Below are 57,413 nucleotides of genomic sequence, written 5' to 3'. Positions count from 1 at the left end.
AGAAAGCTGCCGCGCAGATGACGACCGCCGTTGGCGGCATCATCGGGCACGGCGGTCAGTGCCGGAAGTGGCGCACGCCGGTGAACACCATGGCGATGCCATGCTCGTCGGCGGCGGCAATGACGTCGCCATCGCGCATGGAGCCGCCCGGCTGGATCACCGCCTTGATGCCGGCGGCCGCGGCGGCGTCGATGCCGTCACGGAACGGGAAGAACGCATCGCTGGCCATCACCGAACCTTCGACCACGAGGTTCGCGTCGGCCGCCTTGATGCCGGCGATGCGCGCGGAGTACACGCGGCTCATCTGGCCGGCACCGACGCCGATGGTGCGGTGGTCCTTCGCGTAGACGATGGCGTTGGATTTCACGAACTTCGCCACCTTCCACGCGAACAGCAGGTCGGTGAATTGTGCGTCGGTCGGCGCAAGCTTCGTGACCACCTTGAGCTCGTCGCGCGTTACCACGCGGTCGTCGGCGGTCTGCAGCAGCAGGCCGGAGCCGACGCGCTTGGTATCGATGAAGCCGGTCGATGCCGGCGCCAGCGGAATGCGCAGTACGCGCACGTTGGCCTTCTTCGCCGCGTAGTCGAGCGCGGCGGGCTCGTAGTCCGGCGCGATCAGCACCTCGACGAACTGGCGGTCGAGGATCACCTTCGCCGTCGCGGCATCCAGCGTGCGGTTGAACGCGATGATGCCGCCGAACGCGCTGGTCGGGTCGGTGGCGTAGGCCAGCTCATAGGCATCGCCGCAGGCCACGCCGACCGCCACGCCGCAGGGATTGGCGTGCTTGACGATCACGCAGGCGGGCGCGTCGAACTGGCGCACGCATTCCCACGCCGCATCGCTGTCGGCGATGTTGTTGTAGCTCAGTTCCTTGCCCTGCAGCTGCGTGAAGGTCGCCAGCGAACCGGGTGCCGGATACAGGTCGCGGTAGAACGCAGCCTGCTGGTGCGGGTTCTCGCCGTAGCGCAGGTCCATCACTTTGACGAAGCTGCCGTTGGCCTGCGCCGAGAACGCAGCCCGCACCGGCACGTCGCCCGAGGTGTCGGTGACGGCGGACAGGTAGTTGCTGATGGCGGCGTCGTACTGGGCCACGCGGTTGAACGCAGCCACCGACAGCGCGAAGCGCGTCTGCGCGGAAAGAGCGCCGTCATTCGCTTCGAGTTCGCGCACGATGCCGTCGTACTGCGACGGGTCCGTGGCCACCGCCACGCGCGCGAAGTTCTTCGCCGCCGAGCGCAGCATCGCGGGGCCGCCGATATCGATGTTCTCCACCGCGTCGGCCAGCGTGCAGTCCGCTTTCGAGGTGACCTGTTCGAACGGATAGAGATTGAGCACCAGCAGGTCGATGGCGCCGATGCCGTGCTCGGCCATCACGGCGTCGTCGGTGCCGGCGCGGCCGAGCAGGCCGCCATGGACCATCGGATGCAGCGTCTTGACGCGGCCATCCATCATTTCCGGGAATCCGGTGACCTCGGCCACGTCGCGCACGGACAGGCCGGCGTCACGCAATGTCCTGGCAGTGCCACCGGTGGACAGCAGTTCGACATCGCGGGCGGCGAGCGCGCGGGCCAGGTCGAGCAGGCCGGTCTTGTCGGATACGGACAGCAGCGCCCGACGCACGGGCTGGAAATCGAGGGTCATGGGGAAGGCGGTACGGAGCGGGGCGCGAATTATAACGCGCCGCACCATCGCGCCCGACCCGTTGCCAGGCGCCCGGTCAGGCCAGCCCGTAGTCCTTGAGCTTCTTGCGCAGCGTGGCGCGATGGATGCCCAGCATGGCGGCGGCGCGGCTCTGGTTGCCTTCGCAATGGTTGAGCACTTCCACGAACAGCGGGATCTCCATCTCGCGCAGCACGATTTCGTACACGTCGTCCGCCTCGCAGCCATCCAGGTCACGCAGGTAGCGGCGGACGGACACGGCGACATGCTCGCGCAGCGGCGGGCGCGACGTGGCGCGTGGCGTGTCCTGACGTGTGGAGGCAGCGTTCAATCGGATCCCCTGGTGCAACGGACGCGGATGCCCGCCATGTGCTTGTGGGTATTCGGCGGGGGGACGAGTCTAGCGCCTGATCGCGGCGCGCGCATCCGCTTTTTGATGAATCCGACGCGCTTAACGGAAGTCGAAGGAGAACGCGACGACGTTCGCACTCGGCTCGCGCACGAGCACGGCCATCTGGGCGCTCTGTCCGGGGCCGATCGATGAGGACACCGCGTCCTGTGGCAGGTAGTCGCGTGGCGCCAGCGCGCGCGCGCCCAGGGTGCGGCCATCGGCATCCTTCAGCGTCAGCAGGATCACCGGCCAACCCTGTTCCCAGCGTGCTTCGTTGCGGAACGTCGCTTGTGCCTGCAGTGTTCCCGCCTGACCGGTGACCGGCCGCACATCGCGACTCAGCATGGTGAAGGCGCTGGGCTCGTGCCACATCGGTACGTCGCAGCGGAACGCACCGCACAGCACCATCACCAGGGGGCGCCACCCTGCCTGGGTCGCCAGGCGGGCGCGGTCGGCCAGTACGATCTGTACACACAGCAGTGCTGCAAGTGCACCCACGGCAACCCATTGCCAGCGTGCGCGGGCCACATGCACCGGCATGGTGCGCGTGCGTTGCAGGAACCGGGGGCCCGTTGCCTTGCGTGTGGGTGTGGCGGTGATGACGGGTGCCGGCTCGATGGTGGAGGGCACTGCGTCCTCGGGCATTGCATGGACCGGAATGACATCGACAGGCGTCGCATCTTCCGGTGGTGCAGCGTCTGCCGCGTGCGCGGTGATGTCGGGCGTGTCATCGACGGGTCTCGCCACGTCCGCCGCATCAGGCATGGTGTCTCGCGAAGCCGCCTCTTCCTCTGCCAGGAATGGTGCTGCGGGCGTGTCGTCCGGTCGCGCACCTGGCGATGCTTCCGCGCCGGCTGCTGCAGGATTCAGGAAGGTCGCGAGGCTGGGCGATACGGCCACCGCCGCTTCGTCCACCACGGCCAATGGTCTGCCGCAGCGGGGACAGTCTGCGGGCACGGCATCGGTATGCCGGTCGCGGGCGACAAGGAACTGGCAATGCGGACAGGCCGTGAACATGGTCCTATTCAACCATGCACGCCCGCGCGCGTGTTGTGATCGCGGACGCGGCGGAGAGCGGTGTCAGCGACGGATGCCGTCGATACGCATCCAGTCGCCGTCCTGCGTGGCCACCAGGGCATCGAACCACGTCGCGTAGCGGGCCAGCAGTTCGTCTTCCTGTCCCTTGAGGATGCCCGACAGTGCGATGCGGCCACCGGGCGCGACGCGCGCGGCGAGGATGTCGGCCAGTGCGTCCAGCGCCGAGGCCAGGATATTGGCCACCACCACCGGATAGGTCATCACCGGTTCGTCCTCGGGCAGGTAGACGTTGAAGTTCGCATCCACCTGGTTGCGTTGCGCGTTGTCGGCGCTGGCCAGCAATGCCTGCGGATCGTTGTCCACGCCCACGGCCTGCGCGGCGCCGAGTTTCAAGGCGGCGAGCGCAAGGATGCCGGAACCACAACCGAAGTCGAGTACGCGCTGGCCCTCCAGCGCACCGTCATCGGCGAGCCGGTCGAGCCAACGCAGGCACAGTGCCGTGGTGGGGTGCGTGCCGGATCCGAACGCCAGGCCCGGATCGAGCCGCACGATGGCGGCATCGTCTCCGGCTTCCGCGGGCACCTCGTGGTTCCAGGGCACGATGAAGGTACGGGCGCCGAAGCGCATGGGCTTGAACTGGTCCAGCCACGCGCGTTCCCAGTCCTCGTCCTCGACCTTGCGGAACCCCGTCTGGGTCCAGTCGAGCCCCGGATCGAACGACTCCAGTGCGGCGAGCAGCGCGAGCCCATCGGTGTCCGCATCGAACAGTGCGGTCAGCACCAGCGATTTCCACAAGGGAGTCTCGCCGACACCGGGCTCCAGGATGGCCCGTTCGTGCCCGGTGTCGGCGTCTGCATCCAACAGCGTGACCGAGAGCGCGCCGACGTCCTCCAGGGCAGTCTCGTAGCGCGGCTGCTCGGTTTCGGTGCAGCGCAGGGAGAGCTCCAGATAGGGCATGGCACGAGGGGACGGGAAGCGGAGAAGGCGTGCATTGTCTCATGCGTTCAGGCGAAGGCCCGGGAAGGCGGGCGACGGAAGGTGCGGCGGGCGTGCTGAACGCGGCGTTTTCGCGTTGAACCGCTTGGGATGCACCGGGATAATGCGGGGGTGCCCCGGAAGCTGCTACTGCCGATGATGCTGGTGGGCCTGCTGGGGGCGCTGGCGTGGATGCCGCTGCGCCAGGCGGGGCTGGCGCCGTTCGCGATGCCGACGGACGATGCGGCTCCCGCCCCGGCCGGGACGACAGCGCTCCCGCCGTCCACCACGCCCGCTGTCCTGCGCTCTGTCGCTGCGCATTCGACGCCTATGCTGTCGCCGCTGCGGCGCGCCTTCGAGGACAGCACCGACCTGTTCGCCTACTCGCGCGAACTGCTCGCCCTGTCGGCGGCCGGCGATGCCGATGCCATGTGGCTGCTGAGTCTGGTGCAGGACTACTGCGCAGGATTTGCCGCGGACCCGGCCGGTTACGCGCAGGACTCGCGCGTCATTGCAACGCTGGGATTGTCCAACGGCGGCGCGATGCTCTCCGCGCGCCAGCGCGTGCAGCAGCGATGCGCCAGGTTCGTGCCGCAGGACGGACTGTCGTTGCCGACCATCCTCACCCAGCGCCAGCAGGCCGCGCGCGCGGGCAGCCTGGCGGCCGAGGCGGCACTGCTGGCGATGGATCAGCCATTGCGCGACGACGATGACTATCGGCGCGAACTGGTCCAGCGCGTGCTCGATTCGGATGATCCGTTCGCCTTCTTTGCCATCGCCCCGGTCATGGGCACCAGTGCGAGTGGTCGGCGCGACACGCTGGGCGAGGTATCGGGCAGTGAACTCAGCGAGATTGCCTGGCGCATCGCGTCATGCGAGCTGGGCATGGATTGCAGTCCGGACGGCGCGATGATGACGAACTACTGCGTGAACGGCGGCATATGTTCGCAGGATGAATCACAGGATTTCACCACCTTCGCGCGCGATGCGGGCGTGCCGCGCCAGGGTGCCGGCAATGTTGACGAGATGGTGGGCACCTTGCTGTCCCACCCGGGAGCTGACGGATGAAGTACAAGCACACGCGACCGGGAGCCAATCTCCTGGTATGGGGCCTGGTGGTGGTGGCATATGCTGCCGCTGCCGCCACGATCGTCATCGAGACACGTGATCCCGAGTACCGGGATCTCACGCGCGTGGGCCACATGACGATCCATGCGCCGGACGACGCGCGCCGGCTCGGTGCCAGCCAGGTCGCCGCGCTCTACCGGGCGCGCAGCGGCACGCCGTTCTCCACGCTGGCGCCCGGCAGCACGATCCGCGTGATATGGGCGGACGGCTCTTCGGAACTGGTGCGGATCACCGATCCATCCTCGCCACTCGGCGTGCGGACGGTGCCCGGCACGCAGCGGATGCCTGCCGATCGTTGAGCGTCCCCGCGGATGGCTGCAGACGACAGAAGGGCCGGGATGGCGACATCCCGGCCCTTCTCTTTCGTGCGCGTGCGCGCCATTCCGCGATGCTGGCCTGCAGCCGGCGGCGCGCCGGCTTCCGCCATGCAAGGCCCCGCGCGGATGCGCGGGGTTGATCCATCCTCTGGTCAGACCAGCGAGATCGTCTTGTTCTTGCGTTCGGCCAGGCGCTTTTCCAGGTAGTGGATGTTCTGGCCGCCGGCCTGGAATCCCTGGTCGCGCATGATGCGCTGCTGCAGCGGGATGTTGGTCTTGATGCCGTCGATGACCATCTCGCTCAATGCCACGCGCATGCGGGCGATGGCGGTGTCGCGGTCCGGACCGTGCACGATGAGCTTGGCGATCATCGAATCGTAGTTCGGCGGCACGCGGTAGCCTTCGTAGATGTGCGTATCCACGCGCACGCCGGGGCCACCCGGCGGATGGAAGTGCTGGATCAGGCCCGGGTGCGGCATGAAGGTGTCCGGGTCTTCCGCATTGATGCGGCACTCGATGGCATGCCCGCGCAACACGATGTCGGACTGCTTGATGGTCAGCTTCTGGCCGGCCGCGATGCGCAGCTGTTCGCAGACCAGGTCGATGCCGGTGATGCGTTCGGTCACCGGATGCTCCACCTGGATGCGGGTGTTCATCTCGATAAAGTAGAAGCGGCCGTCCTCGTACAGGAACTCGAACGTGCCGGCGCCCCGGTAACCGATGCGCAGGCAGGCTTCCACGCAGACCTTGCCGATCTCCGCGCGCTGTTCGTCGGTGATGCCGGGAGCGGGCGCTTCCTCCACGACCTTCTGGTGGCGGCGCTGCATCGAGCAGTCGCGCTCGCCCAGGTGGATGGCGTTGCCCTGGCCGTCGGCGAGCACCTGGATTTCCACGTGGCGCGGATTCTCCAGGAACTTCTCCATGTAGACCTCGCCGTTGCCGAACGCCGCCTTGGCTTCCGACTTGGTGGTCTCGATGGCGGCCTTCAGCGCGCCCTCCACATGCACCACGCGCATGCCGCGGCCGCCGCCGCCGCCCGCGGCCTTGATGATCACCGGATAGCCGATCTCGCGCGCGATCTTGGTGTTGGCCACGATGTCCTCGCCCAGCGGCCCACCGCTGCCGGGCACGCACGGCACGCCGGCCGCCTTCATCGCGCGGATCGCCTCCACCTTGTCGCCCATCATGCGGATGGTGTCGGCCTTGGGCCCGATGAAGATGAAGCCGGACTGCTCCACGCGCTCGGCGAAGTCGGCGTTCTCCGACAGGAAGCCGTAGCCCGGGTGGATGGCCTGCGCGTCGGTCACCTCGGCCGCGGCGATGATCGCCGGGATGTTGAGGTAGCTGTCCTTCGAGGCGGCCGGGCCGATGCAGACGGACTCGTCCGCCATGGCCACGTGCTTGAGGTTGCGGTCGACGGTGGAATGCACGGCGACCGTGCGGATGCCCAGGGTGTGGCAGGCGCGCAGGATGCGCAGCGCGATCTCACCCCGGTTGGCGATGACGACTTTGTCCAGCATGGCGCGGACCTCAGCCGATCACGAACAGCGGCTGATCGAATTCGATCGGCTGGCCGCTTTCGGCCAGGATCGACAGCACGGTGCCGGAGACGTCGGCTTCGATGGGGTTGAACATCTTCATGGCTTCGATGATCGCCAGCGTCTCGCCGGCCTTCACCGACTGGCCGACGGCGACGAACGCGGGCTTGTCCGGCGACGGCGACGCATAGAAGGTGCCGACCATCGGCGCACGCACCACGTGGCCGTCCGGCAGGGCGTTGCCGGCCTTGGCCGTGCCGCCGGTGGAGGCTTCGGTGGGCGAGCTCATCGGCATCGGGGTGGCGGGGCGCGGTTCGGCGTAGGCGGCGGGGGCCGGTGCCGGCACGGCGTAGCCGCCCTTGGGCGTGCGCGCCAGGCGCACGGATTCTTCGCCTTCCTTGATCTCGATTTCGGCCAGGTTCGACTCTTCCAGCAGGTCGATCAGTTTCTTGATTTTGCGGAGATCCATGGGAGCCTCGTGGTTGAACGTCGTTCCCCGCGGGGAACAGAGGAAAGTCAGGCGGGCAGCCGCAGCAGGGCGGCGTCCAGCGCGTAGCGGTAGCTGTCCGCCCCGAAGCCGCAGACCACGCCGACCGCCTTGTCGCTGACGTAGCTGGTGTGGCGGAACGGTTCGCGGGTGTGCGGATTGGACAGGTGGACTTCGATGTAGGGCAGGGCCACGGCCGCCAGGGCATCGCGGATCGCGACCGAGGTGTGGGTGAAGGCGGCGGGGTTGATCAGGATGAAGGCGGTGCCGTCGGTGCGGGCCGCCTGGATGCGGTCGACCAGCGCGTGTTCTGCATTGGACTGGAACGTCGCGAGTTCATGCCTGGCGGCCTGCGCCTGTGCCGTCAGTGCCAGATCGATGTCGGCCAGCGTCGCATGGCCATAGACCTCCGGCTCACGGGTGCCGAGCAGGTTGAGGTTGGGGCCATGCAGGACCAGCAGCTTCGCCATCGACGCCTCCAGCGGAAGGGCGGCAGTCTGCTTGAAGCCGGCGATGCTGTCCAGTTCGCCGAAGTTTGCTTCGTTTTAAGCGATTGTTTGATTCTGGGGCGACCTATCTCGGATCAAGGACTTGCAAGGGGGCAGCAAACCGCGACGGCGCGCGTGCCGAACGGTGGTCACGCCACGATAGCAGCAGGTTCGATGAACTTCCTCCGCAGAACCTAGTCCACCCACCCACTGATCTCGCCATGCTGGAAGGGCCCGACCTTCTGCCGCTCGATCCTCCCGTCTGCCCCCACCAGCACGGTGTACGGCAGCACGCCCTTGGCGTTGCCGAGCCAGACGCTGGCGTCGGCCGGACCGGGCGTGTCCAGCACGATGGGATAGCCGACCGGCACGCGGGACAGGAAGTCCTGCACGCCCTCGGGCGTGTCCAGCGCCAGACCCACCACCTGGACGCCCCCGGTTCCCTGGGACGTGGCGAAGCGCTGCAATTCGGGCATCTCCTCGATGCAGGGCCCGCACCAGCTGGCCCAGACGTTGATCAACAGGCGCTTGCCCCGGTAGGCGGCCGCGAGATCGACGATCTTTCCATCCAGCCCCGGCAGCGCGATCGCCGGCATGGGATCGCCGATGCCGGCAGGGGTGACGCCTGCCGGAGGCTTGGGGGCGGTCGCATTCACCGCGGCGTGCAGGGCGCGCTCGCCGGGTCCGGTCCGCCACAGCGGGTTGCCGTTGAACCACAGGCTGGCCACCAGGCCCAGGCCGCCGGCGACGAGGGCGACGGCCAGGATGCGCGGCGTGGTGACCTTCATCGTGCCGCCCGTTCGAATGCCTGGCGCATCGTGTCGTGGGTCAGCACGGTGGGCAACACCTCGCCCTCGCCGCCGTTGCGCGGATACATCACGTACAGCGGTACGCCGACGGCCTTGTGCTGTTCGAGGAATGCGGTGATCGCAGGGTCCACGTTCGTCCAGTCGCCCGTCATCATCACGGCATCGTGCTCTGCCAGCAGGTCGCGGAATGCGTCAGTGTTCAGTACGGCCTTTTCGTTGGCCTTGCAGGTGACGCACCAGTCGGCGGTCATGTCGACGAACACGATGCGGCGTTCGGCACGCAACGCTGCCAGACGTTCCGCCGAATAGGTCACGTGGCCGTCGGCCGTCGGTGCCGCCGCAGCCTCCGCCGGCAACCGGTGCACCATCGCCAGCGGCACCAGTGCGGCGACAGTGAGCACCAGCGCCGACACTCGCTGCAACGGCGCTGCGGCGAAGCGCACACGCTGGAACCACCACAGCCCCAGTGCCAGCAGCACCAGGCCGGCGAGCGCCAGGCCGACCGCGTCGATGCCGCGCTGATTCCCCAATACCCACAGCAACCACACGGAGGTGAGGTACATCGGGAACGCGAGCACCTGCTTCAGTGTTTCCATCCAGGCGCCGGGCTTCGGCAGGCGATTGGCCAGCGCGGGCACGAAGCCGATCAGCAGGAACGGCAGCGCCAGCCCCAGTCCCAGCACCGCGAACACCAGCAGTGCCAGCGGTGTCGGCGCGGTGAAGGCGTACGCCAGCGCGACGCCCATGAACGGTGCGGTGCACGGGCTGGCGACCACCACCGCCAGCACACCGGTGAAGAAATCGCCCGCCGCGCCGCTGCGCGACGCCAAGCCGTGCCCGGCGCCCGCCAGCCGATGGCCGATGGCGAACACGCCCGACAGGCTCAGGCCGACGGCGAACATCACATAGGCGAGCAGCCCGACTACCCACGGCTGCTGCAACTGGAATCCCCAGCCCAGCGCCTGGCCAGCCGCGCGCAAGGCAATCGCCAGCGCACCGACCGCCACGAAACTGACCAGCACGCCGGCGGTGTACCAGAGCGCGCTGCGGCGCGCCTGTCCGCCGCTGCGTCCGCTGTCGGCCAGTGACAGCGCTTTCAGCGACAGGATGGGCAGCACGCAGGGCATCAGGTTGAGGATCAATCCGCCGAACAGGGCCAGCGCCAGCGCCGCGAGCAGGGATGTGGCGCCGCGCTGGTTGCGTGCCAAAACCTCTTCGGGAGGACGGGTGCGTTCCACGTCGGCTGCGATGGGTGCGGCCGTCGCGGGCGTATCCGCGGCGCTGACGGTCGCATCGTCCGGTATCGCCGTTGCCGGCAGCGGTGCGACGGCGGCGGGTGCGGGCACGTCGGGCGTGCTGGCCGGCGTGGCCGCGCCGGCCGGGATCGACAGCGTCACCCGTCGCGTCATCGGCGGGTAGCAGATGCCGTCGGTCTGGCAGCCCTGGAAGGTCACGCGCAGCGTGGCCTGCACGGCCTTGGCGTGCTCCCTGCGCAGCGGCACCGGCACTTCGGCCTGCTCGAAGTAGACCGTGACATCGCCGAAGTGCTCATCGCGGTGGGCCTTGCCGGCCGGCCAGCGTGGTGCCTGCAGGGAGACGCCGGCGGCGCTTTCCAGCGCCATCGAGGTACGGTCGCGGTAGACGTAATAGCCGCGTGCCGGCGTGAAGCGCAGCAGCAGCTCGTTGCCGTTGAAGGCGATCGCTTCGAAGCCGAACGCTTGTTCGGCCGGCAGCGGCAGGGCGTCCATTCCCGCCTGCGGTCTCTGCCCCAGCAGTCCACCCGTCAGCGCACCCGCACCGAGCGGTACGAACGCCTCGCCCGCAGCCGCCGGCAGCGCGACCTTCACTGTGCGCGTCTGCGGTGGGTAGCAGATGCCGGCGTCGGCGCAGCCCTGATACTTGATCTTCAAGGTAATGCTGTCGGCGTCGGGCGCAGGCTGGCCGGGCAGGGTGGCGATCAGTTCGCCACGATACGTTTCGACGTCCCCGAAGAATTCGTCGCGATACGCCTTGCCCTTGGGCAGCTGCAGCGGCTGCGCCGCGAAGCCGGCGCCCGCCTCCACGCTGGTGCGGTGGCGATAGAGGTAGTAGCCGTCTGTGATCTTCCAGCGGATCTCGATACGGTCCCGCGCCGGTGCAGTGGCCGTCAGCACGAACGCCTCGTCCACCGGCAGCAGGTCGTCCTGGGTGATCGCCGCCGATGCAGCGGGTGCCACCACGGCGAGCAGGGATACGGCCAGGAAGGCGAACAGCGTGCGGATCAGCGTCATCGGGTCTGGGTCTTCAACTCGAGGGGGCGCCATCGGCCCGGGTTTCAGCGGCGACCCACGCCAGGTAGGCGGGCAGGCCGGCGGCGGTTTCGACCGCCAGGATCTCCGGCAGTTCATACGGGTGCAGTTCGGCCAGCCGCGCCATCAGGGCGTCGCGCCGGTCGGCGGGGGTCTTGGCCAGCAGCTGGACCTCGCTGGCCTGTTCCACCTGGCCCTGCCAGCGATAGGTCGACACCATGCCGGGCAGCACGCTGACGCAGGCGGCCAGGCGCTCGTCCACCAGCGCCCGTGCCAACCGCTGGGCGGTGTCGGCGTCGGGACAGGTCGACAGGATCAGGAAGACGGGCATGGGGCATCGATTATCGCAGACCCGGTCCGGGCGCCCCTGCGACCAATATGTGCACCCACCCCTTGAAACCGCGCCGGGCACCCCGATATCCCTCGCATCCCGGCCCTGTCGGGTTTTTGTGCCCCTGGCGTTGGCAGTCTCCCGTGGGGAGTGCTAACATCGCCGCCCCTTTCCCAGTCCAATCAATCACTTAAGAGGATTGACATGAGCAATATCAAGCCGCTGTACGACCGCCTGGTGGTCAAGCCGATCGAAGCCGAAGAAACCTCCGTCGGCGGCATCATCATCCCCGACGCCGCGAAGGAAAAGCCCACCAAGGGTGAAGTCGTCGCCGTCGGCGAAGGCAAGTTCATCGACGCCACCGGCGGCGTGCGCGCCCCGAAGGTGAAGGTCGGCGACAAGGTGATCTACGGCCAGTACTCGGGTTCGCCCTACAAGTACGAAGGCGTCGAGTACAAGATCATCAAGGAAGACGACGTCCTCGCGATCCTCGGCTGATCGCGCGTGGCGGCTCCGCGCCGCCGCCCACGTCACCGCATTTCTCCTGATGGCGGGCCTGCCCGCCTCACGAACCACACTCAATACTCCTGGAGTTGCACATGGCAGCCAAAGATATCCGTTTCGGTGAAGACGCCCGTACGCGCATGGTGCGCGGCGTGAACATCCTCGCCAATGCCGTCAAGGCCACCCTCGGCCCGAAGGGCCGCAACGTCGTACTCGAGAAGAGCTTCGGCGCCCCCACCATCACCAAGGACGGCGTGTCCGTCGCCAAGGAAATCGAACTGGCCGACAAGTTCGAGAACATGGGCGCGCAGATGGTCAAGGAAGTCGCTTCCAAGACCTCCGACAATGCCGGTGACGGCACCACCACCGCCACCGTGTTGGCGCAGGCGTTCATCCGCGAAGGCTCCAAGGCCGTCGCCGCCGGCATGAACCCGATGGACCTGAAGCGCGGCATCGACCAGGCCGTGAAGGCTGCCGTCGAAGAGCTGAAGAAGCTCTCCAAGCCCACCGCCGACGACAAGGCCATCGCCCAGGTCGGCACCATCTCGGCCAACTCCGACAGCAACATCGGCGACATCATCGCCGAGGCCATGAAGAAGGTCGGCAAGGAAGGCGTGATCACGGTTGAAGAAGGCTCCGGCCTGGAGAACGAACTCGACGTCGTCGAGGGCATGCAGTTCGACCGCGGCTACCTGTCGCCGTACTTCATCAACAACCAGCAGTCGCAGCAGGTCGAATTCGACGACCCCTTTATCCTGATCCACGACAAGAAGGTCTCCAACGTCCGCGAACTGCTGCCGGTGCTGGAAGGCGTCGCCAAGGCCGGCAAGCCGCTGCTGATCGTGGCCGAAGAAGTGGAAGGCGAAGCGCTGGCCACGCTGGTGGTCAACACCATCCGTGGCATCGTGAAGGTCGCCGCCGTCAAGGCGCCGGGCTTCGGTGACCGCCGCAAGGCCATCCTGGAAGACATCGCCACGCTGACCAACGGCACGGTGATCTCCGAGGAAGTCGGCCTGCAGCTGGAGAAGGCCACCATCAACGACCTGGGTCGTGCGAAGAAGGTCGTGATCTCGAAGGAGAACACCACCATCATCGACGGCGCCGGCGATGCCGAGCGCATCCAGTCGCGCATCAAGCAGATCAAGGCGCAGATCGAAGAGACCTCGTCGGACTACGACCGCGAGAAGCTGCAGGAACGCGTGGCCAAGCTGGCCGGCGGCGTGGCCGTGATCAAGGTCGGTGCCTCGACCGAGATCGAAATGAAGGAAAAGAAGGCCCGCGTCGAAGACGCCCTGCACGCCACGCGTGCGGCGGTGGAAGAAGGCGTGGTCCCGGGTGGCGGCGTCGCGCTGATCCGCGCGCTGCAGACCATCGGCAACCTGAAGGGCGCCAACGAAGACCAGAACCACGGCATCCAGATCGCCCTGCGCGCGATGGAAGCCCCGCTGCGCGAGATCGTCACCAACGCCGGTGAAGAGCCGTCGGTGATCGTCAACCGCGTCAAGGACGGTTCGGGCAACTTCGGCTACAACGCCGCCAACGGCGAGTTCGGCGACATGATCGAGTTCGGCATCCTGGACCCGACCAAGGTCACGCGCTCCGCGCTGCAGAACGCCGCTTCGATCGCGGGCCTGATGATCACCACCGAAGCGATGGTGGCCGAGGCTCCGAAGAAGGACGAGCCGGCGATGCCGGCCGGCGGTGGCATGGGCGGCATGGGCGGCATGGACTTCTAAGTCCCGCTTCCCGCGTCACCGTTCCAGGAAGGGCCCCGCAGCGATGCGGGGCCTTTTTTTTCCGCGATATGCGCACCGCGACACCGCAACAAGCGTTCCGGCAAAGCCGCGCGCGGGACACCTCTCTGCCGGACCGGCTCCGTAGCGTACGAACTTCGGTGCTTAACGATGTTTTCACCGAACACGACGCGAACGACAGCCATCGAGGAGAGGGATTCAGATGAAACGACATGCATTGCGCGACGCGATCCGCGTCGCCCTGGTCGCGTGCGCGGCCACCGCGGCGGCGGCGACGCACGCACAGGAGGCGCCGGTGTCGTCCGGCACGGCGCCCACCACACTGGACCGCATCCAGGTCACCGGTTCGCGCATCCGCCAGGTGGATGTGGAAACCGCCGCGCCGGTGCTGGTGATCTCGCGCGAAGAGATCCAGAAGCAGGGCTTCAATTCCGTCGCCGATATCCTGCAGAACATCACCAGCGCGGGCAGTCCGGCGGTGAGCCGCATCACGCCGCTTGCCGCGGGCGAGGCGGTGGGTGGTGCGTACATCGACCTGCGCAACCTCGGCCCCAACCGCACCCTGGTGCTGGTCAACGGGAAGCGGCTGGGCATCACCACCGGCGGCTTCCAGGACCTCTCGCAGATCCCGGCGGCGATGATCGAACGGATCGAAGTGCTGAAGGACGGCGCATCGACGCTGTATGGCTCCGATGCGATCGCCGGTGTCGTCAACCTCATCACCCGGCGCAACATGGACGGCATGCAGGCCAGCGTCTATGGCGGCCAATACTCGCAGGGCGACGGCCAGCGCACGGTACTGGACCTGATCGCCGGTTTCAGTGGCGACCGCGGTTCGGTGACCGTCGGCGCGGAGTACACGGAAGAAGATCCGGTGTGGGCCACCGATCGCTGGTTCTCCGCGAGCCGCTTCCCGATGGGCGAGGGCCGGGTACCGAGGCCGGGTGGTGAAAGCGGAACCACGCAGTACGGTCGCCTGATCGTCCCCGGGCGCGGCAACTTCACGCTCCGGCGCGAGACGCCCGGACTCGATCCACGCGACCTGGACAGCTACCGCGCGCTGGACGACACCGATTTCTCGCTGCCGGTCCAGCAGTCCACGCTATTGGCGGGCATCGAACGCAAGTCGGTGTTCGTCAATCTCGACCATGCGCTCAGTGACCGCATCCGCTTCGCCGGCGACATGCTCTACACCGACCGCGCCTCGTTCTCGCGCAATGCGGGCTATCCGTACTCGTCGCAGGCGTTCGATACGCCGATGTCGATCGACAGCTACTACAACCCCGTCGGCAACCAGAGCGGCGACGCGGATCCCACCGAAGTGCATTTCACCCGTCGCGGCTGGGAAGTGCCGCGCGAGAACCGGCTTTCGCTGACCACCTACCGCTTCAGCGGCACGCTGTCGGGCTACTTCGATCTGGCCGGCCGCAGTTGGGACTGGGATGTGGGCTATCTGTACAACCAGAACAAGGGCGTGCAGGTCGGCACCGGCAATCTCAACCTGGCCGCCGTGCGGATGGCGGTGGGCCCGTCGTTCCTCAACAGCCAGGGCGTGGTCCAGTGCGGCACGCCGGACAACCCGATTCCGCTGGGCACCAGCCAGGGCGAATGCACGCCATGGAACCCGCTGCTCCCGTTCGGGTACGGCGGCCCGGGTGACGGCTCGGCGACGGACCCGGCTGTCAGGCAGTTCATCTTCCCGGTCGGCCAAGCCGTCTCGATGACGAAGACGCAGGACTATTTCGCCAACATCACCGGCACGCTCGCGACGCTGCCGGCCGGCGACCTCGCGGTCGCGCTGGGCGTGGAGCACCGCAAGGAATACGGCGAATTCTCGCCCGACGCGTTGGCCCAGTCGGGCGGTTCCACCGATCTCGCGGCCGGGCCGACGGCGGGCGGCTACAGCCTCGACGAAATCTACGCCGAGGTGCAGGTGCCGCTGCTGTCCGAGGTGCCGCTGGCCCGCGAGCTGACGCTCAGTGCGGCGACGCGCTATTCGGATTACGACACCTTCGGCGACACCACCAACAGCAAGCTGGGCCTGAAATGGAAGCCCGTGGACTCGCTGCTCGTCCGCAGCACCTGGGCGGAGGGCTTCCGCGCGCCGGATGTCAGCAATCTGTACGGCGGCGCGTCGCAGACGTTCTCGTTCTACACGGATCCGTGCGACACCGCCTTCGGCGCCGCGCGCGGCAATGCGCGATGCCTGCAGGACGTGCCCGCCGACTTCCGCCAGCCCGCCAATGACGCCGACGGCATCGCGGATGGTCCCGGTACGCAGACCCCGATCCCCTTCGTATCGGGTTCGAATCCGGACCTTACCCCGGAAACGTCCGAATCGACGACGCTGGGCGTGGTGTTCAGTCCGTCGTTCGCGCCGGGGCTGAACGTGTCGCTGGACTGGTGGACGATCCGCATCGAGAACACCATCGTGGCCGACACCGAGACCCAGGTGCTGGACGATTGCTACCTGCGGGGGATCGAGGCGCGTTGCAACGCATCGACGGGCTCGCGCTTCGAACGTGATGCGGCCACCGGCGAGATCCTTTCGTTCACCACTACGCCGATCAACGTGGGCCATGTCGAGACCGAGGGTTTCGATTTCGATGTCAACTACCGCCGTACGACACCGTGGGGCATCTTCAGTGCCAGCTGGCTGAGCACGTACATCAGCAAGCTCGAACTGAAGACCGACGACCTGGAGGACAATCCACCGCAGCAGTTGAATGGCATCGCGACGAGCATAGGCAGCAACTTCCGCATCCGCTCCAACCTCAATCTGGGCTGGGAGCACGGGGCATGGGGCGTGTCCTGGGGGATGCGGTACTACGCGGGGGTGAAGGAGCGCTGCGTCTTCGACGACATCTGCAGCCTGCCGAACTACCGCGCGCCCTGGACGGGCGGCGAGATACTGCGGATGCACGAGCGACCTTCCACGACCTTCCACGACGTGCAGGTCCGCTACCAGGCGCCCTGGAACGCGACGATCTCGTTCGGGGCCAACAACGTGTTCGAGCGCTATGGGCCGCCGATGTACTCGCAGCCTAGCTCGGGCTACTCGTATTACGGTGGTTACGACATCGGACGGTTCGTCTACCTGAAGTACCAGCAGAAGTTCTGAGCCGTCCGCAGCGGTCCAGCCGGCCGCGTCCACGAGGACGCGGCCTTTCCACGTGCGAAAAAAATGCGCACTGGGGAGAGAGACCCGGTGCGCAGTCGTGTGCGATACATGTTGTGCCGCCCGTGTTGCGCGATGCGCGCGGGTGGCGGTGTCCGCCGTCGTGATGTGCGGATACGCCTGTCGCGATTCGGGATGGTGATGGCTCAGCGGGCGTCGCCCGCGGTACGGAAGCGGGTCGCGGTGACCCCCGTGGCGCGTTTGAACGAACGCGAGAACGCATGCCGACTCTCGTAGCCTACGCTCGCGGCGATCTCGCAGATCGCCAGCCGGCCATCCTGGATCAGCGCGCAGGCGCGCAGCAGGCGGGTCTGGGTGAGCAGGTCGTGGGGCGTCATTCCGAACACGTCACGGAACGAACGCAGGAAATGCGAGGGCGAGTAACGCGCAGCCTCGGCCAGGGTGCGAAGGTCGTGCGCATCGAAGGGGGCGTTGAGGATGCGGTTGCGCGCTGCCAGCAGGCGTGCCACGACCGCGCGCCGATGCCGTTCACTGCGACCGTAGGCGCGCTCCACCCAGTCCGCGGCGCGTGCCTGCGCGTTGCGCGCTGCCAGCATCACGGCGGCCAGTTCGCGCCCCGATTCGCGGTCGCAAGGATGCGGTGCGCATCGCAGCAGTGCGGAGAGTCGCTGCAGCATCGGGCGGTCCATGGGCAGTACGGCGGGCAGCAGCAGTGGCGCCGCCAGGCCGCGATGCTCTGCAGGCTCGGACAGCGCCTGTGCCCAGTGGCTGGGCGCGTGCACGAGCACCCAGTCCGCGCCGGGCCCGGCGAGCAGGCGCCTGGGCACGTCGCCCGGCAGCGCCAGGAACCGGCGCCCGGCCAGCCGGAATACACCGTCGTCGGTCTCGACGTCCACCTCGCCGCGCAGCGCGATGACCAGCGTGCAGCCGTTGCACGCGGGCGGCGCGTGCATCCCGCGGCCACCGCGCAGGCAGAGACCCGTCATGGCGTCGCCAGCATCGTGGCCGGAACTCCTGCGCGCGTGGCGGAATCGCATGATGCAGGCAGGCGCCACGTCGTGGCGGCGCGCCGGCACCATGTCAGCTGAAGCCGTAAGGAAGATTGGGCGACGACACGACCTTGTCGCCGATCGCTTCGCCGTCCAGGAAACGCACGCAGTCGCGCAACACCGTCGGGTCGTTGAGGACGCCGTGGTGGCCGAGGTCGAGCGTGGTCAGCAGGCGCGCAGCAGTGAGGTGCCGGGCGAAACGCTCGCCTTCATCCCAGGGCACTTCGTCGTCGAGCAGATCGTGCACGACCAGCACCGGGATGCCGATGGCCGGCGCGATGCGGTGCGCCTGCAGCGCATCCAATCCTTGGCCAATGCGGGATTCGAGCAGCGCCAGGATGCGCGCGCCCACGCGCGGTCCCATGCCGGAACGATCCACGAAGCGCTGCAACGCCGCGCGCGGATCGGCCTGCGCGGAGACCAGGATCGCCCGCTTCGCGCGCAGGCCCTGGTGCAGCGCGAGCACCACCGACATGGCGCCGAGCGAATGGCCGATGACCGCGGCCGCTTCGCCGCAGCGGCGGCCGACCTCGAGCATGTCGCCCGCGGTTTCCAGCAAGGTGGACGTCTGCGTGGCTACCGTACGGCCCTCGCGGGCGAAGGCGACGACGGCGTACCCGTGCGCCGTCAGCGCGCGCACCCAGCCGGCCATCGCGTCACGGCCCGTCGCGTCAAGCGGCGGTAGCAGCACATACGGCTGCCGGTGCGGATCGCCCCAGGACACTACCTGCAAGCACCGGCCGCGCAACGCCAGTGTTTCACGGCGTTCCGGGCAGCCTTCTACATGTCGCGGACAGCCGGCGAAGCCAGTCTCGTCATCGAGTTGCAGCAACCCCCTGCGTGCGGCGTGGCGCGGTGCGAGCAGACCGATGAGACATTGCACCGCACGCGTCCACGGGTTGAAGGGGGTCGGAGGCCTGGGTTCGGTATCGCCGGCGCGTGGAGCGGCGTCGGACGGGGAGGGAACGTCGGTCAGCGGTTCAGCGGCGTGCGTGGCGTGGCGTGAAAGCAGCATGGAAGTCCGGTCTCTGCGTGAGGGTTCACAGAGACAAGCGCTTTCCTGCCGTGCTCACTGACACGTCCCGACGATGCGGGGCGAAACGATTCAGGGCGCGTTGGCCATCGTGACGAAGGAGGCGGTCGCCAACGCAATGCGGGCAGGATGGTTGGCAGGAATGTCCATGCGGTCCGCAAACGCCAGGCCCTCCCGGCGCGTGCGTGCGGCTGCCTCGGGACGCCCATTGCGCGCATGCAGCTGCGCCAGCGTGGCGTACCACGCGAGCAGGTCGTGCGGGAACGAGCGCGGACGGTCGCCGATCCGCAAGGCTTGATCGATCATGGCGATCGCCGCCGCATCCTCCCCCTGCCGCGCATGCGCAAGGGCGCGCACGTACAGGGCGTTCGCCGACAGATACGGCTCGTGTTGTGCGTCGACGCGCCGCTGCAGATCGATCGCGTGTTCCCGCAGGTCATGATCGAGGCCAGCCACCAACTGCAGGCGGAGGACGCGCAGTTCGGCGTCGAGACGCTGTTCGTGCGTGGCTGGCAGCACTCTGTCCAACTGGGCCCGCGCCTCATCGGCCAATGTGCGCGCACCGGTCAAGTCGCCGCGCAGTTCCTGGATGCGGGACAGCTTCGCCAGCGAGAACCCGATGCCCGGCGAGCGCTCGCGGCCGATCGCATGCTCGATGGCCATGGCTTCGCGCAGCAGCGGTTCGGCCTCGTTGAGGCGACCCAGCGCAAGGTGCACGCCGCCGAGATTGTGCACACGCGGCGCCAAGTCCGCGTTCGGTTCGCGATAGATGCGGCGCGCGATGCCGACGGCTTCACGGAGCGGAGCCTCGGCTTCCGCCATCTTTCCAACCGCCATCAGCGCGATGCCGTAGTTGCTGAGCCGTCGTGACGTCTCCGGATGTTCATTGCCGTACGCCGCGCGCGTCAACGCCAGGGCATGCCGTTGCCAGCGCACGGCCTGGTCAGTCTGGTGCGCGCGCGTGTACGCGGTACCCAGCGCGCCGTAGCTGCGGACCAGGCGGGGATCGCGTGGCGGCAGGCGTGCCTGCTGGATCGTGATGGCGGCCAAGTGGTCGGCGATGGCGGCCCGGTGCTCGTCCATCTCGCTGCGCACGATCGCGCGGCGGTGGTAGGTGAGGGAGGCGGCGAGCCCGTGTGGATCGACGCTGCGCTGGACCGCGAGCGCTTCGTTCAACAACGCGAGCGCCGCCGGATAGTCCTTCTCGCTGGACGCGAGTTGTCCCTGCTGGCTGAGCGCCATCCCGAGTGCGGCGTGGTCGCGCGGGGGCAGTGCGCGCGCGATGGCGACGGCGCGTGCCAGCAGCGGACGTGCGTCGTCGTAGCGGGACATCTCGTCGTAGATCCGTGCGATCACCACCAGCATCTCGACCTGCAACGCTGGCGAGGCCACCAGATCGGTGCGTGCGCGTTCGGCGCCGCGCTGCAGCAGCGTGGCGGTATCCGGCAGCGACGCGCGCGGCCCTTGGGGAACTTCATTCTCGAACAGCTGCACGAGCAGGTCCCGCACGGCATTCGCGCGCTGCGCTTCGTTGCGCGCACGCCACGCCTGCTCCTGCGCTTCGGCCGCGGCCACGCGCGCGGTGTGCGCCTGCCAGAGTGCAGCTGACAGGCTGGCGAGCACGGCGACCATCAGCATGGCCGCGACGGCGACGCCACCGCGATGGCGGCGGGCGAACAGGCGCATGCGATGGAGTGGCGACGGCGTCCGCGCGCGGACAGGCTCGTGGCGCAGGTGGTGTTCGAGATCCTCGGCCAGATCGCCTGCCGATGCATAGCGGCGGGCGGGCTCGGCCGCGGTAGCCTTCGACTGGATCGCGCCCAGATCGCCCTTCGGCAACGCATCGTGGCGCGCACTTTCATCGGGGCGCTCGCCGCTCAGCAACTCCCGCATCAGCACGCCCAGCGCGTACACGTCCGTGGCGGTGGTCACGGCAGCGCCGGTGTACTGCTCGGGTGCTGCGTACCCCGGCGTCAGTCCGATCGCAGTTGCGCCTTCGCCGTCGCCGGTGGCGTCGATCAGGCGCGCGACACCGAAATCCAGCAGCCGCGGCGAGCCTTCGGTCGTGACCAGGATGTTGGAGGGCTTGAGGTCGCAATGGACCACCAGTTGCCGGTGCGCAGCGTCCACCGCGCGGCAGACGTCGCACAGCAGCCGCAGTCGTGCAGTCCGGTCCAGGTTGCGGAGTTCCGCGTGACGGGTGATCGGTAGCCCGTCCACATGGTCCATGACGAGATAGGGCACGCCTTCGTCGGTGACGCCGCCGTCGATCAGGCGCGCGATGGCCGGATGCGTCAGCGCCGCCAGCGTCTGCCGTTCGCGGCGGAACAGCTGCTGCTGCAGTTCGGAATACGGTCCGCGCCGCAGCAGTTTGACCGCGACGCGTTGCTGGAAATCGACATCCTCGCGTTCGGCGAGGAACACGGTGGCCATGCCGCCCTGGCCCAGTGGACTGATCAGCCGGAAGGCGCCGATGCGCTCGCCGACCCACGCCTGCGGTGGGCGGATGTCTTCCGCCTTCAACGCCTCGATCAGCGCGGCGACGGGCGTATCGAGCAGGACGGGTTCGGTGCGTGCGTGGGCGGCGAGCAACGCCTCCAGGTGGCGGCGGTCGGTCGGGTCGGGGCAGTGCCGGTCCATCCAGTCGCGCCGCGCCTGCGGGGGCAGGTCCACGACCGCATCGAACGATTGGCGCAGGGAAGGCATGGCGTGTGTCTGCGGGAAAGGGTCTGCCACCAAGCGACTTTCGGGGCCGGACCCTGACACGCTGGCGCGCTTACGCGGCCAGCTGGGCGCCGAGGAACGCCCTGGCGTATTGCCAGTCGCGGTAGACGGTGCGCACGCTCAGTTCGCAGAGCTCGGCGATGCGTTCCAGCGGCAGGCCGGCGAAGTAGTGCAGTTCAACGACTTCGGCGGCACGCGCATCGTCCAGCGCGAGGCGGCGCAGCGCCTGGTCCAGTTCCAATGCGTGTTGCGGATCGATCGTCACCTGGCCGGCCAGCGTGTCGCGATAGTCGGTGCGACGCAGGTCGCCACCGTGTTTGATGCGTGCGCGTTCACGCGCGCGGTCGACCAGCATGTGCCGCATGGCGCGCGCCGCATACGCATAGAACTGCCGCGTATGGGTGAACTGGGGCTGCTGGTGGCTCATCTGCAGGTACAGCTCGTGCACGAGTGCCGTGGTGTCCAGCGTGGCGCCATCGCGGGGAAATCGTTGCTTGTGCGCCAGCCGGCGCAGCTCTTGGTAAACCTCGCCGAACATGTCGTCCAGCGGGCGGGGGGAAGCGTCGTTCGGGGGCATGACGATCCGGATATGGCGAAGGGGACAACGGGTCGTCGCCTTGCAACGACCGGCATCAGGAACCAACGCGCAAATCCCGGCGCACGGGCCACCGTCCGGCGGATACCGATCGTCGGGCGCGTTCAGCCCGCGATCGCACGCACCGCGCGCACCGCCTCGTCGACCTCCGCAGGCGTGTTGACCAGACTCGGTGCCAGTCGCGCGTAGCTCACGGCGTAAGGGCTGGTGCTGGCGATGATGCGTCGCGCGAGCAACTGCTTGACGATGTCGTTGGGCCGCACACCCTCGATTTCGAACGCGACCAGCCCCGCCGACAACGCTGCGGAGCGAGGCGTGTGCACGTTCACCTTTGGCAGATCGGCCAGGCCCTGCTTCAGTTGATCGTTCAGCCCGGTGATGCGCGCCGCCACGCGCTGGCGCCCCATCTGCCCGTGCATGCGGAACGCGGCCGCCAGCGCCCACTGGTGCTCGAAGGCGTGGAACCCGCCGGGCGTCATCCGCGCGGCATTGCACGGGCCGGCCGGTGCCCGGTCTTTGGTCCAGGCGACATAGCTCTCGAGTTCGGTGAAGTTGGGTACCAACGGCTGCAGGCGTGCCCAGTTCGCGGCGTTCGCCCACACGATGCCGGTGCCGCGCGGCCCGAACATCCACTTGTGCGTGCCGGCGCAGAAGTAGTCGGCGCCCATCTCGGCGATGGTCTCGTCCGCGGCGCCCAGGCCATGCACGCCATCGACAACCAGCCATGGGGCCTGCGGCAGGCTGCGCAGCATCGCGCTGATCTCGCGGATCGGCAGACGGATGCCGGTGCTGGAATGCACCCACGTCACGCCCACCACCTTCGTCTGCGGGCGGATGGCCGCTTTCAGGTTGCCGACGATCTCGTCCACGCTGGCGTCGCGCGATGTCCGGAACAGGGCCACCTTGCGCATCGACGCACCGCAGCGCGCCGTCGCAAGCCGGATCGATTCATGGTGCGAATAATGGTCGTGCACCGTGGTCAGTACCTCGTCGCCGGCTTTCAGCGGCAGGCCGTGATAGACCAGGGCCAGGCCTTCGGTGGTGCTTCGCGTCGTGCAGACATCCTCGCCTCGACCACCCAGGTACTCGGCCACCTGTGCGCAGACGTGCAGCGGAAGATTGTGCGCGTCGTCCTCGAACATCGAGCGTTCCACGAACAGGAACGGGTTGGCGTCCATCGCGCGCCGGTAGCCTTCCAGCGCCTCGCGCACCGGTGCCGGATGACTGGCGATGAAGAACGAGGCGAAGTGGCGGTACGCCGGGTCCAGCGCGAACTGCGCGCGTACCGATTCCCAGGTGGAGAGGTCGGGCAGGGCGGGGGTCTGCGCCGTCACTGCCGCCAGCAGGCGCCCGGGCAGCAACGTGGCGGCGGCGAGCGCGGCGGGCGCCGCGAACAACTGTCGGCGGGTCAGTTCCATGGAACACCTGCGCGGGTGTCGTCCTCGAAGCGGACATGCTGGCAAACGCGGCGCCCGTCGCCGGGCGGCCACCGCAGGTGGGCGGCGGGTCCGCGTTAACACGCCCCACGTTGCAGATGAAACATTCGCCATCGCCGGCATGGCGTGTTATCTCTAGCCGTGAATGAACACCACCCGTGCCCGCTTCTGGTTTTGGTATTACGGCTTTCCGATGCCAGCGGCGGAGGCGAGGTTGCATTCATTCTAGGCAAGACACCAGAAGAATCCCCTTGAAGCCGCCAGCCACCCTGGCGGCTTTTTTGTTGACCCGGAGAAACCCGATGGCCCCCCATACCGACGACCTGCGCATCCGCAAACTCGATGAGCTGGTGACGCCCGCCGCCGTGATCGGCGAACTGCCTTGCGACGACGCGGTGTCGCAGACCGTGTCCGATGCACGCGGCGCGCTGCACGACATCCTGCATGGCCGCGATGATCGCGTCATCGTGGTGATCGGTCCCTGCTCGATCCACGATCCTGCCTCCGCGATGGAGTACGCGAGCCGGCTGAAGCCGTTGCGCGACACGCTGGCCGGCGAACTGGAGATCGTCATGCGCGTCTATTTCGAAAAGCCGCGCACCACCGTCGGCTGGAAGGGGCTGATCAACGACCCGGCGCTGGACGGCAGCTTCGACATCAACCGCGGCCTGCGCCTGGCGCGCAGGCTGCTGCGCGACATCAACGCGCTGGGGTTGCCAGCGGGGTGCGAATACCTGGACACCATCTCGCCGCAGTACATCAGCGACCTGGTGGCATGGGGTGCGATCGGGGCGCGCACCACCGAAAGCCAGGTGCATCGCGAGATGGCCAGCGGGCTGTCGTGCCCTGTCGGGTTCAAGAACGGCACCGACGGCAACGTGAAGATCGCGGTCGATGCGGTGGGTGCGGCCTCGCATCCACATCATTTCCTGGCAGTGACCAAGGAAGGGCGTTCGGCGATCGCGGCCACGGCGGGCAATCCCGACTGCCACGTGATCCTGCGCGGCGGGAAGACGCCGAACTTCGACGCGGCCAGCATCGAGGCGGCGAGCCAGGTGCTGGCGAAGGCGGGCCTGCCGGCACGCCTGATGGTCGACGCCAGTCACGCCAACAGCGGCAAGAACCCGGACAACCAGCCTGCGGTCGTCGATGACATCGCCGCGCAGCTGCAGGCGGGCGAGCAGCGCATCGTCGGCGTGATGGTGGAGAGCCACCTGGCGGGTGGGCGCCAGGACCTGGTCGATGGCCAGCCGCTGACCTACGGGCAGAGCATCACCGATGGATGCCTGGGATGGGAGGCCTCCGTGCAGGTACTGGAAAGCCTCGCCATCGCCGTGCGCCGGCGACGTGCACAGCGCGAGGTATCCGCAGCAGCCTGAGTGCGGGCTCCCCGGAAGTGACTTCCGGCAGGTCGAAGAGATGACGGCTGGCAACTGACTGGTCGCAGGGCGGTGGCGACACTGGCAGCACGTTCCTGCCATGCACCGGAGTCCGCCATGCACCGTTCCGTCTGTCGTCCGCTCTGCCTCGTCGCGCTGCTGATCGCCACCCTCGCACCGGCGCAGGCCGCCGACCTCACCGTCACCCTGCGCGGGGTGCGCGCGCAGACAGGACTCATCAAGCTGGCGATCGTCGACAGCCAGGCCGGCTGGGACGGCCAGGCGCCCCCGGTGCAGGGCGATGGCGCGCCGCCGCGCGGCGACACCTCCACCTTCGTCTTCAAGGACCTGGAACCCGGCACATACGCCGTCATGGTCACCCACGACGAGAACGGCAACGGCAAGCTCGACAGCAACATGATCGGCATGCCGACCGAAGGCTACGGCTTCAGCAACAATCCGCGCGTGATGCGCAAGCCGACGTGGGACGAAGCCCGCTTCGACATCGGCGCGCAGGATGCCGCCATCGACATCGCGCTGCACTGAGGCGCGATGCCATGGACCGCCGCCGCTTCCTGCACAACCTCCTGTCCGGCGCCACCGCGCTGGCCGTCGCCCCCGCCTTGCTGCGTGGCCAGGACGCCTTGGCCGGCGATCCTGCCCGCTTCGCCGCCGGCTTGCGCGAACGCCCGTGGCTGGCCGGCTGGAAGTCGGTGCAGTCCGAAACCTTGGGCCCGGAAAACGTGCGGATCGAAGGACGGCTGCCGGCGGGCTTCGGTGGCACGCTGTACCGCAACGGTCCTGCATGGACCGAGCGTGCGGGGTTCCGCTACGAGCACTGGTTCGACGGCGACGGCATGGTCCACGGGTGGCGCTTCAACGGCGACGGCACGCTGACCCACCGTGCCCGCATGGTGGCCACGCCCAAGTTCACCCGCGAGCAGGAGGCAGGACGTTTCCTGTATCCCGTCGCCGGCACCTCCGTTCCGGACATGCAGCCGATCCGCAACAACGACGATGCGAACGCGGCCAACACCTCGGTGACGATGATCAACGGCCGCCTGTTCGCGCTATGCGAGGCGGGCTCGGCGTTCGAGCTCGATCCCGACCAGCTGGCCACGCTCGGGCCGGTGACCTGGCGTCACGACCTGGCGGCGATCCCGTTCTCGGCACATCCGCTGGTGGATCGCGACGGTTCGGTGTGGAATTTCGGCTCCATCTCGATGATGGGCGGCAATGGCCTGGTGGTGTGGCACATCGGCCGCGACGGTACGCTGGCGTCGGCCGACGTGCTGGAGACACCCGTGCCCGGCTATCTGCACAGTTTCGCGATGACCGATCGCCATCTGGTGTTCGTCCTGATCCCGTTCCGCTACCTGGACGGTGCCGGTGCGTTCTTCGAGCGCCTGCGCTTCCGGCAGGACCAGCCGCTGCGCATCGCCGTCGTGGACAAGCATGCGCCCGCGCAGGCGCGCTGGTTCGAAGCCGACTTCGCGGCGATCTATCACTTCGGCGATGCGTACGAGCGTGATGGCCGCATCGTGCTGCGCGCCGTGCAGCATCTGGACGTGGAGGAGGCGCGCTCGCCCTTGAAGGCGGCAATGAACGGTGACGGCGACGTGCATGGAGGAAACGGGCCCTTGCGTGAACTCGTGCTCGATCTGCGCCGTGGCGATGCCCGCTGGGAAGAGACGGGCATCGCGGGCATCGAGTTCCCCGTGTTCGATGCGCGCACGCGGTCTGCCGGTCCCGCGCGGCTGTATGCGCCCGTGCACGCGAGCGCTTCGGTTGCGCCGTATTTCAATGGCGTCGGCGCTTTCGATGTGGCGCGTGACCGGCGCCAGGTACACGACTACGGTCGCGATGTGCTGGTGGAAGAGCACCTGTTCGTGCCGCGTCCCGGCAGCACACGCCCCGACGACGGCTGGCTGGTCGGCACGCTGCTGGACGCCGCGCGTGGTCGCAGCGGCATCGCGGTGCTCGACGCGGGCCGCGTGGAAGCGGGTCCTGTTGCCCAGGCGTGGCTGCCATACACCGTGCCGCTGGGCTTCCATGGCCACTTCGCCGCCGCTTGATCCCATGCGGCTGTTCTTGCCGGGACGTGGATGCGGCATTCTGTGCGGATGGAAAGGACATCCCGTCGCGGCACCCCCCTGCGCTGGCTGCGGCGAGGGCTGCTGGCCCTCGTCGCCCTCTATGCGCTCTATCTGCTCGCAGGCAACGTGTTCCTCAACACGGCACTGGGCGAAGCCACCCTGAACCGCAAACCGGAACGTTTCCGGATGCAATGGGCGTCCGGCAGTACCTGGTGGCCGGGGCGGGTCAGCCTGACCGATGTCACCCTCCAGGGTCAGGCGCGGCGCATCGCCTGGGACGCACGCGCCACGCGCGTGGAGGGCCGCATCGCGCTGTGGCCGCTGCTTTCGCGACGGCTGCATGTGCCCGAGGTGCGCGCGGACCAGGTCCATGGCGGGGTCCGGCGTGTGGCACGCGAGTTGGCGCCGCCACCGCCGCGCGCGGGCGGTTGGGAGCTCCAGTTCGACCGCATCGCCAGCGATTCGGTCCGCCGTGGCGCGTTCGATGCATGGGTGCTCGAAGGCGAAGGCCGCGCGCAGGTCGGGTTCTACAAGCAGTTGCGCGGTGGACCGATGGAGCTGATGCCGTCGACATTCGACATGACCGGCGCACGGGTGACGCGCGAGGGCGCCGAGGTGCTGCGCGAGACGACCCTGCATGCCGGGTTCGCCCTTGATCGCCATCGGCGCGAGCAGGCCGCCGGGCTCGACAAGCTGCTCAAGACGCGGTTGGACCTGCGGCTTGGCGGCCGCACCTCAGGATTGAATGTGGCCGTCAGTCCGCGCGGAGAGGTCGCGGTCAAGCTGGTGCCGGGCGAGGGCAGGGCGGACATCGCCCTGGCCTTCGAGCGTGGCCTGCTCGCACCGGGCGGCCGTGCGCAATGGACGATGGCCGTCGCCGGCAACGACATCGCGGGCGCCGCGCGCCACGACATCCTGGGCATCGATGTGGCCGTGGACCAGGACATCGCGATCAAGGCGACCGTGCCGCCGCAGGCCGACGGCAGGCTGGCGGTGGAGGCGGATATGCGCCTGCGTGGCCGACGCGTGCCTTTGCGCGACTTCGCCAGTGTCCTGCCGCGCGCATCCGGACATGTGGCCGGGACCTGGCATTTCGATTCGCTGCGCTGGTTGTCCGGGCTTTTCCCGCAGGCGCCATGGCTGAAGCTCGACGGCGCCGGTGCGATCAGTGCCGATGTGCAGGTGGTGGATGGCAGGCTCGCGCCCGGCAGTCGCATCGAGGTGCCGGGCGTGGACGCGGTCGTCGACGTGATGGGCAACCGCATCCGTGGGCGCGCCCGCGCGGACATCCGGCTTGATGCCGGCGCTGGCGGCGAGCTGCTGCCTCGGCTCAAGGCGGTGATGGAAACGTTCGACGTCGCGGCAGTGAAAGCGCCGGGCAAGCCGTACGTGCGCGGGCGCAACCTGCGCCTGTCGGTGAATGCGGACGATGGCACGCGCATGCGCGAGACGCTGAAGGCGCGCGTGGTGTTCGACGATGCCACGGTGCCAGACCTGCGCGTCTACAACCCGTTCCTGCCGCGGCGTCACATGCGGTTCGACGGCGGTGCCGGCTACCTCAGTGGTGACCTGTCGCTGGATGCCGCCGGTGAGGTGGGGCGGGGTTCGCTGCGTATCGCCGGGCGGGGCACGCGCATGTTCCTTGCCGGCATCCAGCTTCGGGGCGATGTCGATCTGGCGTTGCGCCTGCGCCGGGCCGACCTGAAGCGCCATCTGTTCGTGGCCGACGGCAGCACGCTGCAGGTACGCAACGTCAGCTTCCGCGAACCCGACGGCGGGACCCGCACGGGGTGGTGGGCCCGCGCGACGCTGGGGCGCGCGCGGCTGGACATCGATCGTCCGCTCAGCGCGGGCGGACTTGCCGACGTGACGATGAAGGACGTGGGCTTCCTGCTGGCCCTGTTCTCCCGCAAGAAGGAGTACCCGGCCTGGGTCTACCGACTGATCGATGCAGGCCAGGCGCGTGTCGATGGACGCGTGCAGTGGCAGGACGACGTGCTGGTGCTGGATCGCCTGCAGGCGCGCAACGACCGTTACGAAATGCGGGCACGGATGCGGCTGCAGGGTGCCCGGCGGCAGGGCGATCTCTACGCCAAGTGGCGGGCGTTGAGCGTCGGCGTGGAGTTGCAGGATACCCAGCGCAAGTTCCACCTCGTACGTGCCGGGGCCTGGTACGACGGCCGCCCCCACTACCTGGAATAGCCAGGTGTGCGCAGTCATTGCGCGTCTGGAAACGGCGTCACCTGTTCAGGTAAATGCAGTGAAGAACGTAACCGGGATTCCGGTCGGGTGCCCCCGAATTGGTCTGGTATCGGTAACATGCAGCAGGGGCGCGGGTTTGGCGCACGTTCATATTTGTGACTCGATGCAGGCGTGCGCTGAACCGTCCGGTTCTGTTTTGCAGTGCAGCGTGCAAGACGCGTAACGGACCCTTCACGATGGCCCCGCATCCCGACGTGGGGGAGGGAGCAAGCCCGCAGTGGCCTAGCCATTGCGGGCTTTTTTATGCCTGCAGCAACAGGAGTGGAAGCCCGGGATCCCTTGCGCGAATCCCGGTAAATGACCGGACCGCCGTCGTGCCCCGTCCTGACTCAGGGGGCTTTACCCCGCAGCATTCCAGCGCGGCGTGGTGCAAGACCTTTGTCGACCGCAGAGCCCCAGGCGAAAGCGGCTAGAATTGGCCCATGGCCGATACCCCCGCACGCGTGATTCCGCTCCAGGTCGTCAGTTCTTCGCCTGCTCCCCTGGAGACAGGCGCCAAACAGCTGGGGGGCGACAAGATCGGGCGTTCGCCGGTGCAGTTCGCGGATGCGCCGGTACTGCGCAAGCCGTCCTGGATCCGGGTGCGCATTCCCTCCGACGGGTCGGTGGCCAAGCTGAAGGCCAAGCTGCGCGAGAACCGTCTGGTCACCGTCTGCGAAGAAGCCAGCTGCCCGAACATCCATGAGTGCTTCGGCCACGGCACGGCCACCTTCATGATCCTGGGCGAGGTCTGCACGCGGCGCTGCTCGTTCTGCGACGTCGCCCACGGCCGCCCGAAGCCGCCGGACGCGTCCGAACCGCTGAGCCTTGCCCACACCGTCGCCGACATGGGCCTGAAGTACGTGGTGGTGACCAGCGTGGATCGCGACGACCTGCGCGACGGCGGTGCCCAGCATTTCGTCGACTGCATCGCCGCCATCCGCGAACACTCGCCCGCCACCCGCATCGAGATCCTGACCCCGGACTTCCGCGGCAAGGGTCGCATGGACCGCGCGCTGGAGATCCTGGCGGTCAATCCGCCGGACGTGTTCAACCACAACATCGAAACCGTGCCGGACCTGTACCCGAATGTCCGCCCCGGTGCCGACTACCAGTGGTCGCTGACGTTGCTGCAGCGGTTCAAGCAGCAGCACCCGCACCTGCCCACCAAGTCCGGCATCATGCTGGGCCTGGGCGAAGCCATGGAGCAGGTGCAGGCCACGCTGCGCGACCTGCGCGCGCACGACGTGGACATGGTGACCATTGGCCAGTACCTGCAGCCCACGGCCCACCACCACCCGGTGCTGCGCTACTGGACCCCGGAAGAGTTCAAGGAACTGGAGCTCTACGGCAACGCGCTGGGCTTCAGCCACGTGGCGTCCGGCCCGCTGGTGCGTTCGTCCTATCACGCCGACCAGCAGGCGGCGCAGGCGGCCCACGCCGCCCAACACGCGGGCTGAATCCCGTTCCCGAACCGTGACGCCGGACCACCCCGTCGGCGTCACCATGTCCGCCTCCCGGCCATGGCACGGCCACGGTTCACCTTTTCCTACGCTCCGGCCTTTAGGCTGCCCAAAGGCAGATGACAACGCACGCAACTTTGTGCACTGTCGGCGTGTCGAATCCGCAATCCGTTCCAGCCTGACGGGCCTCCGGGCCATGAGTACGCAATGACACTGAAGAAAGCCCCCCTACTGCTGTTGGCTCTGGCCCTCTCGACCCCGCTGGCGCTGCTTGCGCGCGGCGACGGGGACGCGGTCACGGTGGCACCCACCACCGACCAGTCCAATACGTCCAAGCTGGTCTACGGCCTGCTGTCCGACAGCCGCTATGCGTACCGTCCGCGCCCGCTGGACGACACCCTGTCGCAGGATGTCTTCAAGCGCTATTTCGAAGCGCTGGATGGCGGCAAGCAGTTCTTCACCGCTGCCGACGTGGAGCGCTTCGCGCCCTACAGGACCAAGATGGATGATGCGATCCGCAGCGGCGATCTTGCGCCGGCCTACGAGATCTTCACCGTCTACAAGCAGCGGGTCGGCCAGCGCGTGGCATTTGCACGTGCGCTGCTGAAGCAGGACTTCGACTTCAACGGCGACGAGCGCTGGGACTACGACCGCGAGGACGCGCCGTGGGCCGCCGATGGCAAGGCCCTGGATGCGATCTGGAAGAAGTCGGTGATGAACGACTGGCTGCGCCTGAAGCTGGCCGGTAAGAAGCCCGACGACATCCGCAAGACGCTGGACAAGCGCTACGCCAATCTGCAGCGGAGCATCAACGAGTTGAAGACCGAGGATGTCTTCCAGACCTTCCTCAACGCCTACACCAGCGCGATCGATCCGCACACGGATTACTTCACGCCGCGCACGGCGGAGAACTTCAACCAGTCTATGTCGCTCTCGCTGGAAGGCATCGGCGCCGTGCTGCAGCGGCAGGACGACCTGGTCGCCGTCCGCGAGATCGTGCCGGGTGGTCCGGCCGACCTGAGCGGCAAGCTCAAGGTGGGCGACCGCATCGTCGCCGTCGGGCAGGGCAAGTCGGGGCCGCTGACCGACGTGATCGGCTGGCGCATCGACGACGTCGTGGCGCAGATCCGTGGCAAGAAGGACACCCAGGTCCGCATCGAGTACATCCCGGTCGAGGCCGGCATCGACGGCAAGCATGCGCAGGTCACCATCACGCGCCAGAAGGTCAAGCTGGAAGAGCAGGCGGCGAAGGCGGAAACCATCACCCTGCCGGCCAGCGGGGGCGAGGCCGAGCGACGCATCGGCGTGATCAAGTTGCCGGCGTTCTACCAGGACTTCGAAGGCCGTCGCCGCAACCCCAACGATTTCAATTCCGCTACCCGCGACATCGCCAAGCTGCTGGTGCAGTTCAAGGCACAGGGCGTGGATGGCGTGATCATGGATCTGCGCAACAACGGCGGTGGCTCGCTGGACGAAGCGGTGGAACTCACCGGCCTGTTCATCGACAAGGGCCCGGTCGTGCAGGTGCGAGAGTCGGGCGGCCGCGTGACGGTCAACAGCGACCGCAAGACCGGGGTGGCCTGGGAAGGTCCGCTGGCGGTGCTGATCAACCGTGGTTCGGCCTCGGCGTCGGAAATCTTCGCGGGCGCCATCCAGGACTATGGGCGTGGCCTGGTGATCGGCGAAACCAGCTTCGGCAAGGGCACCGTGCAGAACATGGTGGACCTGGACCGCTGGCCTGCCAACGAAGCGCCGCGCTTCGGCTCGGTGAAGCTGACCATCGCCCAGTTCTTCCGCGTGGCCGGTGGCAGCACCCAGCACAGGGGCGTGGTGCCGGACATCGCGTTCCCGGTGAGCGTGGACGCCAGCGAGTACGGCGAGAGCACCTACGACAACGCATTGCCGTGGACCCGCATCGCCGCCGTGCCGCACACGCAGTACGGCAACTTCGCGCCGCTGCTGCCCCGGCTCGAGGCTTTGCACGCGGCGCGTTCGGCCAAGGACAAGGAGTTCCAGTGGTGGTCGGAAGACGTGGCCCAGTTCCGTGCCGAAGCGGCGAAGAAATATGTCTCGCTCAACGAGGCCGAGCGCCGCGCCGAGCGTGACCGCCAGGAAGTGCAGCGCAAGCAGCGGCAGGCCGAACGCAAGGCATTGGGCCTGGCATTGGATCCGTTGGCCGAAGACTTGGCCGATGACGGGCTGGGCGCTTCCGAGCGCGACATCGTGAAGGATGCGCAGCGCGAGAAGCTGGCCGACAAGCGTCCGGACCCGTTGCTGCGCGAATCCGCCGCGATCCTCTCCGACGCCATCGGCATCCTCGGCCAGGACCGCAAGCTCTCCGCGCAGGTGTTGCCGGATTCGCCGGGTCCGGGTCGCTGGGCCGAATGATCGCTCTGTAGGAGGGGCTGGCCCCGATGCCCTTCGATCAGTGTCGCGCGGTGTTGAAGGTGTGTTTGGGGCTGATTTTAAGCCGGATCACTGGCCAGCCCCTCCTGTGGAAGATCTTCGGGGCTGAAGGCAGGGCAGGCACAAGATCCGGATAGCACCCCCACAGCGTGCGCCGTAGTCTGGGCGCATGGACACCATGTCACGCCGATCGCTTCCCGAACCCTCCCGCGCTGCCCTCGTCGATCCCCTGGAGGCGGCGCGTCGCCTTCTCGACGAAGGCGATCCCTCGCTGGCCGAACTGGCGGCGCATACCGGCCTCAGTGCTTCGCATCTGCAGCGGCGCTTCCGTGCGCGCTTCGGACTGAGTCCGGCCGAATACCTGGCGAGAAAAAAGCTGGGCACACTGAAGCATGCGTTGCGGGAAGGGAGTGATGTCACCACCGCGTTGTATGACGCCGGCTATGGCTCGCCCTCGCGGCTGTACGAACAGGGCGCGGCGAAGCTGGGCATGACCCCGGCCACATATCGCGCTGGCGGCCGCGGCATGACGATCCGCTGGGCCATTGTCGATACCGTCCTCGGTCGTGCGCTGGTGGCGGCCACCGAGCGCGGCATCTGCGCGGTGGAACTGGGTGACGACGACGCGGCACTGGAGCAACGGCTGCGCGCAGAGTTTCCGCAGGCGCAGCTGGAAGGCGTCGAAGCCGGTCGCGACGAATTCCTCGCTCCCCGCCTGCGCGCCGTTGCCGAACGCCTGGCGGGGCGCGATACGGCGGTGCCGGTGGACCTGCTGGGCACGGGGTTCCAGCAGCGCGTGTGGGAGGCGCTGATGAAGATTCCCGCAGGCGAGACGGTCAGCTATGCCGGATTGGCACGCACGCTGGGCGCACCCCGCGCGGCGCGCGCGGTTGCCAGCGCCTGCGCACACAACCGTATCGCGGTGGTGGTGCCTTGCCATCGGGTGATCCGGGGCGATGGTTCGCTGGGTGGCTATCGCTGGGGACTGCCCCGCAAGCAGGAGTTGCTTGCGCGGGAGCGCGGTTGAACGGCGACGGATTCTGTTCCTGCGACAACGGAGATGCAGGCTTGAGCGGGATTCAAGCCGGGCCGGAAACGTTTCAAGCAGTCGAGGACATCGGCGCCACGCCGCGTGCCCGCGAGTGGCCTAGAATTGCATGACGCCGAACTCCCCCACGGTTCCCATGACCTCTTCCGTTTCCACCGCCGCGCCTGCACGTGGCGGGTTGGCCGTCGCTGCCGCCCTGGCCATCGTCTACGTGGTCTGGGGTTCGACCTACCTGGGCATCCGCTTCGCGCTGGAAGGCGGTTTCCCGCCGTTGCTGATGGTGTCGGGCAGCCGCTTCGTCGTCGCCGGCCTGGTGCTGTTCCTGTTCCTTCGCTGGCGCGGCGTCACGGCGCCGACGCGCGCGCAGTGGAAGAACCTGCTGGTGATGGGCGCGTTGCTGCTGCTGATGGGAAACGGCATGGTGGTGCTGGCCGAACAGACGGTGTCGTCCGGCCTGGCCGCCGTCGCGGTGGCCTCGATGCCGTTGTGGATGGGCCTGTTCGGCGCGATGCGCGGGCAACATCCCACGCGCGGGGAATGGCTGGGGATCATCGTCGGGTTCGCCGGCGTGGTGTGGCTCAATGCGGGCAGTTCGCTGACAGGGTCGCCGGTCGGCCTGGTGCTGTTGCTGATCGCGCCGATCGCATGGGCCTATGGCTCGGTGTGGTCGCGCGGCCGTGACCTGCCGTCGCCGTTCATGACCGCCGCTGCGCAGATGCTGGCGGCGGGCGTGATGCTGGTGCTCGCCGGGCTGCTGCATGGTGAGCGTTTCAACACGGCGGAGTGGACAGTGACGGGTGCGCTCGCCGTTGCCTACCTGGCGGTGTTCGGTTCCATCATCGCGTTCACGGCATACGTCTGGCTGCTTCACCATGCGCGCCCCGTGCTGGTGGGCAGCTATGCCTACGTCAATCCGGTGATCGCGGTGGCGCTGGGTGCCTTCATCGCCGGCGAGACGTTCACTTCGCACGATATCGGCGCCATGGTGGTGATCCTGGCGGGCGTGGTGGTCATCACCCTGGCGCGCGCGCGGCAAGCGAAATGAGTGCGGCAGCCATCGACCGCAAAGGGCTGGCGATCACCGCCGGCACGTTCCTGATCTGGGGCGTGGTGCCGCTGTACTGGCATCTGCTCAAAGCGGTGCCGTCGTTCCAGATCATCGCGCACCGCATCGTGTGGAGCGCGGTGCTGGTGGTCGGCTGGCTGTTGCTGAAGAACGGACGCAGCTGGTGGAAGCAGGTGCGTGCGCAACCGCGCGCCGTGCCGTGGCTAGGCGTCAGCAGCCTGCTGATCGCGTTCAACTGGGGCCTGTACATCTGGGCGGTGAACGCAGGCCATGTGGTCGAGACCAGCCTGGGGTACTTCATCAATCCGCTGATCAACGTGGTGCTGGGCGTGCTGGTGTTGCGCGAGCGCCTGTCGCCCGCGCAATGGATCGCGGTGGGTTTCGCGCTTGTCGGCGTGGCGTGGCTCACGCTGCAGTCCGGTTCACCGCCGTGGATCGCGCTGGGCCTGGCGTTCTCGTTCGGTCTGTATGGGCTGGTGCGCAAGCTGGTGGCGGTGGACCCGGTCGCCGGGCTGGGCGTCGAGAGCCTCTACCTGTTCCTGCCCGCGCTGGCCTACGTGGTCTGGGGCGAGTTCGGCCACGGCGGCGGCTTCGTCAGCGGCTATGGCTGGAAGAACGATCTGCTGCTGGTGTTCGGCGGCGTGGTGACGGCGGTGCCGCTGATCGGGTTCGCCTACGGCGTGCGGCGCATTCCGTTGTCGGTGGTGGGCCTGCTGCAGTACATCGCGCCCAGCATCCAGTTCCTGATCGGCGTGCTGGTGTTCAAGGAGGCCTTCGGCGTGGAGCGTGCGATCGGCTTTGCAGCCATCTGGACGGGCCTGCTGATCTTCGCCAGCGATGGGCTGTGGCGCGCACGCCGTCGCGATGTGCTCGCGACGGCGACCCCGGGCAAGTAGTTCAGCCCGACGTCTTCGCGGCCGGGGCGGGGCAAGGCCCGCCTGCATCGGCCCAGGTCTTGAATGCGGCGACGAACTGGTCGTGCGGCACCGGCACGGGCGCGCGTTCGCCACCGGGATTCCAACCCCACAGCACCAGCTTGTCTTCCGCCACGTGCTTGGTGAGTGCGGCGAAGTCGCGGCCGCCATTGCGCTTCTTGTCCTGGATCATCGCGCACAGCTGATCGGCGGGCAGGCCGATCCAGGCCATCTTGTGGTCCGGCGGCGGCAGCGACCAGTGCGGCGCCCCCGGCGGTGCATGCGGCCCGTAGCTGGCTGGCGGATTGGCTTCGTTGTGGCAGGTCGAGCACGGTTGCCCGGGCGCGCCCTTGCCTTCCGGACCGCGCACCACGTTCATCGCATGCGGTGTCTGCGCGTCGAACTGCAACGGCTGGTCGCCCGGAATATGGCAGTTGCTGCAGCGGGGGTGCTGGAACACCTTCTCGATGGTGGCGAAGGCGGTCAGCGCCTGCGCCTTCTGCTCCTCGCTGATGCGGGGGCCGCAGGCGGTGAGCAGGAGAACGGTCAACGACATCAGCGCGATGCGCATGGCGGTCTCCTCAGGCGGTCGGTGCGGGGGTGGCAGCAACGGGCAGTTGCAGGGGAAGTTCGCGCAAACGCTGTCCGGTCAGGGCGAACACGGCGTTGGCCACGGCGGGTGCGATCGGCGGCGTACCGGGCTCGCCCACGCCGCCCATCCTGTCGGTACTCGGCACGATGTGGACCTCGATCTTCGGCATCTCGTGCATGCGCAGCACGCGGTAGTCGTGGTAGTTGGATTCCTGCACCTGGCCCTCCTTGAGCGTCAGCGCGGAATGCAGCGTGGCGCCGAGCCCGAAGACGATGCCGGATTCCATCTGCGCTGCGACGGCGGCTGGATTGACCGCCACGCCGCAGTCGATTGCGCAGACCACGCGGTGCACGCGGATCCGGCCATCCTCCACCGATACCTCGGCGACCTGCGCGACGTAGCTGCCGAACGATTCGTGCACGGCGATGCCGCGTCCGCGTCCCTGGGTGGCGGGCGTCGCCCATCCGGCTTTTTCCGCGGCCAGGTTCAGCGCGGCCAGATGGCGCGGATGGTCCTTCAACAGGCCACGCCGGTACTCCACCGGATCCTTGCCGGCCGCATGCGCCAGTTCGTCGACGAAACTCTCCATCACGAAGCCGTTGACGCTGTGGCCCACCGAGCGCCACCACAGCACGGGGATGCCGGTCTTCGGCGAATGCAGGTCCACCCTGTGCGCGGGCGTGCCGAGCACGTAGGGCGAGTTGGCGACGCCTTCGGTCGAGGTGGCATCGATGCCGTCCTTGACCATCATCGCTTCCATGAAGGTGCCGGCCATGATCGATTGGCCCACCATCACCTGGTGCCATGCGACAGGCGTGCCGTCTTCGCCCAGGCCGACCTTGATCTTCTCGACGAACGCGGACCGGTAGTAACCGCCGCGCGTGTCGTCCTCGCGCGTCCACACCGTCTTGACCGGCGCTTTCGCGGCCTTGGCCACGTGCACGGCTTCGGACACCACGTCCGAGTCGGGCGTGGCGCGACGACCGAACCCGCCGCCCAGGAAAGGCGTGTGGATGCGGACTTTCTCGGGGGGAATGCCGAGGATCTTCGCGGTGCTGTTCTGGTCCAGGGTGGGGAACTGCGTGCCGCACCAGATGTCGCACTCGCCGTCGCCGATCTTGACGGTGCAGTTCAAGGGCTCCATCGCCGCGTGTGCGAGGTAGGGCACGGCGTACTCGGCATCGACCGTCTTCGCGGCCTTGCCGAGTTCGGCGATGACGTCGCCGGCGCGCACGGCGGTCGGGCCGTCGGTGGTCGCCAGTTGGGAGAATTCCTGACGCAGCGTCGCGCTGTCGAGCTTGGCGCCGTCGCCGGCCTCCCACACCACCTGCAATGCATCGCGCCCCAGCTTCGCCGCCCAGAAGTGGTTCGCCACCACGGCCACGCCGCTGGGCACCTGCACCACGTCGCGCACGCCGGGCACGGCGCGGGCGGCGGTGGCATCGAAGGTCTTGACCTTGCCGCCGAACACCGGCGAACGCAGCACCACGGCGGTCAGCAGGCCGTCGAACTGCACGTCCATGCCGAACACCGCACGCCCGGTGATCTTCTCCGGCGTATCCAGCCGCTTGGTCGCCTTGCCGATCAGGCGCCAGTCCTTCGGGTCGCGCAGTTTCAGCGACGCAGGATCGGGCGCGGTGAGCTTGCCGGCGGCATCGGCGAGTTCGCCATAGCGCAGGCGCTGGTTGCCGGAGACCACGGCGCCGTTCTCGGTACGCAGCTCGGTCACCGGCACGTTGAGGCGCGCGGCGGCTGCCTGCAGCAGCATCGCCCGGGCGATGGCACCGGCCTGGCGGTAACGGTCGAACTCCGACCACGTGGTGGTCGATCCGCCCGTGCCCTGCATGCCGAACACGGGGCTGGTGTAGGCCTTGTCGGCCGGACCGTGCTCGACGCGGACCTTCGACCAGTCCGCGTCCAGTTCCTCGGCGATCAGCATCGGCAGCGTGGTCCAGATGCCCTGGCCCATTTCGGCATGCGCGAGCAGCACGGTGATCGAATCGTCCGCGGCGATGCGCAGGAACGCATTGGGCACGAACGCAGCGGCGGCAGCGGGCTGGCCCTCCTGCGCCCAGGCGAAGCGGTGGGCGCCGGGAACGGCGATGCCGACGACCAGTCCGCCGCCGACGAGGGCGGTGGAGCGCAGGAAGTCGCGGCGCGAGGATTTCAGTTCAAGGTTCACGGATACGACCTCCGTCGAACATCGGATCGGGGCCACGGCGCAGGGAGCGCCGTGGATGCATGGGGATCAGGCTTTGCCCAGTTCCGCCGCGCGATGCACGGCGGCGCGGATGCGCTGGTACGTGCCGCAGCGGCACAGGTTGCCGGAGAGCGCCTGGTCGATGTCGCTGTCGGTGGGCGTGGGTACCACGGCCAGCAACGCCACCGCCGACATGATCTGGCCGGACTGGCAGTAACCGCACTGCACCACGTCCAGTTCCGCCCACGCCTTCTGCACCGGATGCGAGCCGTCGGCCGACAGGCCTTCGATGGTGGTGATCTTCTTACCGGCGACGGCGGAAGCGGGCGTGATGCAGGCACGGAGCGGCGAGCCATCGACATGCACCGTGCAGGCGCCGCACTGTGCGATGCCGCAACCGAACTTGGTGCCGGTCAATCCCATCAGGTCGCGCAGGACCCACAACAGCGGCATGTCATCCGGCGCATCGATGTCGCGCTCGGAACCGTTGACGTTCAACTTCATGGTGTCTCCCTGGCGGCGGCGTGGGACCGGCTGACGATACTCCGCGGAAACGTGCCGTGCCAGTGAAGGCGGGGGCCGATGCTTGCATGATCCTGCGGGATCATTGCCCGATGCGCGGACCGCTGCGGGAGGCGTTGCCTTCGGCCCCGTGCTTGCGCCATCGTGGCCGGCATGTCCGTCCACCGCCATCCGCTGGAAGTATCCGCGCGCGCCAGCGAGGCCGCCGACGGCAGCGCCTTGGTGGTCGTGACCGCCACCGAAGGCTCCACCTATGTCCGCCAGGGTGCGATGGCGGTGTTCGCGGCGGACGATGCGCAGACCGGCTGGCTGAGCGGGGGTTGCCTGGAACCGGAGATCGCGCGGCGTGCCCGTCATGCGGTCGCCGAAGGGCACCTCGATGCGATGGAGATCGACACGCGCGATGACGAGGACCTGCTGGCAGGCTCCGCCGTCGGCTGTCGTGGTCGCCTGCACTTGGCGCTGCTGCCGCTGGACCGCCTGCCGGGCTGGTCGCGTGCGGTGCAGGCGTGGTGGCAGGGAGAGGGGCCGCTTTCGCTCCGCATATCCGCCGGGGGCGAGGTGCAGGCGCGGGTAGGCGACATCTGCCTGGACTGGCACCTGCCATTGGCAGCGTCCGGGGCGATCGGGAACACCGCTGGCGATGTGGTCGTTTCGCCGCCGCCGCGCGTGGCGATCTTCGGCGCCGGTCCCGAAACGTCACCGCTGGTGGGCTGGCTGCGCCAGCTCGGTTGGCACGTCACCGTGGTGGAGCGGCGCGCGCGCTGGATTCCCGATACCGATATCGCCGATGCATGGCTGATGCGCGCGCCCGACGAAGCGCTTCGCGTGCTGCGGCCCGCGCCGCATGCAGCGCTGGTGATGCATCACCATTTCGAACATGATCGCGAAGCGCTGGTGGCGCTGGCGCAGGTCGCCATCCCGTTCGTCGGCCTGCTCGGCCCGGTGCGCCGGCGCGAAGACCTGCTGCGGGTGATTCCCGCGCACCTGCATGGCGTGCTGTCGCAGCGACTGCGTTCGCCGGTCGGCCTGAAACTGGGTGGCCAGGGACCGGAGGCAATCGCATTGAGCATCGCCGCGCAGCTGCAGGCCTGGCATCACGGCGAATCGGCATGAGCGCGTTGCTCGCGGCGGTCGTGCTGGCGGCAGGCAGCAGTCGTCGGCTCGGGCGGCCGAAGCAGCTGCTTACGCGCGACGGAGAAGCGCTGGTGCATCGCGTGGCCCGGCTCGCACTGGAGTCCGGTGCGTCGCGCGTGCTCGTCATCATCGGTGCACGGGCGGACGACATGCGTGCCGCGTTGGCGGACCTGCCGGTCGAATGCGTGGTCAATCCCGCCTGGTCGTCCGGCATGGCGGGCAGCGTGCGCGTGGCGGCGGAAGCGCTCGCGACACACGCGGGCACCACCTTCCTGCTCGCCTGCGACCAGCCTGCGCTGGAGGCCGCGCATCTGCATGGATTGCGGGAGGCCGCGCAACGCGCGGATGCAGGAGCAGCGGCAACGCGGTTCGGCGACCGGCTCGGTATTCCGGCGCTCGTATCGCCTGCCATGCTGCGTCAGGCGCGGACATTGCCGGATGGCGACCGCGGATTGCGCGACGTGCTCAGCGCCACGGATGCGGGGGTCGCGGCCTGCGACGCCCCCAGTCTGGAGCACGATATCGACACTCCGGATGATGTGGCGGTCGCCGTGGCGAAGGGGTGGCTGGACCCTGTGGAAGCGTGATGAAGGAACAGGCACCGGCGCAGGCCGGTGCCTGTCATGGCAGGGTCAGATCGCGCGCAACGCCTGCGTGATCGGCAGCCGTGCCGCGCGCAGCGCGGGGAACAGCCCGCCCACCAAGCCGATACCCAGCGCCCATTTCAAGCCGCTCCACAACAGCTCCGGCGTCACCTTGAACTGGAACACCACCTGGCTGAAGTTCGACCCCAACGTCGCCACGCTGTAGCCATTGAAGATGGCCCAGGCGATCAGTCCGCCCAGTACGCCGCCCAGCAGGGCCAGCAGCATCGTCTCCAGCATCACCGCCATCACCACCGGCAGTCCGCGGAAGCCGATCGCGCGCATGGTGGCGATCTCGCGTGCGCGTCCGGCGACGGCCGCGTACATCGTGTTCAACGCGCCGAACACGGCACCCACCGCCATGATCGCGCCGATGACGATGCTGAGCCAGGTGATGATCGTGGTCAGCTGCCGGGTCTGCTTGGAGTAATAGTCCTGCGTGGTCTGCACGTCCAGCTTCAGCCGCGGGTCGTCTTCCAGGGCGGCTTTCAGCTTCGCGAAACCCTCCTTGCCGTCCAGTCCCACGGTGACGGACTGGAAGGCACGCCGGTCGTACGCCGACGAGAGCGTTTCGATGTCCGTCCACAGTTCCGAGTCGAAGGCATCGCCGGCGGCGAACACGCCCACCACCGTCCAGTCCTGGTTGCCCAACTTGATGGTCTTGCCTACATCCAGCCCGCGGTACTGCCCTTTCGCGCCCTGGCCCACCACGATCTCGCGCACGCCCACGTTGAACTTGCGGCCCTCGATGATCTTGATGTTCGGCCGGATGGCCCATGCCGCATCGCTGACGCCGCGGAACTGCGCGTTGGCGTCCTCACCGGTGCTGGCGGTGGGCAGGTTGACCACCTGCGACAGCTCGCCCGACACCACCGCACGGCCCTGCGCGTCCTTGGCGATGCCGGGCAGGCTGCCGATCAGCGGCGACTGGTCGCGGGTGATGACGGAATTGGTCTCCGCCTGCGAACCGCCACGCAGCAGGATGGCGGTGGTCTCGTTGCCGGTCTGCTTGAGCGTGGCCTCGAAGCCCGCGCCCATCGCCAGCATCGCCACCAGCACGCCGACCACGCCGGCAATGCCCACGATGATCACCGACGATGCGCCCCAGCGCTGCGGCAGGCTGGCGATGCCGATGCGGGTCGCCGCCAGTGCGACGCGGCCGGTGCGGGTGAAGGCCAGCCACACGCCCAGCAGCACGACGACGCCCAGCACGCCCTGCCAGGGCAACATGATCCACGCCACCAGTCCCAGGACGATGCAGACCACCGCGATCAGGTTTCCGATCCAGAAATTCTTCTTCATCGCGTTCTCTCCTCAGCGGCCGGCCAGTGCATCGACGATCTTCAGGCGCATCGCGCGCAGTGAAGGCAGCGCCCCCACCACCAGGCCGATGCCCACCATCAGCGCCAGCCCCATCACCCATGTCTCGACAGGAATGGCGCCGATCGGCAGTGCTCCGCCTGTCAGCGCCGCCAGCACCGGCACCATGATGGCCGCCAGTCCCATGCCGATCAGTCCGCCCAGCACCACCAGCAGCACCGACTCGGCCAGTACCAGCGCCAGCACGCTGCCGTTGGTGAAGCCCAGCGTCTTCAGGATGGCCAGCTCCGGTACGCGGTCGCGCACGGCCTGCGCCATGGTGTTGCCGGTCAGCAGCAGCAGGGTGAAGAACACCGCGCCCATAATGGCGGTGACGATGAAGCCGATGTCGGCGAACTGTTTGAGGAAGGACTGGTTGAACGCCTGCTCGGTCTGCGACTTGGTCTCGCGGTCGGAATTCTCCGAGATCGCATCGATGGCCTTCGCCACTCGCGTGGCATGGTCCACGTTGTCCAGCTTGACCATGTACCAGCCGACCTGGCCGTTGACGTACTGGTTGGCTTCATCGAAATACTTCCAGTGGAACAGCAGCTGGTTCTCCTCGCCCTTCTTCTTGTCGTCGGCGACGACGAACGTGCCACGCAGCGTCAGCGGCCACGCGTTGCTGCCGTCCTTCTGCGGAAAGATGGTGGCCTGCAGGGGGATGGTGTCGCCGACTTTCCAGCCGAACTTCTTCGCCAGCGACTCGCCGACGATCGCACCGGTGCGGTCGTTCTGCCAGGCCTTCATCTGCGCGTCGGAGACCACGTACTCCGGATACAACGACAGGTAGTTGTCGCTGACGGAGAAGTTGGGGAAGAAATTCCGCGGGTCCTTGTAGATGCCGCCGAACCACGCGGCGTAGGCCACCTTCTTGACCCCGGGGGTGGATGCGATCTTCTGTTCCAGATTCAGCGGCAGCATCTGCGTCAGCGACAGGCGCGAGGACACCACCAGGCGATCAGCACCGGTGACGCCGCCGCCCGAGGTGAATGCCACGCGCACCGAGTCCAGCAGTCCGAACAGCAGGAACGCCGCCACCACCGACAGCAGCGTCAGCGCGGTGCGTGTCTTGCTGCGGAACAGCGCGGCCCATATCAGCGAGAAATATTTCATGACCGCCTCCGTCAGTGCGCGGCCGGTGTATCGGCCAGCTCGCCCTTGTCCAGGTGGATGGTGTGGGTGGCGTACTCGGCGGCCTTCGGGTCATGGGTGACCATGATGATGGTCTTGCCGTGTTCCTTGTTGAGCATCTGCAGCAGGTTGAGGATTTCCTCGGCCGAATGACGGTCCAGATCGCCGGTGGGCTCGTCGCAGATCAGGAACGTGGGGTCGGAGACGATGGCGCGGGCGATGGCCACGCGCTGCTGCTGGCCGCCGGAGAGTTCGTTGGGCCGGTGCGAGCCGCGTTCGGCCAGGCCCACCAGTTGCAGGGCGATCTCGGCGTTGCGCTTGCGCTGGCTGGCACCCAGCTTGGTCAGCAGCAGCGGCAGTTCGACGTTCTTCTGCGCGGTCAGCGTGGGCATCAGGTTGTAGAACTGGAACACGAAGCCGACGTGGTGGCTGCGCCATTGGGCGAGCTGGGCATCGTTCATGCGGTCGATGCGCTGGCCTTCGATCTCGATCTCGCCGCCGCTGGGCGTATCCAGGCCGCCGATCAGGTTGAGCAGCGTGGTCTTGCCGGAACCGGACGGGCCCATCAGGGCGACGAAGTCGCCGTGCGGGATGTCCAGGTCGATGCCGTGCAGTACCTGGACCTTTTCGGGGCCGCGCTGGTAGGTCTTGGTGAGGTTGCGGAGGGAGACCAGGGAGGACATGGGGCGTTTTCCTTCGGTGGTGTTCGGGGATGGTGTGCGCGGGAAGGTGATCATTGCGGGCAATCAGGGCGGGTTCTGACCTGATGGTCGTGGTGAGAAGTCTTTCCGTACGACGAAGCGGGGAGGCGGTTATCGACACGATGCCGATTGTTCGCGGGACGTGCTTGGTGCGGATTACTGCTTGGCCGGTGCGGGGTGTCGTTTTGGTGCGCTCGCCGCGGGGCGTCCCTTTTCTTTGCTTGTGCAAAGAAAAGGAACCAAAAGAAAGCACACCCCGGCGGTCCGCCCGCCACTCCGTGGCGGGTGCGCAGTCCCGGCAGGAATTTCCGGAAGACACATCCTGTGTCATCCGGAAACGGCGCGCGTCCTGCGCGCCGCCCCTGCGGGGTTTGACCTGCCGTGCCTGCCGAACCTCAGGGGCCCAGGTAGGGCAAGAGCAAAGGCAACCAGCAACCAGCAACCACCCGGTGATTCGTCGCGGCGTGGGTTTCCTCACGCGCGCCGTTTCGATGGGTCTTATTCGGCGTCTTCGGCCAGCTTCACCTTGGCGCCGTCCTTCAGTTCGGCCGGGGCGTCGATGACGACGGTTTCGCCGGCGATCAGGCCGTCGGTCACCTGGACGTCGTCGCCGAGCTTGCCGCCGACCTTCACCGTGCGCTGTTCCACCATGTCGTCATCGCCCACCACGAACGCCACCTGGGCGCCGTCGCGTTCGCTGATGGCGGCGGCCGGGGCGCGCACGCCTTTCGGTGCCTGCGTGGCCTGCGGCTTGGCCGATTCCAGGAAGCTCACGCGCACGCCCATGTCGGGCACGATGCGGGGATCCTTGACGTTCAGCGCCACGCGCACCTTCACCGTGGCCTTGCTGCGGTCGGCGGTGGGAATGATGGCGATCACCTCGCCGGGGATCTGCCAGTCCGGGTAGGCATTCAGCGTGGCCTGGATCGGCATCTTCGGCTGCACGCGGCCGATGAAGGATTCGTTGACCTCCACTTCCACTTCCAGCGATTCCATGTCGACGATGGTGCCGATACCGGTGCGGGTGAACCCGCCCGTGGCCAGTGGCGAGACGATCTCGCCCGGTTGCGCGGCCTTGGCGATCACCACGCCGGCGAACGGGGCGCGCACGATGGTGTTGTCCACGCCGTTATCGGAAATCGCCAGGCTGCGGCTCGCGACGGTGACGTTGCGCTGCGCGGCCTGCATCTGTGCACGCAGCGCGTCGCGCGTGGCAACGGCCTGGTCGTACTGGGAACGGGCGACCAGCTGTTGCTGCACCAGCGAGGACAAACGGCGTGCGTTGGCTTCGGCTTCGGTCAGCTGCGCCTGCACGTTGGCCACCTGTGAACGCGCCGATTCGACCTGCGCCTGCGACAGCGCGCGGCTGGCGTCGGCATCGACCGGGTCCAGCGTGGCCATCACCTGGCCCGCCTCGACCTTCATGCCTTCCTCGATCAGCACCTCGCGCACCTTGCCGGTGATCTTCGCCGACACTGTGGCCATGCGCCGGGCGACCACATAACCGGAAGCATCCAGTACCGAAGCCGCCGCACCGCCGTTGCCCAGCGCGACCGTCGGCGCGGTGCGTACTTCGATCGGCTTCTCCCGGCCGAAGAACGCCCAGCCTGCGGCCGCCAGCACCAGCAGCGCGACGACCACGCCCAGCGTGATCCACAGGCCACGGCGCGATGGCGGGGCCGGCGGCGGCGCCTTGCGGTCGATGCGGAGTTCCTTCAGCAGGTCGGCAGACGTGTTCATGCGTATCCAGACGGTGAATGCGGGGAAGTGTGACCAGCAAGAGTAACGGAAGCCTAGTTGCCGGAAGTCACTTCCTGCGCCGGCGAGCGGCTCGGGCCGTCCACCGGAGGCATCCTGGGGCAGCGCCCTCCGCGATCCCAGTGACAACTGTCACCTGATTCGCCTGAGGGGCTGCACTCATCACGGGTGCCGCATGCGCGCACGATGCCCCCACTTACTGACGAGGGCATCGCATGAACGTGGCAAGCTTCACCTCCGCACCCCTGGCCCGCCTGCGCGGCGTCCGCCATCTCTACGGCAAGACCCTGGCGCTGGACGGGCTGGATCTGAGCCTGCCCTCAGGCCAGGTGCTGGCATTGCTCGGTCCCAACGGGGCGGGCAAGACCACCGCGATCAGCCTGCTGCTGGGCCTGCAGCGCGCGGATGCGGGGAGTGCCGACCTGTTCGGCCTGCCGCCGCAGGCGCTGGAAGCACGCCGCCGCGTGGGCGTGATGCTGCAGAGCGCCGCAGTGCCCGACACCCTCAAGGTGCGGGAACTGATCGACCTGACGCGCAGCTATTACCCGCAGCCCCGCAGCGTGGCCGACTGCGTAGCGCTGGCCGGACTGGATGGTCTGATGGAGCGCCGCTACGGGCAATTGTCGGGCGGCCAGCAGCGCCGCGTGCAGTTCGCGCTGGCGGTATGCGGCCGGCCGGCGCTGCTGTTCCTCGACGAGCCCACCACCGGGCTGGACATCGATGCGCGGCAGACGCTTTGGAAGGCGATCCGCGAACTCAGCGCGCAGGGCTGCGCGGTATTGCTGACCACGCATTACCTGGAAGAAGCCGAGGCACTGGCCGATCGCGTGGTGGTGGTGAACCACGGCCGCGCAGTGGCCGAGGGCACCGTGGCGCAGATCCGCGCGCGCGTGTCCCAGCGTCGCATCCGCTGCAGCAGTTCGCTGTCGGCCGCGCACGTGCAGGAGTGGCCGGGCGTGCAACTTGCGCAACGCGACGGCGAGCGGCTGGAAGTCGTGGCCGAGTTCGCCGAACCCATCGTGCGCCGCCTGCTGGCCGAAGACGCCACCCTGTCCGACCTGGAAGTGCAACGCGCCGGTCTGGCGGACGCCTTCCTCGCCCTCACCCGCGATGCCACCCAGAAGGAAGCCGCCTGATGAGCACCCTCGTTGCCCCGCCATTCTCTTCCACACGCGCCTATCTGCTCGAAGCGCGCTATGAATTCCTGCGCCTGCTGCGCACGCCGTCGTTCTCGCTGCCATGCCTGCTGTTCCCGCCGGTGTTCTACCTGCTGTTCGGCGTGCTGCTGGGGGGGAAGGGCGGCCCGGTCGCCGCGCAGTACATGCTGGCGGGCTACGGCGTGTTCGGCGTGATCGGCGTGGCGCTGTTCGGCTTCGGCGTGACCGTGGCGATGGATCGCGAGCAGGGCCTGTTGACGCTCAAGCGCGCGCAGCCGATGCCGCCGGGCGCCTATCTGGTGGCGAAGATGGCGATGGCCCTGCTGTTCGCCGCGATCATCCTGTCGCTGCTGGCCGTGCTCGCGGCGGGCGTGGCCGGCGTGCAGCTGTCGGCCACGCAGTGGATCGCGTGGGCCACCACCTGCCTGGTCGGCGTGCTGCCCTTCAGCGCGCTGGGCCTGTGGCTGGGCACGCTGGTCAGCGGACGCGGCGCCCCCGCGCTGATCAATCTCATTTATCTGCCCATGGCGTTCCTGTCGGGCCTGTGGGTGCCGCTGACGATGCTGCCGCCGGTGCTGCAGACCACCGCGCCGGTATGGCCGGCGTATCATCTGGCGCACATCGCGCAACAGGCCGTCGGCGTGGGCGCGGGGCGTCCGCTGGGGCTGCACGTGGCCGTGCTGGCCGCCATCACCGCCGTGTTCTTCGTACTGGCCCGGCGCCGCCTGGTGCACTGAGCCGGAGCACCGGCGCAAGGAGTCGTCCATGAAGCATCTTTCGTCGCCCCTGCTGTCCACGCTGACGCGCCTGCGCGACCGCCTGGTACCCGAAGCGCTGGGCCTGGGCTGGATGCCCATCTTCCTGCTGGGCTACCTGGTGTTCCTGTTCGTCCCGGTGCTGGTGCCGTCCAACGCCGACTGGGGCGAGGGCGTGCGCTGGTACCTGTGGCCGACGCTGGCATCCATCGCCGTGTTCCTGCCGATGTACTTCCTGGCCTATCGCGGCAGCGCGCTGGCGCGCGTGCTGTGCACGCTGGGCATCGCGGCGCTGGGCTACGGACTGATGCCGTTCAATGCGTTCTCCAACACCTACGTCATCTACGCGGCGGCCTTCGTGGCGCTGATGCCGGGATCGATGTGGATCCGGCTCGAAGTCTTCGCCCTGCTGATCATCGCTTACTGCGGCATGGCGGTCTGGCTGGGATTCCCGGTATTCGTGCCGGCCGTGACCGCGATCGTGTCGGTGGCCGTGTTCACGGGGAACTACTTCCAGGCCGAGACGGTGCGCAAGCGTGCGGAACTGAAACTGTCGCACGAGGAAGTGCGCCGGCTCGCCGCGCTGGCCGAACGCGAGCGCATCGGCCGCGACCTGCACGACCTGCTCGGGCACACGCTGTCGCTGGTGGCATTGAAGTCGGACCTGGCCGGCCGGCTGGTCGATCGCGACCCGCAGGCCGCCCGCAACGAGATCAACGAAGTCAGCCGCGTCGCCCGCGATGCACTGGCGCAGGTACGCCGCGCGGTGACCGGCATCCGTGCGGCGGGGCTGGCGGCCGAACTCGCCTCCGCCCGCCTGCTGCTCGAATCCGACGGTGTCACCCTGCGCTACGAAGCGCAGGACGTGGCGTTGCCGGCCGATCTGGAGACGGTGCTTGCGCTGAGCCTGCGCGAGGCGGTGACCAACATCCAGCGCCACGCGCGCGCCACGATCGCCGAGGTCACCCTGGCCTGCAGCGACGGGCACGTGCAACTGCGCATCCGCGACAATGGCGTCGGCAGCGCCGCCGTGCCAGGCAATGGCCTGAGCGGCATGCGCGAGCGCGTCGAGTCGCGCGGCGGGCGCCTGCGCATCGACTCCACGCTGCGGCAGGGGACGTGCGTGGAAGTCGTGCTGCCGCTCCCGTCGAGCGATGACGCGGTGGCAGCCCCCACGAAAACCCCTGTAGGAGCGACGTAAGTCGCGACCGCACGGCCAGCACGCACGCCAATGCTCACAGGGGTCTTCATCTTGCGGTCGCGACTTACGTCGCTCCTACAGAAAGCGGCCCACTTCCCTTGATTGATTTGCTAGCGTGTCGTCCGACTTTTCCTTGCCGGCCTCCCGATGATCCGCGTACTCCTAGCTGAAGACCAGGCCATGGTGCGCGGCGCGCTCACCGCGCTGCTGGGCATGGAGAGCGACATCGACGTGGTGGGCAGCGCTGCGGATGGCGAGACCGCATGGCGCGAACTGCAACGGCTGAAGCCCGACCTGCTGGTCACCGACATCGAGATGCCCGGCCTGACCGGACTGGAACTCGCCCAGCGCATCCAGCGGCAGGAACTGCCGTGCAAGGTGGTCATCGTCACCACGTTCGCGCGCAGCGGCTTCCTGCGGCGCGCGCTGGATGCAGGTGTCTCGGGTTATCTGCTGAAGGATGCGCCAGCGGAGGACCTCGCCGAAGCACTGCGCAAGGTGCACCGCGGCGGCCGCGCCATCGATCCCCAACTCGCGCTCGAGGCATGGTCCGATGCCGATCCGCTCAACGACCGCGAACGCCAGGTATTGCGGCTGGCAGGCGAAGGGCAATCGGCCGGCGACATCGCAAAGCAGCTCAACCTTTCCCAGGGTACCGTGCGCAACTACCTGTCCGAAGCCATTGGCAAGCTCGGCGTCGCCAACCGCATCGAGGCCTATCGCCTGGCCCGGCAGCGTGGGTGGCTGTAAGAAATGAAGTGCCCTCTGTAGGAGCGACGCAAGTCGCGACCGCAGACCCGGAACCCAACCGTACGCATTCGACAGACACGATGCGTCGCACGAGTGCTACGCGGCAATCCGGAAGAACGGGAGCGCTGACAGCGTGCGGTCGCGACTTACGTCGCTCCTACAGAGGGGGCGACGTCAACCGCCGTAGCGCGCCTTCAGCATCGCGTACGCGCTGCGCAGCGCGAGGGCTTCGCCACCGGCGGGGCGACCGGCGCGGTCGCTGTCGTTCCACGCGTACACGTCCAGGTGCGCCCACTTCATTCCGTCCGGCACGAAGCGCTCCAGGTACAGCGCGGCGGTGACCGCGCCGGCCATGCGCGAGCCGGCATTGGCCAGGTCGGCGATGCCGCTGGTCAGGTAGCGCAGGTACGGACGCCACAGCGGCATGCGCCATACCGGGTCGCGCATGCGCTCGCCGGCGGCGATCCAGTCATTGGCCACGGCGTCGTCGTTGGCGAACAGCGCGGGCAGGTCCGGTCCCAGCGCGATGCGTGCGGCGCCGGTCAGGGTGGCGAAATCCAGCAGCAGGTCGGGCGACTGCTCGCCGGCATAGGTCAGCGCATCGCACAGGATCACGCGGCCTTCGGCATCGGTGTTGTCGATCTCGACGCTGACGCCCTTGCGGGTGGCGATCACTTCGCCGGGGCGGAAGGCATTCGGGCCGATGCTGTTCTCCACCGCCGGCACCAGCAGTGTCAGGCGTACCGGCAGCTTGCGCGCCATCACCAGCTGCGCCAGCGCGATGGCATGCGCCGCGCCGCCCATGTCCTTCTTCATGTGGCGCATGCCGTCGGCGGGCTTGATGTCCAGGCCGCCGGTGTCGAAGCACACGCCCTTGCCCACCAGCGCCACGTGCGGCCGCGATGCGTCGCCCCAGCGCAGCGCGATCAGGCGCGGTGCACGATGCGAGGCGCGACCCACCGCGTGGATGGCGGGGAAGTTCTGCGTCAGCAGCGCGTCGCCCGCGATCACGTCGACGTCGGCGCCATGCACGTCCGCCAGTGCGCGGACGACGGCTTCCAGATCGTCCGGGCCCATGTGCTCGGTGGGCGTGTTGACCAGGTCGCGCACCTGCACGCTGGCGGCCAGCAGGTCGAGCGCTTCGGCATCGGCCTGCGGCAGCACCAGGCGCGCCGGCTTGCGCGGCGGCTGCTTGTAGCGGTCGAACTTGTAGCTGCCCAGGCCCCAGCCGAGCTGGAGCGCGGTGCGCGCATCGGCGGGCAACTCGCCCGCGATCTCCCAGTCGCCCGCCGGCAGGCCGAACGGCGCATGCGCGTAGGCATACGGGTCGAGCGCATCGCCGATGCCCATCACGGCGCCGGCCAGGCCCTGCTCGCCAGGCAACGCCAGCAGCGCGCCGGGCGATGCGGTGAAGTTCTGCGCATCGATCCAGGCGTTGACCGCCGCCGGCTGCGTCGTACGCCACGCGGCCAGCTGCGCGCGCTCCAGTACATGCAGCGGACGGGCATTGGCGGAAGAGTCGGTGTAGGCGAGGGCAGCGCTCATGCGGCGGCGTGTTCCGTGGCGAAAGAGGGGTGGGCGTCCAGCCAGTCGGCCAACGCGGCAAGGGTGTCGAATTCCAGGTCGGGGCGCAGCGCCTCGTGGGGCCAGGCCTGGGGGTGGCCGTCGTGGTCTTCCGGCCGATTGATCCAGCAACTGCGCAGCCCGGCGCGCACGGCGCCGACGACATCCATCTCGATATGGTCGCCGACATGCAGCACTTCGGCGGGCGGTACGCCGAGCAGGTCGCATGCAGCGTGGAAGATGCTGGCCTCGGGCTTGGCAGCGCCGTGCACGCGCGAGTGGATCTTGTGCACGAACAGGTGGTCCAGGCCGATCCGCTGCAGGTCCGCATTGCCGTTGGTCACGGCCGCGATCGGGAGGCGGGCGGCGATGCGCTGCAACGCATCCAGGCTGTCGGGGTAGTACTCCACCTGGTTGCGCGCGGCATAGAAGGTCTCGTAGGCCGGTTCCAGCAGGGCCATGTCGGCGCCGCTCTCGCGCAGGGCGCGCTCCAGCGTCATGCGGCGCAGGATGCTGAGGTCGTGCTTGTGCTGCGGATGGGCGGCGAAGACTTCTTCGCGCACGGCACGCATGCGTTCGACGGGGAACATGGCGGCGGTGGCGGGGCTGTGTTCGCGCAGCCAGTCGTCGAGCACGCGTTCGATCCGCACGCCGATGGGGGCGAACGGCCACAGGGTGTCGTCGAGGTCGAGCGTGATGGCGCGGACGGGGAAGCTCATCGGGGCGATTTTACACGCGGTTCCGCACCCACCTTCACCCGGTGCGGTTCAAGCCCCTCTCCCCGCGGGAGAGGGGTTGTGGGTGAGGGGCAACGAAGCCCGCTTCTCCCTCGGTCATGGCGGTCCACCAGATCCGCGATGGCTTTTTCGAGGACCTTGCGGGATCGGCCGTCTTCTTTTGACGCATGGTGCCGCTCGCCGCGGGGGCCCTACTGTTCTTTGCTTGTGCAAAGAAAAGTAGGCAAAAGAAAGCACACCCCGGCGGTCCGCCCGCCGCAAAGCGGCGGGTGCGCAGTCCCGGCGGGAATTTTCGTAAGGGCCATCCTGGCCCATACGAAAACGACGCACGTCCTGTGCGCCGCCCCTGCGGGGTTTGACCCACCGGGACTGCCGGACCTCAGGGGCCCCCGAGAGCCAGAGCTCAAGATCCTGCGAGCGCGTTTTTGCCTGTGCTTTGGGGTCCCCATGAGGCACGGCGAGTGGGCCGGGTAAAACCCGAAGGGCGCCGCCCGGGATGGGCGGCGTTTCCGTATGGCACAGGGATGTGTCTTACGGAAATTCCCGGCCCGCTCGCGGACCCGGAGCGCGCAGCGCGGAGGGCGTGCCGCCTGGGGTGTGTTTTCTTTGATTACTTTCTTTGCACAAGCAAAGAAAGTAATGCCTCGCGGCGAGCGCGCCATGCGTGAGAAGGAAAGATCCCATCCGCAAGGCACCTTGGCGTCAACGAGCCATCTTGGATGTTGTGCCAACAGGGCAGATCGAAGAGACGGTCTTCGTTGCCCCTCACCCCAACCCCTCTCCCGCAGGGAGAGGGGCTCAACGGCGCAGCCCTCACTCCAGCAACCGCGCCCAGCCTTCCATCCCTTCCACCCGTGCCAGCACCAGCTTCACGCACACCAGCAGCGGCACCGCCAGCAGCAACCCGATGATCCCCCACAGCCAGCCGAACAGCATCAGCGCCAGGATCAGCACCAGTGGCGACAGCGCCATCCGCTTGCCCAGGATGATCGGCGTGATGATCTGGCCCTCGATCGTGTGCAGCACGAGGTAGGCCACCGCCGGCAGCATCGACTGGAACGGTTCCTCGAAACTGATGAACCCCACCAGCAGCATCGCCACGATCCCGATCAGCGGGCCCACGTACGGCGCGAAGTTCAACAGCGCCGCCATCGTGCCCCACAACAGCGCCTCGGCCAGGGGCAGCCCCAGCAGGTAGAGCACCCCGGCGAACACCAGCCCCACCACGGTGTTGATGATGCTGATGGTCAGCACGTAGCGCGACACCTCGCGCTCGATCGAGTGCAGGATGTCCACCGTGAATTTCTTCTGCTGCCGCCCGGGCAACAGCGCGATCGCGTTGCGCTGCAGGTTCTCGCCGTAGACCATGAAGAAGAACGTCAGCAGCACCACCGCCAGCAGCGATGCGAGGAAACGCGGCGTTGCCAGCAGCTTGCGGTAGGGCTCGTCCTGCGGTGCGGTGTGCACCACCTGCGGCTGCTTGCCGGTCTGTCCGCCAGCGGCACGGGCGAAGTTCTCCGCCGCCTTGTTGGCGTCCTGCACCGGCTTGGTCAGTTCGCGCAGCTTGGGGGCGAGCTGGCGCATCTCGCGCGGCGCCTGCTGTGCCCATTCCATCGCCGAAGGCAGCATCTTGTGCGCCAGCAGTCCGGTCGCGGCCATGCCGCCCAGCAGCACGACCAGCGCGCCCAGGAAGCGCGGCACGTACAACCGGCGCAGCACGCGGATGATCGGATTGCCCACCAGCGCGAAGAACATGGCCAGCAGCACGGGCAGCAACACCTCCTGCGCGGCCCATAGCGTGTAGCCCACGGCCAGCGTGGCCAGCACCAGCATCGGCGTGGAGGCGCGGGGGCGTGACGCAGGTGGAGTGGGGGCCGCGGGTGCGTCGGGTGGGACGGGTGTGCTCATGGGCAGATTGCCGCCTGGAAGGATGCGCGATTGTGCAGCGATCCCTGTAGGAGCGACGTGAGTCGCGACCGCGCGCGATGGCAGCCAGGGGACCACGGGGCGGCCGCGATGTTTCCGCACAGGTCGTGTCCCAGGGGGGCGTCCTTCGTGCGGTCGCGACTCACGTCGCTCCTACAGCAGCCCCGGGCGCTGTCAGCGCTCGGACAGCTCGGTCGCCGCTTCAGCCGGACGCGGCGCGGTCACCACGATCTCATCCTCGTCGAACGCCTCGTCCACCAGCGGTTCGTCGTCGGCCAGGCCCTCGGCCTGCTCCTGCGCATCCTGCGCTGTGTCAGCGGCCTGCTCGGCGGTCTCGGCGGCGGCGGCGGCCTGCGCGGTGGCCAGGAAACTGGAGACGGCGGTGAACATCTGCATCCAGCGCGCACCGGTCAGCGTGCGCAGCGGTTCGGCACGCCCCACCAGGAAGCCGCTGACCACGCCCGCGGTGACGATGCGTCCCGGCGTCCAGCCTGCGCGCCATGCCTGCTTCAGCGTGGTCCACTGCACCTGCGTGTGCGTCGCGCGCAGTTCGACGCGCTGTTCCGCGCGCTGCACGTGCTGCAACAACTGTTCGAAGCGCATCACGCGCCCCCGTGGTCGGCGGCGCGCGGATCATGCGCGGTACCGGGCGGGGGATCGTCGTCGACCACCTCGTCCTCATCGAACAGCCCCAGCTTCGCCAATTGGCGACGGGTGGCATGCATGCCGGTGTAGTCGAAGTAGCGACCCACCTTCCACGCCGCGAACGCGGTCATGGCCAGGCTGATGAAGGCGGCCAGCGACAGCGACTGCAGCCAGGAGAACCCCAGGCGCTGCATCAGTGCGATCAGTGCGCCGGTCACCAGCAGCCAGGCCGAGGCGCCGAACACGATGGCCACGCATGCCCACGCCAGTGCGCGCCCGAACGCGCTGCGTGCCAGCGCGAAATCCGCCGACACCAGCCCGCGCAGTGCACGGCCGGTGCCCTTGGCCGAGCCATAGGCCGCGCGGCCGGCGGCGCCGACCTGCTTCAGGCTGTCGGCGAAATCCGGCGGCGGAACATCGCCGGACGTGCCGGCATCGCCGGATTCGCGGGGCGCGTCGCTCACGCGGTGGGCTTACTTGTCGCCGCCGCCGCTGCGCGCCAGCTTGGCGATGATCCAGCCGGCCGCGAAGGCCACGCCGAACGAGGCCAGCGGGCGCTCGCGGATCAGGTCGGCGGCGCTGTCGATCAGGTCGCGGCCCTTGTCCATCAGCGCGTCCACCTGCTCGCGCGCGGCGCCACCGCCGGCTTCGGCGGCCGCGATGCCGGACAGCGCGGTGTCGGCCAGTTCCGCCTTCACGTTGGCCTTGCCCAGGCGGAGTTCATCGCCAGCGGCACTCGCGGCGCCCTTGATCGCTTCGCCGGCAGCGGCGGCGGCGGACGCGAGATGCGAACCGGCTTCGCCGAGGTTGGACTTCAACGCATCGGTGTTGGTGGGCATGGTCATGGTCGGCTCCTGTGGGCGGGGGATGGGGCCACTCTAATGCACGGCGGTGAACGGGCTGTTATGCCCGTCCACCGTGGTCGCAGGTCACTGCATCAGCAGGCGGCCGGTGCCGCGTCCACGCAGGATCTGCAGTACCAGCTGCTCGGGTTTGCGTTCGAAGCTGGCGCGGAAACCCGGCAGATCGCCGAACTCGCCACTGCTGCCGGCCACGATGATGTCGCCCGCGCGCAGGCCGCTGTTCCAGGCGCGGCTGTTGCGCACCACGTTGCTGACCTGCACGCCACCGTTGGCGCCCTGGCTGCGCAGTATCTGGCGTGCCGATTCGTCCAGTTCCTTCAGCGTGGCGCCGGTCAGGCGTGCATCGAGGCTGGCGCCTTCCGCGCTGCGCACGCCTTCCTTCAACGCCACGTTGAGTTGCAGCGGCTTGCCGTCGCGGCGCACGTCCAATGCCACGCGTGCGCCCACCGGCTGCAGGCCTTCGAAGTTGTGCAGGGCGGCGCGGTTGTCGATGCGCTGGCCGTTGGCGGCCACCACCACGTCGCCGGGTTGCAGGCCTGCCGCGGCGGCGGCCGAGCCCGCATACACGCGCGTGAGCAGGGCGCCACGCGGGGCCTCCAGGCCGAGCCCGCGGGCGACGCGTTCGTCCACGTCCTGCGATTCCACCCCGAACGTGCCCCGGCGCACCACGCCGTTGTTGGCGATCAACTGGTCCATGATCCCGCGCGCCATGTTGATCGGGATGGCGAAGCCCAGGCCGATGTTGCCGGCCATGCTGCCGCGGGGATTGAAGCTGGCGGTGTTGATGCCCACCAGCCGGCCCTGCAGGTCGACCAATGCGCCGCCCGAGTTGCCCGGGTTGATCGAGGCATCGGTCTGGATGAAGTTCTGGTAGCCGGCTACCGGGATGCCGCTGCGGCCCACCGCCGACACGATGCCCGACGTCACCGTCTGGCCCAGGCCGTAAGGGTTGCCCATCGCCACCACGAAGTCGCCCACCTGCAGCTGGTCGCTGTCGGCCATCGGCACGGCGGTGAGGCCCTGGGTGGGGATGCGGATCAGCGCGATGTCGGTATCCGGGTCCGAACCGATGAACTCGGCCTCCACCTGGCGGCCATCGCTCAGCGTGACCGACACGCCGTCGGCGTTCTCCACCACATGGTGGTTGGTCAGCACGTAGCCCCGGGTGGCATCGACGATCACGCCCGAGCCCAGTGCGCGCTCCACGCGCTCGCGCGGCATGTCGGGGATGCCGAACAGGCGGCGGAACACCGGGTCATCGCCGAACGGCCCCAGCGGGCTGGCTACCCGGACGGTCTGCCGGCTGTACACGCTGACCACTGCCGGGGTGACCCGCTTGAGCATGGGGGCCAGCGAAGGCAGGGCCTGGCCGTCCGCGGTGGCGGGCAGGGCCGCGGCCGCCGGGACGGCGGCTGCGGCGACAGGGGCCGCCTGGGCCGGCTTCTGCAGCAGGTCGTTCAGGCCGGTGGCGG

At 68.1% G+C, this 57,413-nt stretch carries 49 protein-coding genes (1 of these 49 cut by a window edge); 20 read left to right on the top strand and 29 right to left on the bottom strand.

The window, feature by feature from the left end; genetic code table 11:
• Positions 1 to 55 precede the first annotated feature (55 nt).
• From purH to prmA, 4 genes are all read right to left on the bottom strand, one after another.
• A complete protein-coding gene (gene purH, locus IB223_RS13860; RefSeq protein WP_192202281.1) occupies positions 56 to 1,642 on the bottom strand; it encodes a bifunctional phosphoribosylaminoimidazolecarboxamide formyltransferase/IMP cyclohydrolase in 1,587 nt (528 codons plus the stop codon).
• 76 nt (positions 1,643 to 1,718) lie between these two features.
• A complete protein-coding gene (fis, locus tag IB223_RS13855; protein WP_142126177.1) occupies positions 1,719 to 1,991 on the bottom strand; it encodes a DNA-binding transcriptional regulator Fis in 273 nt (90 codons plus the stop codon).
• A 120-nt stretch (positions 1,992 to 2,111) separates the two neighbouring features.
• A complete protein-coding gene (locus IB223_RS13850; RefSeq protein ID WP_192202280.1) occupies positions 2,112 to 3,068 on the bottom strand; it encodes a DUF3426 domain-containing protein in 957 nt (318 codons plus the stop codon).
• Between the two features lie 63 nt (positions 3,069 to 3,131).
• A complete protein-coding gene (prmA, locus tag IB223_RS13845; protein ID WP_192202279.1) occupies positions 3,132 to 4,046 on the bottom strand; it encodes a 50S ribosomal protein L11 methyltransferase in 915 nt (304 codons plus the stop codon).
• 150 nt (positions 4,047 to 4,196) lie between these two features.
• On the opposite strand from prmA, the gene IB223_RS13840 reads away from it, so the two are divergent.
• On the top strand, positions 4,197 to 5,132 hold the full coding sequence (locus IB223_RS13840; RefSeq protein ID WP_343227199.1) for a hypothetical protein: 936 nt from the start codon (positions 4,197 to 4,199) through the stop codon (positions 5,130 to 5,132).
• Entirely contained in the window at positions 5,129 to 5,491 is a 363-nt protein-coding gene (locus IB223_RS13835; RefSeq protein ID WP_192202278.1) for a hypothetical protein, read from the top strand. The genes IB223_RS13840 and IB223_RS13835 overlap by 4 nt, the downstream gene beginning before the upstream one ends.
• Before the next feature lie 170 nt (positions 5,492 to 5,661).
• Here the strand turns inward: IB223_RS13835 and accC are convergent, their stop codons facing one another.
• From accC to cutA, 6 genes are all read right to left on the bottom strand, one after another.
• The gene (accC, locus tag IB223_RS13830; RefSeq protein ID WP_192202277.1) at positions 5,662 to 7,029 is read right to left on the bottom strand and encodes an acetyl-CoA carboxylase biotin carboxylase subunit; all 1,368 of its coding nucleotides are present in this window, start codon (positions 7,027 to 7,029) and stop codon (positions 5,662 to 5,664) included.
• A gap of 10 nt (positions 7,030 to 7,039) precedes the next feature.
• A complete protein-coding gene (gene accB / locus IB223_RS13825; protein ID WP_192202276.1) occupies positions 7,040 to 7,516 on the bottom strand; it encodes an acetyl-CoA carboxylase biotin carboxyl carrier protein in 477 nt (158 codons plus the stop codon).
• Positions 7,517 to 7,563: 47 nt separating this feature from the next.
• Positions 7,564 to 8,004 (bottom strand): type II 3-dehydroquinate dehydratase, encoded by a 441-nt coding sequence (gene aroQ / locus IB223_RS13820; protein WP_192202275.1) that lies wholly within the window; start codon positions 8,002 to 8,004, stop codon positions 7,564 to 7,566.
• Positions 8,005 to 8,216: 212 nt separating this feature from the next.
• Positions 8,217 to 8,810: a TlpA disulfide reductase family protein gene (locus IB223_RS13815; protein ID WP_192202274.1), complete on the bottom strand. Its 594-nt coding sequence runs from the start codon at positions 8,808 to 8,810 to the stop codon at positions 8,217 to 8,219.
• Positions 8,807 to 11,101, bottom strand: a complete 2,295-nt coding sequence (locus tag IB223_RS13810; RefSeq protein ID WP_192202273.1) for a protein-disulfide reductase DsbD — start codon at positions 11,099 to 11,101, stop codon at positions 8,807 to 8,809. The genes IB223_RS13815 and IB223_RS13810 overlap by 4 nt, the downstream gene beginning before the upstream one ends.
• A 13-nt stretch (positions 11,102 to 11,114) precedes the next feature.
• Positions 11,115 to 11,450 carry a divalent-cation tolerance protein CutA gene (cutA, locus tag IB223_RS13805; RefSeq protein ID WP_192202272.1) on the bottom strand — a complete coding sequence of 112 codons (336 nt, stop codon included), beginning with the start codon at positions 11,448 to 11,450 and terminating at the stop codon, positions 11,115 to 11,117.
• A 204-nt stretch (positions 11,451 to 11,654) separates the two neighbouring features.
• On the opposite strand from cutA, the gene IB223_RS13800 reads away from it, so the two are divergent.
• From IB223_RS13800 to IB223_RS13790, 3 genes are all read left to right on the top strand, one after another.
• On the top strand, positions 11,655 to 11,948 hold the full coding sequence (locus IB223_RS13800) for a co-chaperone GroES (protein WP_142126167.1): 294 nt from the start codon (positions 11,655 to 11,657) through the stop codon (positions 11,946 to 11,948).
• A gap of 101 nt (positions 11,949 to 12,049) precedes the next feature.
• Positions 12,050 to 13,690, top strand: a complete 1,641-nt coding sequence (gene groL, locus IB223_RS13795; protein ID WP_142126166.1) for a chaperonin GroEL — start codon at positions 12,050 to 12,052, stop codon at positions 13,688 to 13,690.
• A gap of 214 nt (positions 13,691 to 13,904) precedes the next feature.
• Entirely contained in the window at positions 13,905 to 16,829 is a 2,925-nt protein-coding gene (locus IB223_RS13790) for a TonB-dependent receptor (RefSeq protein WP_192202440.1), read from the top strand.
• A 203-nt stretch (positions 16,830 to 17,032) separates the two neighbouring features.
• Here IB223_RS13790 and IB223_RS13785 read toward each other — a convergent pair whose 3' ends face one another.
• The 5 genes from IB223_RS13785 to IB223_RS13765 all read right to left on the bottom strand — a co-directional run bounded on the left by IB223_RS13785 (position 17,033) and on the right by IB223_RS13765 (position 23,666).
• A complete protein-coding gene (locus IB223_RS13785; protein ID WP_192202271.1) occupies positions 17,033 to 17,833 on the bottom strand; it encodes a helix-turn-helix transcriptional regulator in 801 nt (266 codons plus the stop codon).
• Between the two features lie 94 nt (positions 17,834 to 17,927).
• Complete coding sequence (locus IB223_RS13780) at positions 17,928 to 18,911, bottom strand: alpha/beta hydrolase (RefSeq protein ID WP_192202270.1); 984 nt, start codon at positions 18,909 to 18,911, stop codon at positions 17,928 to 17,930.
• Positions 18,912 to 19,001: 90 nt separating this feature from the next.
• Positions 19,002 to 21,635: a tetratricopeptide repeat protein gene (locus tag IB223_RS13775; protein WP_192202269.1), complete on the bottom strand. Its 2,634-nt coding sequence runs from the start codon at positions 21,633 to 21,635 to the stop codon at positions 19,002 to 19,004.
• Positions 21,636 to 21,705: 70 nt separating this feature from the next.
• Positions 21,706 to 22,230 carry an ECF-type sigma factor gene (locus IB223_RS13770; RefSeq protein ID WP_093301688.1) on the bottom strand — a complete coding sequence of 175 codons (525 nt, stop codon included), beginning with the start codon at positions 22,228 to 22,230 and terminating at the stop codon, positions 21,706 to 21,708.
• A 122-nt stretch (positions 22,231 to 22,352) separates the two neighbouring features.
• Positions 22,353 to 23,666, bottom strand: a complete 1,314-nt coding sequence (locus IB223_RS13765; protein ID WP_192202268.1) for an aminotransferase class V-fold PLP-dependent enzyme — start codon at positions 23,664 to 23,666, stop codon at positions 22,353 to 22,355.
• Positions 23,667 to 23,986: 320 nt separating this feature from the next.
• Between IB223_RS13765 and IB223_RS13760 the strand changes: the two genes are divergently transcribed.
• The 9 genes from IB223_RS13760 to rarD all read left to right on the top strand — a co-directional run bounded on the left by IB223_RS13760 (position 23,987) and on the right by rarD (position 36,279).
• Positions 23,987 to 25,063 (top strand): 3-deoxy-7-phosphoheptulonate synthase, encoded by a 1,077-nt coding sequence (locus IB223_RS13760; RefSeq protein ID WP_192202267.1) that lies wholly within the window; start codon positions 23,987 to 23,989, stop codon positions 25,061 to 25,063.
• 117 nt (positions 25,064 to 25,180) lie between these two features.
• On the top strand, positions 25,181 to 25,609 hold the full coding sequence (locus tag IB223_RS13755) for a DUF2141 domain-containing protein (protein ID WP_192202266.1): 429 nt from the start codon (positions 25,181 to 25,183) through the stop codon (positions 25,607 to 25,609).
• 11 nt (positions 25,610 to 25,620) lie between these two features.
• Complete coding sequence (locus IB223_RS13750; RefSeq protein ID WP_192202265.1) at positions 25,621 to 27,138, top strand: carotenoid oxygenase family protein; 1,518 nt, start codon at positions 25,621 to 25,623, stop codon at positions 27,136 to 27,138.
• 48 nt (positions 27,139 to 27,186) lie between these two features.
• Complete coding sequence (locus IB223_RS13745; protein ID WP_192202264.1) at positions 27,187 to 29,361, top strand: hypothetical protein; 2,175 nt, start codon at positions 27,187 to 27,189, stop codon at positions 29,359 to 29,361.
• Between the two features lie 482 nt (positions 29,362 to 29,843).
• Positions 29,844 to 30,860, top strand: a complete 1,017-nt coding sequence (gene lipA, locus IB223_RS13740; protein WP_192202263.1) for a lipoyl synthase — start codon at positions 29,844 to 29,846, stop codon at positions 30,858 to 30,860.
• 210 nt (positions 30,861 to 31,070) lie between these two features.
• The gene (locus IB223_RS13735; protein WP_192202262.1) at positions 31,071 to 33,251 is read left to right on the top strand and encodes a carboxy terminal-processing peptidase; all 2,181 of its coding nucleotides are present in this window, start codon (positions 31,071 to 31,073) and stop codon (positions 33,249 to 33,251) included.
• 196 nt (positions 33,252 to 33,447) lie between these two features.
• Positions 33,448 to 34,296, top strand: a complete 849-nt coding sequence (locus IB223_RS13730) for a methylated-DNA--[protein]-cysteine S-methyltransferase (RefSeq protein WP_192202261.1) — start codon at positions 33,448 to 33,450, stop codon at positions 34,294 to 34,296.
• Between the two features lie 157 nt (positions 34,297 to 34,453).
• A complete protein-coding gene (yedA, locus tag IB223_RS13725; RefSeq protein WP_192202260.1) occupies positions 34,454 to 35,362 on the top strand; it encodes a drug/metabolite exporter YedA in 909 nt (302 codons plus the stop codon).
• Complete coding sequence (gene rarD, locus IB223_RS13720) at positions 35,359 to 36,279, top strand: EamA family transporter RarD (protein ID WP_192202259.1); 921 nt, start codon at positions 35,359 to 35,361, stop codon at positions 36,277 to 36,279. The genes yedA and rarD overlap by 4 nt, the downstream gene beginning before the upstream one ends.
• A 1-nt stretch (position 36,280) precedes the next feature.
• Here rarD and IB223_RS13715 read toward each other — a convergent pair whose 3' ends face one another.
• The 3 genes from IB223_RS13715 to IB223_RS13705 form a co-directional block, all read right to left on the bottom strand.
• Entirely contained in the window at positions 36,281 to 36,868 is a 588-nt protein-coding gene (locus tag IB223_RS13715; RefSeq protein ID WP_192202258.1) for a hypothetical protein, read from the bottom strand.
• Positions 36,869 to 36,878: 10 nt separating this feature from the next.
• Positions 36,879 to 39,071: a xanthine dehydrogenase family protein molybdopterin-binding subunit gene (locus tag IB223_RS13710; RefSeq protein WP_192202257.1), complete on the bottom strand. Its 2,193-nt coding sequence runs from the start codon at positions 39,069 to 39,071 to the stop codon at positions 36,879 to 36,881.
• A gap of 66 nt (positions 39,072 to 39,137) precedes the next feature.
• Positions 39,138 to 39,593 (bottom strand): (2Fe-2S)-binding protein, encoded by a 456-nt coding sequence (locus tag IB223_RS13705; protein ID WP_192202256.1) that lies wholly within the window; start codon positions 39,591 to 39,593, stop codon positions 39,138 to 39,140.
• Between the two features lie 171 nt (positions 39,594 to 39,764).
• Here IB223_RS13705 and IB223_RS13700 point away from each other — a divergent pair, with 171 nt between their 5' ends.
• Both IB223_RS13700 and IB223_RS13695 read left to right on the top strand, forming a co-directional pair.
• Positions 39,765 to 40,727: an XdhC/CoxI family protein gene (locus IB223_RS13700; protein ID WP_192202255.1), complete on the top strand. Its 963-nt coding sequence runs from the start codon at positions 39,765 to 39,767 to the stop codon at positions 40,725 to 40,727.
• Complete coding sequence (locus IB223_RS13695; protein ID WP_192202254.1) at positions 40,724 to 41,335, top strand: nucleotidyltransferase family protein; 612 nt, start codon at positions 40,724 to 40,726, stop codon at positions 41,333 to 41,335. Before IB223_RS13700 ends, IB223_RS13695 begins: the two co-directional genes overlap by 4 nt.
• A gap of 45 nt (positions 41,336 to 41,380) precedes the next feature.
• On the opposite strand, the gene IB223_RS13690 is transcribed toward IB223_RS13695, so the two are convergent.
• From IB223_RS13690 to IB223_RS13675, 4 genes are all read right to left on the bottom strand, one after another.
• Positions 41,381 to 42,694, bottom strand: coding sequence for an ABC transporter permease (locus IB223_RS13690; protein WP_192202253.1), 1,314 nt, complete (start codon positions 42,692 to 42,694; stop codon positions 41,381 to 41,383).
• 12 nt (positions 42,695 to 42,706) lie between these two features.
• On the bottom strand, positions 42,707 to 43,867 hold the full coding sequence (locus IB223_RS13685; RefSeq protein WP_192202252.1) for an FtsX-like permease family protein: 1,161 nt from the start codon (positions 43,865 to 43,867) through the stop codon (positions 42,707 to 42,709).
• 11 nt (positions 43,868 to 43,878) lie between these two features.
• Positions 43,879 to 44,568: an ABC transporter ATP-binding protein gene (locus IB223_RS13680; RefSeq protein WP_192202251.1), complete on the bottom strand. Its 690-nt coding sequence runs from the start codon at positions 44,566 to 44,568 to the stop codon at positions 43,879 to 43,881.
• 516 nt (positions 44,569 to 45,084) lie between these two features.
• Positions 45,085 to 46,326: an efflux RND transporter periplasmic adaptor subunit gene (locus tag IB223_RS13675; RefSeq protein ID WP_192202250.1), complete on the bottom strand. Its 1,242-nt coding sequence runs from the start codon at positions 46,324 to 46,326 to the stop codon at positions 45,085 to 45,087.
• A 233-nt stretch (positions 46,327 to 46,559) separates the two neighbouring features.
• Between IB223_RS13675 and IB223_RS13670 the strand changes: the two genes are divergently transcribed.
• The 4 genes from IB223_RS13670 to IB223_RS13655 all read left to right on the top strand — a co-directional run bounded on the left by IB223_RS13670 (position 46,560) and on the right by IB223_RS13655 (position 50,207).
• Entirely contained in the window at positions 46,560 to 47,480 is a 921-nt protein-coding gene (locus IB223_RS13670) for an ABC transporter ATP-binding protein (protein WP_192202249.1), read from the top strand.
• Entirely contained in the window at positions 47,480 to 48,238 is a 759-nt protein-coding gene (locus tag IB223_RS13665; RefSeq protein WP_192202248.1) for an ABC transporter permease, read from the top strand. Before IB223_RS13670 ends, IB223_RS13665 begins: the two co-directional genes overlap by 1 nt.
• 28 nt (positions 48,239 to 48,266) lie before the next feature.
• The gene (locus IB223_RS13660) at positions 48,267 to 49,457 is read left to right on the top strand and encodes a sensor histidine kinase (RefSeq protein ID WP_192202247.1); all 1,191 of its coding nucleotides are present in this window, start codon (positions 48,267 to 48,269) and stop codon (positions 49,455 to 49,457) included.
• Positions 49,458 to 49,604: 147 nt separating this feature from the next.
• Entirely contained in the window at positions 49,605 to 50,207 is a 603-nt protein-coding gene (locus IB223_RS13655) for a response regulator transcription factor (RefSeq protein WP_192202246.1), read from the top strand.
• 174 nt (positions 50,208 to 50,381) lie between these two features.
• Here the strand turns inward: IB223_RS13655 and IB223_RS13650 are convergent, their stop codons facing one another.
• The 7 genes from IB223_RS13650 to IB223_RS13620 form a co-directional block, all read right to left on the bottom strand.
• The gene (locus tag IB223_RS13650) at positions 50,382 to 51,752 is read right to left on the bottom strand and encodes a leucyl aminopeptidase family protein (RefSeq protein WP_192202245.1); all 1,371 of its coding nucleotides are present in this window, start codon (positions 51,750 to 51,752) and stop codon (positions 50,382 to 50,384) included.
• Entirely contained in the window at positions 51,749 to 52,489 is a 741-nt protein-coding gene (locus IB223_RS13645) for an HAD-IA family hydrolase (protein WP_192202244.1), read from the bottom strand. The genes IB223_RS13650 and IB223_RS13645 overlap by 4 nt, the downstream gene beginning before the upstream one ends.
• Positions 52,490 to 53,320: 831 nt before the next feature.
• The gene (locus IB223_RS13640) at positions 53,321 to 54,415 is read right to left on the bottom strand and encodes an AI-2E family transporter (protein WP_192202243.1); all 1,095 of its coding nucleotides are present in this window, start codon (positions 54,413 to 54,415) and stop codon (positions 53,321 to 53,323) included.
• Between the two features lie 192 nt (positions 54,416 to 54,607).
• On the bottom strand, positions 54,608 to 55,036 hold the full coding sequence (locus IB223_RS13635; protein WP_192202242.1) for a protein sip-5: 429 nt from the start codon (positions 55,034 to 55,036) through the stop codon (positions 54,608 to 54,610).
• Positions 55,036 to 55,542: a phage holin family protein gene (locus IB223_RS13630; RefSeq protein WP_192202241.1), complete on the bottom strand. Its 507-nt coding sequence runs from the start codon at positions 55,540 to 55,542 to the stop codon at positions 55,036 to 55,038. Before IB223_RS13630 ends, IB223_RS13635 begins: the two co-directional genes overlap by 1 nt.
• 9 nt (positions 55,543 to 55,551) lie before the next feature.
• Positions 55,552 to 55,917 carry a hypothetical protein gene (locus IB223_RS13625; protein ID WP_192202439.1) on the bottom strand — a complete coding sequence of 122 codons (366 nt, stop codon included), beginning with the start codon at positions 55,915 to 55,917 and terminating at the stop codon, positions 55,552 to 55,554.
• Positions 55,918 to 56,007: 90 nt separating this feature from the next.
• On the bottom strand, positions 56,008 to 57,413 hold the 3' portion of the coding sequence (locus IB223_RS13620; RefSeq protein ID WP_192202438.1) for a Do family serine endopeptidase. 58 nt of this gene lie beyond the right edge of the window; only the last 1,406 of its 1,464 coding nucleotides appear in the window; its start codon lies beyond the right edge, outside the window; the stop codon is at positions 56,008 to 56,010.

Origin of the sequence: Pseudoxanthomonas sp. PXM03 (assembly GCF_014852005.1) — a bacterium.
Classification (GTDB): Bacteria; Pseudomonadota; Gammaproteobacteria; order Xanthomonadales; family Xanthomonadaceae; genus Pseudoxanthomonas_A.
Note: the sequence above shows the minus strand (reverse complement) of the source record. Positions and strands in the feature narration are given on the sequence as shown.

Coding starts and splice junctions, on each gene's coding strand:
- IB223_RS13670 (WP_192202249.1), top strand. CDS start 46,560: ATGAACGTGGCAAGCTTCACCTCCGCACCCCTGGCCCGCCTGCGCGGC.
- IB223_RS13640 (WP_192202243.1), bottom strand. CDS start 54,415: ATGAGCACACCCGTCCCACCCGACGCACCCGCGGCCCCCACTCCACCT.
- accB (WP_192202276.1), bottom strand. CDS start 7,516: ATGGATCTCCGCAAAATCAAGAAACTGATCGACCTGCTGGAAGAGTCG.
- IB223_RS13745 (WP_192202264.1), top strand. CDS start 27,187: ATGGAAAGGACATCCCGTCGCGGCACCCCCCTGCGCTGGCTGCGGCGA.
- IB223_RS13755 (WP_192202266.1), top strand. CDS start 25,181: ATGCACCGTTCCGTCTGTCGTCCGCTCTGCCTCGTCGCGCTGCTGATC.
- rarD (WP_192202259.1), top strand. CDS start 35,359: ATGAGTGCGGCAGCCATCGACCGCAAAGGGCTGGCGATCACCGCCGGC.
- prmA (WP_192202279.1), bottom strand. CDS start 4,046: ATGCCCTATCTGGAGCTCTCCCTGCGCTGCACCGAAACCGAGCAGCCG.
- aroQ (WP_192202275.1), bottom strand. CDS start 8,004: ATGGCGAAGCTGCTGGTCCTGCATGGCCCCAACCTCAACCTGCTCGGC.
- IB223_RS13695 (WP_192202254.1), top strand. CDS start 40,724: ATGAGCGCGTTGCTCGCGGCGGTCGTGCTGGCGGCAGGCAGCAGTCGT.
- IB223_RS13685 (WP_192202252.1), bottom strand. CDS start 43,867: ATGAAATATTTCTCGCTGATATGGGCCGCGCTGTTCCGCAGCAAGACA.
- IB223_RS13785 (WP_192202271.1), bottom strand. CDS start 17,833: ATGACGGGTCTCTGCCTGCGCGGTGGCCGCGGGATGCACGCGCCGCCC.
- cutA (WP_192202272.1), bottom strand. CDS start 11,450: ATGCCCGTCTTCCTGATCCTGTCGACCTGTCCCGACGCCGACACCGCC.
- IB223_RS13730 (WP_192202261.1), top strand. CDS start 33,448: ATGTCACGCCGATCGCTTCCCGAACCCTCCCGCGCTGCCCTCGTCGAT.
- groL (WP_142126166.1), top strand. CDS start 12,050: ATGGCAGCCAAAGATATCCGTTTCGGTGAAGACGCCCGTACGCGCATG.
- IB223_RS13750 (WP_192202265.1), top strand. CDS start 25,621: ATGGACCGCCGCCGCTTCCTGCACAACCTCCTGTCCGGCGCCACCGCG.
- IB223_RS13625 (WP_192202439.1), bottom strand. CDS start 55,917: ATGCCCACCAACACCGATGCGTTGAAGTCCAACCTCGGCGAAGCCGGT.
- lipA (WP_192202263.1), top strand. CDS start 29,844: ATGGCCGATACCCCCGCACGCGTGATTCCGCTCCAGGTCGTCAGTTCT.
- IB223_RS13765 (WP_192202268.1), bottom strand. CDS start 23,666: ATGGAACTGACCCGCCGACAGTTGTTCGCGGCGCCCGCCGCGCTCGCC.
- IB223_RS13660 (WP_192202247.1), top strand. CDS start 48,267: ATGAAGCATCTTTCGTCGCCCCTGCTGTCCACGCTGACGCGCCTGCGC.
- IB223_RS13735 (WP_192202262.1), top strand. CDS start 31,071: ATGACACTGAAGAAAGCCCCCCTACTGCTGTTGGCTCTGGCCCTCTCG.
- IB223_RS13810 (WP_192202273.1), bottom strand. CDS start 11,101: ATGACGCTGATCCGCACGCTGTTCGCCTTCCTGGCCGTATCCCTGCTC.
- IB223_RS13700 (WP_192202255.1), top strand. CDS start 39,765: ATGTCCGTCCACCGCCATCCGCTGGAAGTATCCGCGCGCGCCAGCGAG.
- IB223_RS13835 (WP_192202278.1), top strand. CDS start 5,129: ATGAAGTACAAGCACACGCGACCGGGAGCCAATCTCCTGGTATGGGGC.
- accC (WP_192202277.1), bottom strand. CDS start 7,029: ATGCTGGACAAAGTCGTCATCGCCAACCGGGGTGAGATCGCGCTGCGC.
- IB223_RS13635 (WP_192202242.1), bottom strand. CDS start 55,036: ATGCGCTTCGAACAGTTGTTGCAGCACGTGCAGCGCGCGGAACAGCGC.
- IB223_RS13775 (WP_192202269.1), bottom strand. CDS start 21,635: ATGCCTTCCCTGCGCCAATCGTTCGATGCGGTCGTGGACCTGCCCCCG.
- IB223_RS13850 (WP_192202280.1), bottom strand. CDS start 3,068: ATGTTCACGGCCTGTCCGCATTGCCAGTTCCTTGTCGCCCGCGACCGG.
- purH (WP_192202281.1), bottom strand. CDS start 1,642: ATGACCCTCGATTTCCAGCCCGTGCGTCGGGCGCTGCTGTCCGTATCC.
- IB223_RS13645 (WP_192202244.1), bottom strand. CDS start 52,489: ATGAGCTTCCCCGTCCGCGCCATCACGCTCGACCTCGACGACACCCTG.
- yedA (WP_192202260.1), top strand. CDS start 34,454: ATGACCTCTTCCGTTTCCACCGCCGCGCCTGCACGTGGCGGGTTGGCC.
- IB223_RS13650 (WP_192202245.1), bottom strand. CDS start 51,752: ATGAGCGCTGCCCTCGCCTACACCGACTCTTCCGCCAATGCCCGTCCG.
- IB223_RS13680 (WP_192202251.1), bottom strand. CDS start 44,568: ATGTCCTCCCTGGTCTCCCTCCGCAACCTCACCAAGACCTACCAGCGC.
- IB223_RS13770 (WP_093301688.1), bottom strand. CDS start 22,230: ATGCCCCCGAACGACGCTTCCCCCCGCCCGCTGGACGACATGTTCGGC.
- IB223_RS13715 (WP_192202258.1), bottom strand. CDS start 36,868: ATGCGCATCGCGCTGATGTCGTTGACCGTTCTCCTGCTCACCGCCTGC.
- IB223_RS13800 (WP_142126167.1), top strand. CDS start 11,655: ATGAGCAATATCAAGCCGCTGTACGACCGCCTGGTGGTCAAGCCGATC.
- IB223_RS13760 (WP_192202267.1), top strand. CDS start 23,987: ATGGCCCCCCATACCGACGACCTGCGCATCCGCAAACTCGATGAGCTG.
- IB223_RS13780 (WP_192202270.1), bottom strand. CDS start 18,911: ATGCTGCTTTCACGCCACGCCACGCACGCCGCTGAACCGCTGACCGAC.
- IB223_RS13815 (WP_192202274.1), bottom strand. CDS start 8,810: ATGAAGGTCACCACGCCGCGCATCCTGGCCGTCGCCCTCGTCGCCGGC.
- IB223_RS13655 (WP_192202246.1), top strand. CDS start 49,605: ATGATCCGCGTACTCCTAGCTGAAGACCAGGCCATGGTGCGCGGCGCG.
- IB223_RS13705 (WP_192202256.1), bottom strand. CDS start 39,593: ATGAAGTTGAACGTCAACGGTTCCGAGCGCGACATCGATGCGCCGGAT.
- IB223_RS13690 (WP_192202253.1), bottom strand. CDS start 42,694: ATGAAGAAGAATTTCTGGATCGGAAACCTGATCGCGGTGGTCTGCATC.
- IB223_RS13675 (WP_192202250.1), bottom strand. CDS start 46,326: ATGAACACGTCTGCCGACCTGCTGAAGGAACTCCGCATCGACCGCAAG.
- IB223_RS13665 (WP_192202248.1), top strand. CDS start 47,480: ATGAGCACCCTCGTTGCCCCGCCATTCTCTTCCACACGCGCCTATCTG.